Raw genomic sequence first — 55,338 nt, forward strand, 5'->3', positions numbered from 1 at the left:
CCGCAACGCTTGCCCCGCTGTCGATCTGCTCGATCGGTGGTGTGAACCGTGCCCGCCCGACGAAGAAGACGCCGCGCTGCGGCAGCCAGAAGTCACCCAGGCGGGTCTGCTCGTCGAGCGGCGCCGGTGCACCGAGGTCCTCGCCGCGGTACGACGCAGCACTGCCGACCACACGCCAGATCTTCAACGGCACCGCCTTGAAGTGGGGGCCGTTGGGCGTCGCTCCGCGGAGTCGGATCCGGCCGGTGTGCAGCATCGTGCGCGCCATCGGTCCCATGGCACCGAGCACGGCGTTGCTGTTCCAGCCCGCCTCGGGAAGCACCCCACCCATCCCGGTCATCATCCGGGTCGCCGGCGTCGCGCCCAGCTCGATCCGCCAGGTCAGGTCGTCACCGAGCGTCACCTCGAGCGTGTGGTCGTCGGACCAGGACACGTCGATGCCCGGCACGCGGGTCCCGGCCGCGACCGACCCGAAGTAGCGCGGACAGGTCAGCTCGGTCGGGCCGGTCGTGTGGATGGTCCAGCGTCCCCCCGGATCGCGGAACCAGNCGAGGGGTCGGCCTGCAGCGCCTCAACGGCCCGCCGTGGTGCCGTGGTTGTCATGCATTCACAGTGGGCCCGCACGCCCTCGCACCGCGTGAGGCATCTGCCTCAACTGTCAGGCGCAGACCCGTCACTGGCAGCCGACCCCGTCGCCGTCCCTATCGAGGTGCGAGGCGTAGTTTCGCCTGCGAGTTCGAGCTGCAAATCGTGATAGATGGATGGTGTGCACGCGCGGCCATGGGCATCACAGAATCGCAATCTATGCGTATTGCACTTCTTCCGATGTAAAACCGCTGGTCAGAGGGCACTACTGCGCGCTCCGTGCTTTAATAATTGTGAGAAGCGTGTTGCGCGGGTCCGCCTATCCGCCTCCCGAGCGCACCCCCAGCAAGGGAGAAGACATGGCCAAGGGACACCTCTGTCCGATCTGCAACACCCACACGGTTCAGCCGAAGAGCACCAACAAAATGAAGTGCTCAAACTGCAACACCATCTTCGAGAAGAAGCGCATCACCGGCTGATACCACCGGTTTGTCTCTCACAAAGCAACCAAACCTCAGCGAACCGGACCTTACGGGTGGCTTTGTCCTCGCCCATCGGTTCGACGCGGGACCCGTGCGCTGACTACTCTCCGGGCTCCTCCGCGTCCGGCTGCAAAAGGCTAAGGTCAACGGGGAGTTGCTCGGACGGTTCGGGCTCGGGCGGCAGACCTGAGGAGGCGTATCCTTCGATTTCCTCGGCGATACGGTGGATGAGGTCCGACAGGTCTACGACTCGGTCCCGCTGGTGCACGAAAACGACTTGATAGCCGGTCTCGTTCTTGTTCGGCTCGTAGGCAAAGATGCCCGCTCCGTCGAGGTAGGTCTCGGTCAGCGCCCGGACCTCCGCGACCATCCGGTCGAGGGTGTCACGAGGCCTGTTAATGCGGGCGCACCACATGAAGTAGACGGACGGCGGCGCGATCTTGCGCCAGTTGTCCCAGTGATCGATCTTCTGGCGCTGCTCGCGGCGATAGAGTTTCAGATCCGTTGCCTGGAACTTCAACTCCTTACGGCGGTTCGACCAGTCGGCGGTGGAAGCACGGGCAGGCTGCCGGTTGTACGCAGGTCCGCCCATCACCTTTGTCTCGACGCAGACGAGCGGGGCGTTGCGGCGTGCTGGCCAAGCGATGTCGATCTGGTGCGGCTGCGAGAAGCCTTGGATGTTGGATCGTGGAGCGAGGGGCGAACTGGTCTGGTTCTCCAGGAGCAAACTGACGAGTTCGGCGAACCAGCCACCCTTCATCCGATACGCGCCAGAGAGTCGCTGAGCATCAGTCTGGGTTGGCTGGCCCATGAGCCGTGGCGGGATGCCCTTGATTCGGTACTGGTCGAGGCACCACAACACGGCGAGGAACTCATCAGCGACGTCGGCGAAGACTTTGATGTTTTCCTGCTGCACGCGGTCTTTCAACTCGTTCCACTTCTCGAGCGGATGACCGACGCGATCCTCGAATGCGAAGTCGTCCAAAGCGACCCCTTCCGTAGCGAGCGTTACTTGAAAGGTTAGAGGCTGCCCTTGCCCATTCGTCGGGATCTGAGGGTTCTCGCAGCGTCGTGTAGTTCGATGACGTCGGAACGGCTGATGCCGAGGGTGCTGACGAGCAGTGCCTCATCGATCGTCTTGACTACGTTGGTCCACTGTCCCTTGCGTAGGCTGATATCGAGCCGGCGGGCATCCGACTTGAGGAGGTCCCAAGCGTTCGCCAAGCCCTCGAACGTCGGCATGGGCAGAGACGCGGCCTCGCTCGGCTCCATCTTAAGGATGCCGCCGCCGTATGACCGACCGAAGATCTCTGCCCCCAGCATTGTCACGCTATTGAACATCAGTACAGGGAGTGCTTCGCGGGCAAAGTGGGGCGCTTCGTCTCGAAGGCGCAGCCCGTGCATCGAGTTCACGAACGTCGTCTTTGCTGTGTTCGCGATGAGTCGCGGGTAGCGGTGGCTCATGTAGGTAAAGAAGAGATCCGGGGCAGTTACAGTCGGGGGCCGCCACCATGGGGTCCGGATCTTGCACTTGTAGGCCTCGTTTACGCCGTGCGCCTTGCCGACCGCGATGTACTTCCGAACAGCCTCGGACTCATCGAATGGGTCAGGCCGGAAGAGCCAGACCCTCTCACCCGCATCCCGAAGCTCGCGCCAGCTGACAGTCGAGAACGACAGGCCTTTGAGATGCTTTGTCCCAGGCGGGCAAACCTTGACGACCTGTCCAGCCTTCTCGCTGAGTCCGAACTCCTCCCGGGTGGTTTCCGTAAGAGTAAAAAACTTGTTCGCACCGGTCACTATGCCGAGTTCCGGGCTGCCGTAGGTCCCGAGCGACGTGAAGTGCTCTGCGCTCGTCGTCCTGAACAGGTGGCGCTGGCGGTTGGGCAGGAGCAGGTCTGTCCACTTGCCGCTATCGAGAACCGTGGCGGCGTGGTTCGACATGACTCGGATCTTCTTGAGGTCGTCGCCGTCGTCGAGGTAGTAAAGGGAAAACGCATCACAGCCGCCCGAGCCAGCGGCCAGGACGAGCACAACCTTCTCTGTGGCGTCCTGGAACTGGAGCCGGTCGAACATGACCAAGTGGACTTGCTCGAACCGCTGCTTCAGCCAAGCTCGAACCGGCTCGGCATACCCGACCGTAAGAAGCTCTGCGGGCAGCACCATCGCCAGCCGCCCCTCAGGCTTGAGGAAGCCTACCGAGTGGACGAGGAGGGCTGCCCAAGAGGACGCGAGGTTGGACAGTCGGACACCTTGTCGTAGCGCAGCCTGCTTGGACCGGTCTCGGGTCTCTCCGATGTGCTGCTGGTAGCGGACGAAAGGCGGGTTTCCGATGATCGCGTCCATCTCAGGGACGGTCGCGCCGAGCTGGTCGGGCGTTGCGATCGAGAAGAAGTCTCCTTGCTGGAGGTGGGCGTCCATACCGGCCTCGGTCAAGAGGTTGTAGGCCCACTCCAGCGACGTCTGATGGAGGTCGAACCCGTAGAGTTGTTCATCCAAGTCTCCGATGTCACGGCCGAGGTCTTTAAACCTCTGACCTGCGGAAATGAGAAAGACTGCCTCGCCGCAGGTGGGGTCCATAACCTTTGCGTCAGGCTGATCGAGGACGGCCCACTCAGCGAGGAAGTCCGCAATTGCAGGGGGGGTGAAGAACGCTCCTCGCTGCTTGCGGAGTGCTTCGCTGTCATCGGCTCGAATCATGATGCCACGAACTCTAGTCGAGGCCGGTGACAGCCATCTGTGGGCTCGCCGAGTCGAGTCGTCGGGTCGGCGCCTCCCCGGAGCCTAAGAACAGCTCGGCCTCGGCGTGGCAGGCTCGATGAGCCCCGAGCTGTGCCAACGACCGGCCGCGTCGATCATGCGAGGAGCCTGGTCCTGTGGCAGATAGGCCGGCCGTAACTCGCCGACTCCGTTCCTTGAACATCGTCATCCGACGCGTCCAACCCACCCGCTCGGCGATCACCGCGCCGGCATCGTCGGCACCCCTGGAGCTGTTCACGGATCCGCGGCTCGAACTCACCGACCGACGAGCCCGCCAAGTTCCAACTGTACCGGCGATAAAGTCCGATGCGAGTGCGGCGCGCACCGTGTTGAGCGAGACGCCCTACGCCGTCGCGATCATCTTGATCGGCTACACCTCCCCGCGGTGCAGCCTACGGATCTCGACCCAGTTCCCCACCGAAACTCTCCCGTCCTCCTGCTCAAGTGATGAGGTCAGGATCTCGGGGGGATCAGCCTTCGACCGTCTATACACAGGCAGTTTCAGGCCTTGTCAGCACACCGACGAGGTCTTCCGGCCTGTTCTCGATGAAGGAGATGTCCCCGCCAATGTTCGCCGCGTGTTAAGTCAGTCCGGTTCCAAGATTCACACCTTCGTCGCGACCGGTGAGGCCGACTCGTCAGAGTTTGCCGTTCACAGCTGGTAGCGGTCGGCGCTAGTTGTGCCACGCGTGGCCAATATTCCTCGTGTTGAATCGAACACCCCCCCTGCCCCTTCGTACGAACTGACCCTTGGAGGGCACAAACTCAAACCGGCAACAACTTCATTTCCGAGTCACACGGACGTTTCGCACCTAGACTGTCGCAGTGAGTAAGGACCAGCCATGGGTGGACGCCTCCCTCAACCCCTTCCGCAATCGATTGGCCGGCACAGCCATCGTCATGTCGATCGCGTCAACTGGGTTCCTCATCTTGGTGGCATGGAGGAGTCCAGGCGACGGAGGATGGCGCTTGGACGAGACGACCTATGCCGTCTTAACATCGCTCCTTTCAACCGTCATCAGCATCGGCATTCTCTCGCTCATCTGGGAGTATTTCCTGCGTAGATCCTACGCACGCTCGCTTCATCACTATCTGTCACTCAAGTCATCCCTCGTCGCGACCGGTCTAACAGAGGTATCCGACACCAACGAGGAGCAGATTGATCTTCACACTGAATTGGGCCGCGCGTCTCGCATTCGATGTATCGCGCGAAATCCCATCGACTGGAACTTGAGACATCTCAACGCAGTAATGAAAGCCGCCCAAAGTCGAGAGGTACATGTTGAGATTGTGGTGCCGAATCCGGATGGCCTACACCTTGCGGCGGTCGCTTCGAGCCTCGGATTGGGCGAACAGGATTTGGCAAACAACATTTCAACAGCAATTGACACCATAAAGACCAGATGGCAACAAGCCAATGTCGTCGCATCAAATTCCACGATTCAGATCGCCACACTCGACAATCCACTGTATGACGCAACGGTAGTAGACGATCTAGCGGTGATCGAGTTGACCGTGTCCACTAATCACAGGCCCGGTCGAAGTGGGCTAGCCTTCAGGTTCGACGGACAAGGACGAGTGGCAGCATGGGTCCGCTCGCAGTTCGACGAGGCCAAGGTTGGCCCGGCATTGTGGGCCGCGCCACCGGGATCACGAGATTACTTTAGGAGTCAGGTGTGAGCGACTCGGGACAGTCGTATAGCCGCGACCTGGATCTGATGCTATTGATGGACGAGATCGATCAGGGTCGCGTCGGTCTGCCGAATTTTCAGCGTGACTTCGATTGGAACGAACCAGACGTAGCGAGCCTGCTCGCGACCGTTCTTTCCGGTTGGCCCGCGGGGAGTTTATTGCTGATGATTGGCCGGCCGACATTCTTCGACCTACGGGGGTTCGAGGGCGCTCCCCCCCTAGGGCCAAACATCCATTATGTGGTGCTGGACGGGCAGCAGCGCCTTACGAGCCTCTATCAAGCCCTTAAGGGGCGGGGCAAGAAGATCTGGTGCCTTAATGTCGATCGGGCTCTCGAGCGGCCAGCAGATGCGGAGTTGATTGAGGACGCGCTGGTCGCAATCGATGTTGATAAGCTCCAGTCGACGGGAACTCAGCAAAGAATAAGCTCGGGCGAACTTCTTCCACTCCACTATGCAGGGAGCGCTGCAGATTTCTACGAGTGGCGGGACGAAATTGTCGCTGCATTGCCTGAAGAGCGCGGCAGTGCTGTTGGCTCTTCGCTATCGAAGCTGTATCGCTCCGTTCTGGCCAACGCTCATACTTACAAGTTTCCAGCCATGATGCTTGACAATGCCCTAGAGCCACCTGCGATCGCGCGTATTTTTGAGCGAATCAACAAAACTGGCATGCGACTTTCGGTCTTCGATCTCTTAGTCGCTCGTACGTACCAAGAGGACTGGAGCCTTCGAGATGTCTGGCTCGAAGCTAGAGACGAGCATGCTGTGCTGGAAGAGTTCCTTGGCGACGATGCGCTCGCCGTCATCCAGGCCATGGCCCTCGCAGTATCCGGAGACATCCGACGACCGGCCATGCTCAAACTGGATGCGCAGACCATCAAGAGCAACTGGCCAAGTTTCCTTGCCTCCACTCTCGGAGCGTGCGAGTTTCTACGCCGGCGCGGATGCCGCGGCATTTCTTGGTTGCCTTACGCCACGCAACTCGTTCCCCTCGCCGCTCTCGGACGAGACCACGACCTAGAGGTACACAGCGACATAATTGAGACTTGGCTCTGGTCGTCCTCGTTCACCCGCGCCTACGAAGTTGCTTCAAGCACCGTCGCAAAGGATGACTACGACCGCCTGACAGGCCACTTGTCGGGCAACGGTTCATTCGAGTCAAGGCTGCCCAAGTTGGATGACGTCAAGTACGCGTCGCGTCGAAGCAGTAGCGGGCTGTGGCGCGCCTTCCGACTCTATCTGGCGTTTGTGGATGCACGAGACGTGTTGACCGGGGAGAGTCTCCAATCAGCCGCCGATGACGACCTCGCAATGGAAACGATCCTGCCCAGGCTGAAACGGTCGGAGAGCGGACTTCCAGCCCATCAAATGACGTTAGCCCAAGTACTCGTGAGTCGTGTTTCGGTCGCAAAGATGCGACAGAGACCCTTGGGACTGCGGCAAGAAGGCGAGCTCGGCAGGGGCGCACTTGAGTCACAATTGCTCGGCGACATTGGTCTCGACCAGCTCGTCGTCGATCCTGAAGGAGTGCTGGTCACTCGTTACAACAATCTCGTTGACTCGCTCACGACCCGCTACCCCGCTCTGTCCCTGTAGGACCACACATCGCTGATCGCTGCGACGCCCGCGAATTGTTTACACTTCGAGGGTGGCGACGATCCGGTCTCGTGCCATGGTCACTGCCGGCCCCCACAGCTCATCATGATTGCTCTCCCAGGTTTGGGCGTTCGCTCAGGCCGGTGCCTGGGCTGTGTCGTCGGTCCACTCCCCCGGCGCGAAGTTGCCCAGGCCACCGCCGATCATCGCCGGCCACCCGTCGTACGGCGCACTTCCGAACTTGTAACCGGCGCCCAGGGCGTCACCGGTCGCAGTGCCCATCAGCACGCCGATGGCTCGGTCCAACTGGGCATCCGTGAGATTCATGGATTCAGCCTGCCATCACGGGTGTGGTCTCGACAGACGCCCACGTTCCCTTCGATACGCCCGCTCGTCCCTCGCGGGCACTCAGGACATCGCCTCGGGCTGCTCGACCACTGGGTTACTCATGCCTCGGGGTGCTCGACCACCAGGTGGCTCGCACGTCGACAGCGCCGTCACGTGAGGAAGCTGAACCGCACGTCTCGCTCGGGGTTGTCGACGTTGAGGTCGACGAGGCAGAGGCTCTGCCACGTCCCGAGCGCCAACTGCCCGCCCAGCATCGGCACCGTGGCGTAGGGCGGGATCAGCGCCGGCATCACGTGCGCGCGGCCGTGACCGCGGCTGCCGTGCCGGTGCCTCCACCGGTCGTCGGCAGGGAGCAGGTCGGCCAGTGCGGCCAGCAGGTCGTCGTCGCTGCCGGCACCGGTCTCGAGGATCGCCAGCCCTGCCGTGGCATGCGGCACGAACAGGTTCAGAAGTCCGTCACCGCGCCCAGCGGCGAAGTCGGCGCAGTCGCGGGTCAGGTCGAGGACGACCTCACGGTCGCCGGTGACGTAGGTCCGGGTCTCGGTGTCCATGTCTTGATGGTTGCAGGTGGTCTCGACGGGCGCCCTCGTCCCCTTCGATACACCCGCTCGTCCCTCGCGGGCAATCAGGACATCGCCTCGGGCTGCTCGACCATCGAGTTGAGGCCGCTGCTCGATCACTGGGGCGATGAATTCCGCGCCAACGGCTGGTCTATACCGGTGTCATCAGACCACTCAAGGAGGAGTGATGGGGAAGGTTGCATGGGGATTCACCTGCTCGATCGACGGGTTCATCGCGGGGCCGGGCCACGACATGTCCTGGCTGTCCGCCTCTGAGCCCCATGCGGAGGGAACCACCCAGGCGATGGCCTCGAAGGTGGCCGTCATCATCGCCGGCCGCGAGGGGTACGACGCGGCGAAGGCGCAGGCCGACGAACGTGACGAGATGACCTCCGAGGCGTACGGCGGCGCGTGGTCCGGCACCGAGTTCATCCTCACCCACCGACCGGAGGAACTCGCGGACGACTCGTCCGTCATCGCACTGAACTGCTCCATCACCCAAGCGGTCGCACGTGCGCAGGAGCTCGCCGGCGACAGGGACGTCCAGATCATCAGCGCCGACATCGCCCGGCAGGCGCTCGAGCACGATCTCATCGACGAGCTGCAGGTCTATGTCGCGCCCGTCTTCCTCGGCGACGGGGTCAGGATCTTCGATGTGCCCGGCGGACGTCGCGTCGACTGGGAGCTCGCGGAGATCGACGAAGCGAACCGGCGCAGCTTCGGTCGGACCTACCGACCCAAGCGGTGATCCGACCTCGAGGCGCCACGAAAAGTGCGTGACTTGCCTTGGGGCGGCCTGCAAGAGTTGGTGTCATGAGCGACGCCGCGAGCATCGACGTGACCTCACTGCCCGCCCGGTACGACGACGTCCGGGCCCACACCGAAAGACTCGCGGCTCCACTATCGCCCGAGGACCAGACCGTCCAGTCGATGCCCGACACCTCACCCACCAAATGGCACCGGGCGCACGTCACCTGGTTCTTCGAGACCTTCGTGCTGGCCGACAACGAGCCGCGCTTCGCGCCGTACCAAGACACCTACTGGTTCCTCTTCAACAGCTACTACGAGGCCGTCGGTCCGCGCTGGTCCAGGCCGATGCGCGGCGTGATCAGCCGCCCGGGTGCCCACGACGTCGGCCTCTACCGCGGCAACGTCGACGACCGGATGCGCGACCTGATGGCCACCCTTGACGAGGGCACGCTGACCAAGCTGGCGCCGACGATCGAGCTCGGCTTCCACCACGAGCAGCAGCACCAGGAGCTGCTGTTGATGGACATCAAGCACGTCCTCTCGCTCAACCCGCTCGATCCGTCGTACGCCGGCAACCCGAGCAGCGGCGACATGTCGGGCACCCTCGAGTGGCGCGACTTCGACGGCGGGTTGGTCGAGATCGGCCATGAGACGTCCCTCGACGGCGGCTTCTGCTTCGACAACGAGCTCCCCCGCCACCAGCAGTGGCTCGAGCCCTACCGCCTCGCCGACCGGCTCGTCACCAACGGCGAGTGGCTGGCCTTCATGGCAGACGGTGGCTACCGCCGGCCCGAGCTGTGGCTCAGCGACGGCTGGGCTCGCGTGCAGTCCGAGGAGTGGGCGGCTCCGGCGTACTGGTCCGACCGCGACGGCGTGTGGTTCGAGCACACGCTCACCGGCACCCGGCCGGTCGACCCCGAGCTGCCGGCCTGCCACGTGAGCCACTACGAGGCCGACGCCTACGCGACCTGGGCCGGCAAGCGGCTGCCCACCGAGGCGGAGTGGGAGCACGCCGCCCGGCTGCAGGAGCAAGCACCGGCCAACCTCGCCGACACCGAGTCGTGGCACCCACGTGCCGCAGGCGAACCGGTCGACGGGCTGCGCCAGCTCTTCGGCGACTGCTGGGAGTGGACCTCGTCGGCGTACCTGCCCTTCCCCGGCTTCCACCCCACGGCCGGCGCCCTCGGCGAATACAACGGCAAGTTCATGTCCGGCCAGATGGTGCTGCGCGGCGGCTGCGCACTGACGCCACCCGGTCACGCGCGGGCGTCGTACCGCAACTTCTTCCCACCAGGTGCGCGCTGGCCGCTGACCGGCGTACGCCTCGCCGACGGCGGCGCGCCGCGGGAGCCGCGACGGTGACCTGGACCAGCGCGGTGGCCTGTGGGCACCGCGGCGCCCTCGGTCATGCCCAGACCGTCGCGACCTGGGCTGCACACGCGGACTGTGAGGGAGTCGCCCAGCTCGACGGCTGGCAGGTGGGCATCGACGCCGCAACGGCCGACGAGCGGACGGCGATCATCGAGGCGTTGGCGCGCATCCGCAAGGCAGGACTTCCACTCTCAAGCGCACTGGTGCGCCTGGTCACCCGCAACGACGTGCCGCCCTGCTCGGTGCTGCTCGCCAACGGCGAGCAACTGGCCGCGGTCGCCTGGGGCCGGGGGCTGGCACTGCTCGAGTTGGGTAACTGGGAGTACGCCGTGGGCTCGCCGGCGGACGACGACCAGGTCTGGTCGCCCTTGTCGGTCGGCACCGTCGTCGACCTCGACCAGTGCGGCCCCACCCGCTTCACACTCCCCTGTCCACATGCGAACACCTGAAGAGGCACCGTGACCCTCGACGAGCTGCTCACCCCGGCCGACCTGCGCGCCGCGCTCGAGGCCGACGCCCGCACCGGCCTGACCGCGACGCCGAAGTGGCTGCCGCCGAAGTATTTCTACGACGACCGCGGCAGCCGGCTCTTCGAGGAGATCACCCGGCTACCGGAGTACTACCCGACCCGCACCGAGCACTCGATCCTGGTCGAGCACGCCGACGAGATCGCCTCGGTGGCTGATGCGGAGGCGCTCCTCGAGCTGGGCTCGGGGTCGAGCGAGAAGACCCGGATGCTGCTCGATGCGATGGCGCGTGGCGGACGGTTGTCGGCGTACGTGCCGGTGGATGTCAGTGCCGGCGCACTGCGCGACGCCATGGACGGGCTGCGCCGCGACTACCCCGACCTGGTGCTGCACGGCGCGGTTGCCGACTTCGACCACCACCTCGACCAGCTGCCCGCCCCCGGACGCCGACTGGTCGCCCTGCTCGGCGGGACCCTCGGCAACTACCCGCCCGGTCAGCGCCAGACCTTCCTCTCGTCACTCGCCGCGGCGATGCGCCCGGGCGAGGCGTTCCTGCTCGGGGTCGACCTGGTCAAGGACGCCGACCGGCTGGTGGCGGCGTACGACGACTCGGCGGGCGTGACCGCGGAGTTCAATCGCAACGTGATCGCCGTGCTCAACCGCGAGCTCGATGGCGACCTGGACCCGGACGACTTCGAGCACGTCGCGCTGTGGGACGCGCAGAACGAGTGGATCGAGATGCGCCTGCGGGCGCGCCGTCCGATCGTCGCGCAGCTCGCAGCCCTCGACCTGAAGGTGACCTTCGACGCCGGGGAGGAGATCCGCACCGAGATCTCGGCGAAGTTCCGCCGGTCGCTGCTCGAGCCCGAGCTCGCCGCCGCGGGACTGCACCCCGAGCGATGGTGGAGCGATCCTGCCGGCGACTTCGCCTTGGTGCTGGCTCGTCGCTGAGGTCGCTGCTGGGCTCGGGCAGGGCCTCATCGATCAGTTGTCCTCGAATCACGAGTCCGGACGCGAGGACGCCGACGCCTTCGTGCCCGCAGGACTTCGGCGACGACGATCCCTGACGACACCACGATCAAGGTGAGGGCGGACCAGCCCAAGCCTTCAATACTGGCGACGTCGCACTCCCCGTCGAAGCCGGGGTCGCTGCAGTGGGTCGCCTCGAAGTGCGCGGCCCCCATCATGAATGCCAGACAGATCGCGAGCAGGAGTCCCGTCGCGTAGGCCGACACGCGCACCCATGGCGACACCTGCGTCGTCACCTGCGGGGCGGGCGATCGGCCGTCGCGCATCGGATCAGGGCGCCCGACCTCGAAGGTCGGGGTGAGCATCCACAGGGCGACGAGACCGAGCGCCACCTCGAACAGGAACAGCTCGCCCTCGGTGCCGTGCCAGATGAATCGGAACCCTTCGAGGGTGAAGGTGAGTACGACGAGGGCCGCATCGATGACGGCCAGGGCCGCACCGAACGTACGCCGTGACGCGGTGTGCCTGCAGGCCACCCGGAGTGCGACGACGGCGAGGACCGCGGCCACTGCGCCCAGCGGCATGATCCACCGCTCGGAGCCGGACCCGGACATGTCGTCGAGCTGGACGAACCCGCCCAGGGCCAGCACAGCCAGGCTGGCGACCAACACCGCCAGGGACAGCACGGTCCACCTGCGCTGCTCACCCATCGCCACTCCCCCCGCCATTTCGCCGACCGGCACGCGCCCAGGTCTGCGGCAAGTGTGAGGCTTGCGCCGAGTCGCCGTACGGGCTTCGGCGAAATCCGACGCCGGCCCACGGACGACTGTCGGTGCCTCCGGCCAGAATGTTCCGCAGAAGACCTGTGAATTGGGGGTTGTGCCTCTTTTCGAGCAGGCGTACACTGATCTCAAGCTCGATCGAATACACCGACACTGACCGGTCGGGCCCGACTCCTCACAGAGGAGTCCCCGGACTCTCCGGGACCTGTGTGCCGGGCTCCGCTCGCTTCATCGAGCTGGCAGCGCTTCTCCCTTCTGGAGTACGCCGATCGCGGCGGGGACTCGAAGGCATCCGTTGAACTGTCGACCCTCCCCTGGGGTCTGCCGGTCGAGAGGAGCCGAGGCCATGACCAGCACGCCGTCCCACGCCGATGACGCTCGGCCCGACACCGATGGGCTGCGCGACCTCGTCGAACGGATCGCCCGCACCAAGCCCCCAGCCACCGACGTCGAGCTGATCGACCAGATCGACGCACTCGAGCGCACGAAGTCGGCGGCCGCAGCCCTGCAGGCCACTCTCACCGCCGAGCTCGCCAAGGCGCGCACGACCAAGACGGGCCGACCCTCGGCGTCGGTGCCCAACGAGGTCGCCGCGGCCCGCCGCGAGTCGCCCCATGTCGGCCAGCGCCTGACCAAGCTGGGGCTCGCACTGGCCCACGACCTGCCCTGCACCCACCTGGCCCTGGCCTGCGGCGACCTCAACGAGCGCCGCGCGATGATCATCGCCGAAGAGACCGCCCACCTGACCCGCGAAGACCGGTTGAAGGCCGACGCCGAGATCACGCTCGATCTCGAGGGCAAGGGCGACAAGGCGCTGACCATGGACATCCGCCGCATCGTCCTGAGGCTCGACGAGAGCGCAGCCCTGAAGCGCCGCGCCAAGGCCTGGGGCAATCGCCGCGTCGTCGGTCGCGACCTGGGCGACGGCACCGCCCGCGTCACCGCGATCGTCGCGGACACGATGCTCCCGGCCATCATGGGCTCCCTCGACAAGGCCGCCGGCTCCGTCCGCGCGGCAGGCGACGATCGCACGTGCTCGCAGATCACCGCCGATCTCGCTGCCGCCCGACTGGCCGGCTTGGAGTCCGACACCAAGAAGCCACCGGTCGCGGTCCAGCTCCTGGTCTCGGCCGAGACCCTGCTCGGTGGCGACAGCACCCCCGGGCACCTGCCCGGCCACGGACCCGTCCCGGCCTCCGTCGCGCGCCAGATGGTGGCCGCGTCCGATGAGCAGCGCTCAACCCTGCGGCGCGTGTTCGCGATGCCCGACGGGTCGTTGATGTCGCTCGAGTCCGCCCAACGGCTCTTCCCGCCCGACCTGCGCGACTTCATCAAGCTGCGCGACGACATCTGCCGCAATCCCTACTGCAATGCGCCCGTGCGCCACATCGACCATCCCGTCCCGGTCTCCCGAGGTGGCGAGACGAGCGTCGACAACGGTCAAGGGCTGTGCGAGTGGTGCAACTACACCAAGGAGCAGCCCGGTTGGGAGCACCAACCGGGGCCACCCGACCGACCACACGAGGTCACCGTCACCACACCCACCGGCCATCGACACGTCAGTCGAGAGCCCGGAGCCCCCATGCCACCACCGTGGGCCGCCTGAACGTGGAGTGGGCTACTCGCACCCGACTCCGTCTCCGTCGCGGTCGAGGTGCGCACCGTAGCCGGGGTCTCCCCTGCGCACCGGTGCCACACCAGCAGCCCGAGCCGCGTCACAGTTCTTGAAGTAGGTGCTCGTGAAGCTCTTCACCGCTGGCAACACGCCGGGGTCGGTGATGTCGTGGTCGACGCGGGTGGATGCCGCCCAACGGTCCTCCGGCAGCGCTTGGTCAGGGCAGGTCGCGAGGATCCTGACCACCGCGGCCTTCTCGGGCGCGGTCACCCACAACCGGTACTTCGTCTTCACCGCGACCTGCCGGGCGACGTACTCACACCGGAACGGCTTGTTCGGCGGCAGCCAGGTCGCGGCGTCGCCGTCACCCTTCTGCCGGTTGGCACCCGCGTCGGCCGGCAGCAGGTTGAGCGGGTCGTTGGCGAAGGCCGCGCGCTTCTTGATGTCCCAGCGGAAGGCGCCGGTGGCCCACGAGTTGCCGAGGGCGACCACGTGGTCGACGTCGATCAGGGTGCCGTCGCCGTGTCGGTAGTCGATGGTGCTGCCGGTGTACGGGTCGTCGTACTCGCCCGTGGCGACCACGCACCCGTTGGACTCCCGGACGACGGCCGCGAGCTGCTCGGCGAGCACGTCGTTGCGGGTGTCGCAGCCGTTTCGATCGGCGTCGAGCCACGCCTGTCCGTACCGCGCCCGGTCGTAGCCGGTCATCGGCGCCCGCCCCTTCACTGCGAGCAGGGCCAGAGCAGCGACGGCCGTGTCGTTGGCCGAGGTCCGTTCAGCGTCCGTGGCCGTGACTGCCGACGAGGATTCGCTCATCGCGGGCTCGGTCGGGGTGGCCAGCGTGCTGGTGTCAGGACCTTCGGCGCCGCTGGGTGCACACGCCGACAGCAAGAGGGCAGCGACGAGCACTCCCCCTACACACCGCACGTGACTCCCCCTCGGTTCAACCCCACGCCCAAGGATGCCCGCCGTACGTCCGCGCCGCTGGCGAATCGACCCAAAACCCGGCGGCAGGGGCCGGATTCTGCGAGCATTCGGCGCACTCGGCGAAGAACGTGGAAGGGGGAGCCGGTGAGTCTTCACAGCAGCCTGATCGCGCAGGGCAGGTGGTACTACACCGTCACCGTCGCGACCGCCGGGATCGGAGCCTGGATCCCCTTCGTGCATGCATCGTCACGACTGAACGAGCCCGGGCTGCGCCGCAATGCCGTGGCGTACGGCGCGGGCGCACTCGTGCTCCTGGGCCTGAGCGCGGTGACCCCGACCGACGCCAACGGCGACCCGCAGGGCACCTTCGGCGGAGTCCTCTCCACCGTGATGGCCATGCTGGCGATCGTGATGATCGTGATGGCCTGCCTGCAGCTGCGGGCACCGCGACAGGCCGTCTACCCGGCCCCGTACCACCCACACCAGGGCTTCGTGGATCCAGCGGTGGGCAACGCCCTGGCGGCGCGCAACCGCCGCGACGAGGCGCGCCGGCTGGTCGCCTCCGATCCGTCGCTGGCCCGGGAGCTGATGATCGGTCGCCCCGACTACAAGCGGACCTACCACGACGGCGGACTGATCGACCTGAACAACGCTCCCCGAGGAACCCTTGCCTCGTTCCTCGGCATCACCGACGAGGCCGCCGGACGCATCGTCGCCCAGCGCGAGCTGCTGTCGCGTGGATTCTCCAGCATCGAGGAGGCAATCGTCTTCAGCGACCAGACCGGAGCCGACGCCGACATCCTGCGCGACCGAGGCGTGCTGCTCCCTCGTTGATGCCGGCCCGCGTAACATGCGCGGAATGGGGCGCAGCAGACGGCTTGGGGCAACGCAGACAGCAGTTCCGAGCCAGCGGGAGGAGCAGAAGGCGCTCACCCGGGCACGGCTCATCGACGCGGCCGTCGCGGTCTTCCTCGCCAAGGGGTACGCCACCACGACCATCGATGACATCGTCACGAAGGCTGGCGTCTCCCGGGCGACGTTCTACCTGCACTTCGCCTCGAAGCTGGATCTGGTCGACGCGATCAGGGAGCCGATCCTGCAGGACACCAGCGAGCTGTGGGAGTTGCTTCCGGGCGCCGTGGCCCGCGGCCGGACCGGGATGTCGGACTGGTTGGACGTGGCGCTGGACCACTGGGAGACCTTCGCCCCGGCGTTCTCGGCCATCCAGCAGGCCGATCAGATCGAGGCGAACCTTCCCGCAGATCTCGCGACGCTTCGAGGCGATGCCGTGCGCAGCATCGTCCAAGGGCTCGGGTCCCGGTCACGCCTGAGCGAGGACGAACAGCAGGTGAGGGCCCGCGCGGCGTGGGGGTTGCTCCACGACCTCTTCGACCACTACGCGGCCGAGGGGTGGGCGCACGGGCGAGCGACCGTGCACGAGGCCCTTCTCGATGCCTGGGTCGCCCTGCTGACCTGAACGAGCCAGTTGGCTAGGTCGCGCGTCGGATCGACGCCACGTGGAGGGTGACCCGGGTCACGTTGCCCCGCGAGGCTGGGACCCATGACCTACAACTTCGACATCGAGCTGCAGCCCTGGGTCTCGATGCTCCCCACCCTGGACGTCTCGGACCCGGTCGCCGCGCGGGCAATGCTCGAGCAGATGTCCGCCAGCATCCCGCCGTTCGAGGCACCCGAGGGGATCACCATCACGAGCGGAGAGGCTGCCGGCCCCGACGGGGAGCCCGACGTGCCGGTGTTGATCTTCTCCCCCAACGACCAGGAGTCGGCGCGGCCAGCTGTGGTCTACGCACACGGCGGCGGCTTCGTCACCGGCAGCGCCGACGGCGACCTTGCCCTGCCTGCGCAGATGGCAGCCGCGACCGGCGCGGTCGTCATCTCCGTCAACTACCGGCTGGCTCCCGAGACCCCGTTCCCCGGACCGGTGGAGGACTGCTACGCCGTCCTGCTCTGGGTGGAGAAGAACAGCGAGTCCCTGGGCATCGACCCCGCGCGGATCGCCGTCGCCGGCGTCAGCGCCGGTGCCTGCTTCGCGGCCGCGATGACCCTGATGGCACGGGACCGCAACGGTCCGGAGATCTGCTTCCAGATGCTCGACATCCCCGTCCTCGACGACCGCTGCAGCACACCGTCGATGCTCGCCTACCCGGACGCCCCGATCTGGACCGTGAAGAGCGCACGCGCCAGCTGGCGGCACTACCTCGGCCCCGACGCCAGCGGCGACGTTCCGGCGTACGCCGCCCCCGCCCGGGCGCACGACCTGACTGGCCTGCCGCCGGCGTACGTCGTGGTCGCGGAGTACGACCCGTTGCGCGATGAGGGCATCGACTACGCACGACGGCTCCTGGGAGCCGGCGTGCCCACCGAGCTCCACCTCTTTCCCGGAACCTTCCACGGCTCGGGTGGCGCGATTCCGGCCGCCGCAGTCTCGCAGCGGATGCGCGCCGAGGCACTGACCGCTCTCAAGAAAGGCCTTCAGTCGTGAATGAACTCGTCACCGGGCACTACAAGGTGGTCGTGATCGGCGCCGGCTTCGGCGGGATGTACGCCCTGCACCGGCTGCGCAGCGAGGGCACCCAGACGATCTGCTTCGAGGCCGGCGGTGGCGTCGGCGGCACCTGGTACTGGAACCGCTACCCGGGTGCCCGCGTCGACATCGAGAGCATGCAGTACTCCTACAGCTTCGACGAGGAGCTCCAGCAGGAGTGGAGCTGGCCCGAGAACTTCTCCGCCCAGCCCGACATCGAGCGGTACGCCAACCACGTGGCCGACCGCTTCGGCCTGCGGGAGGACATCGTCTTCGACGCCCGGGTCAACTCGATGCGGTTCGACGAAGAAGCAAACATCTGGCACCTGACCACCGAGCGCGGTGACGAGGTGACGGCCCACTACGTGATCTCCGCGACGGGCAGCCTCGACGCCACCAACGTCCCTGGCTTCCCGGGACTGGACTCGTTCGAGGGCGACTGGCACCACACGTCGCAGTGGCCGAAGGAGGGCGTGTCGTTCGACGGCCTGCGGGTCGGCGTGATCGGCACCGGCTCCTCCGGGGTCCAGGCCATCCCCGAGATCGCCAAGACGGCCAGCCACCTCCACGTCTTCCAGCGGACCCCGGCGTTCACGATGCCCAACAACAACCAGCCGCTGGATCCGGACTACGAGCGCGAATGGAAGGACACCTACGCGGAACGGCGCGAGGCGATGCGCACCGACCAGGGCCTCAGCATGTTTCCTCCGAAGTACGGCGCCATCCTCGACATGGAGCCCGCTGTCCGCGAGGCGATCATGGAGGACCTGTACGCGTCCCGATCGGGGTTCAACCTGCTCGTGGCCTTCAACGACACCATGGTGAACGCGGAGGCGAACGAGCTCCTGGCGGAGTTCATGCGCAACAAGATCCGCTCGATCGTCACCGACCCCGTGGTCGCCGAGAAGCTCTGCCCTCGCTACGCGATCGGCACCAAGCGGGTGTGTCTCGACAGCGGCTACCACGCGACGTACAACCGCGAGAACGTGACGCTCGTCGACGTACGCGAGTCGCCGATCGAGGAGATCACGCCGCGTGGCGTCCGCACCGCCGACGGCGAGTACGAGCTAGACATCCTCGTCCTCGCGACGGGTTTCGACGCGGTGAGTGGCTCGCTGACCCGGCTCAACGTCACCGGCGTCGACGGCCTGGACCTGCGCGACAAGTGGAAGGACGGGGCGACCAACTACCTCGGCATGTTCGTCGCCGGATTCCCGAACCTCTTCATGATCCACGGCCCCGGCAGCCCCGGCGTCCTGGCGCAGATGATCGCCGGGGCCGAGTGGCAGGTGCAGTACGTGCTCGACGTCATCCACGACCTGGACACGCGTGGCGTCCAGCGGATCGACACCACCGCGGAGTGGGAGAACAAGTGGGACGCCGAGGTGCAGACCGCCGCGTCGTACACGCTGTTCGGCGGCACCGACTCCTGGTACAAGGGCGCCAACATCGAGGGGAAGCCGAAGTCCTTCATGGTGTACGTCGGCGGGTACGACAACTACTCACGCCGTTGCCGGGAGCAGGTCGACGCCGACTACGAGGGATTCGTCCTCAGTCCCTGATGGGACACCCCTTGCGAACTCAGTAGACACGGTGTCTACTGGGCACCCTGGACTCGTGAGAGAGCGCGGTGCCCGTATGCAAGGGTTGTTGCTGAGGTTTTCGTCCCTGGACGCCAGGGCCGAGAACGCCATGCGTGTGGTGGGCTTCTTCGACGCCCTGATCGAGCAACGTTCTGACATCCAGACCGTGCTCTCCCAGGCCGGCCGGTTCGCCGAGGGCTCGGTCGGGATCGCCGAGCCCGGCGAACGCTGCCCCGAGCACGCCTCGACCCGCCTGCTCGTCACCGGGCACACGGTGTGGATCTCGCGCAGCCCGCAGGAGGCCTTCCCCCTCGACGACGTGCTGCTCGAGAGGTTCGGCCTGGCCTGCATCGCGGCGCTGGGCAACCCGGGAGCATCCACCCTGCGCATGGACGACCCCGCGCTCCTCGAGCTGATCCTCGGGCGAGTGGCCTCGAGCGCCGACCGCTCCCGTGCGATCCAGCTCCTCGGGATCACCCCCTCGACCCCGGTCACCATGCTGGCGGTGCACGGCGACCGCGCGGCCGCGGCGCACGTCGTCGCGCACCTGCCGACCCATGCCTGGCGTCGGATCGCCCAGCTGGACGGCATCACGGCGATCGCGACCGCGGCTCCGCCGGAGCGCGACGCGGCGGTGCCTCCGGGGACCCACGTGGGCGTGAGCCGTCCGTTCCGGGCGACCGAGGTGCAGGAAGCCTGGCAGGGCGCGATCAACGCGCTGCGCTACGCGTCTGACGGACCCGCGAGTCGCAACCTCATGTTCCAGGCGGACCTCGGGCCCTACGAGCTCCTCGCCGCCAAGCTCCGCCCCGAGGACGTCGCAGGCGTGGCCGACGTCCAGGCGCTGGAGCGGCTGGGCAAGACCTCGTCCGGCCAGGACGTCTTGCGCACCGTGGAGGTGCTGCTGTGCGTCGGCTCGTTGCGCGAAGCGGCTCGACAGCTGCACATCCACCACAACTCCGTCGCGGCGCGGGTCGCCCGCGCCGAGGCCGAGCTGGGCTACTCGATCACGACTGCCCCGGGGTTGACCCGGGTGACTCTCGCCCTCGTGCTGCACCGGCTCGGGCAGAACGACTACCTCGCGCACTGAAGGCGACTTCCGATTCGGCGATTCGCGGACGAAGTCGGCATCCGACCTCTAGATTGCTCGCAGTCTTCAGTGAAGGGAAGCCCATGCTTCGATCCGTGCGCAACGTTGCCGTCACCGTCACCCTGACGGTGCTCGCCGCGCTCCTCCTCTCCCCCGCCACCCAGGCGCAGGCCGCGGCAGCCGCCGACCCACTGGCCGGTGCGCCGCGGGTGAACCAGTGCTTCAACGTGCAGCTCTCGGCCGCGAACAGCTCGGCGTCACTCCCGAGGGGCCCGGTCTCGTGCGCCACCAAGCACACCCTGAAGGTCATCGCCCGCGCCGCGGTGCCGTCGGACATCCCGCTGGACGGCTCCAACGCCCGGTTCCGCAACTTCGTCTCCTCGAAGTGCCGGCCGGCGATCAAGCTGGTCCTCGGCAACAACACGATCAGGTACGCCGAGTCGGCGTACGACAACTGGATCTTCATCCCGACCGCCGCCCAGCGCGCCGCGGGCTCGCACTGGGTGATCTGCACCCTCGGCGTCCAGGGCGGCGTGACCACCCTCGCAACGTCGACCACCGGGCGCCTCACGAAGGTGACCACCACCCTTCCGCAGCGCCTCCGCATGTGTGGCACGCGCTACGCGCAGCGCGTGAACTGCGCGCAGCCGCACATGTTCCACGTGGCCAAGAGCAAGCTCGTCTACTCGGCGTACAGCTACACGCGTGCCAGCCGTATCTCCTCCAGCTTCTGCCCGAGGTACGTCGGCACGGGCTCCTACATGTGGCTCGGACGCGGGCTCGGTCCGAACTCGTTCGTGCTGACCTGCCTGAGGCGGTAACAGCGTCGGCTATCTGGGCGGCAGCTCGCGGACGACGATGTGTGCGCCGGGCTCACCGGTGGCGGGCTGCTTGGAGGCCATGATCCGGTCCACCCGTACGTCGTCCGCGGCGATGCGCGAGCCGGTGCCCGGCAGGCGCCCGAGCACCTCGTCGAGTGCGTCGATCGTGGGCGTGACGAGGTTGTCGAGATCGGGTTCGTTGAGCCCGGTCTGGTGTGGCGCGAGCATGAACGCGAGCTCGATCGCCACCCGACAGTCCTTCGGCAGCGCGCAACCCCTGAACGCGGTGCGGACGGCCTGCTTCCACACGCGCTCGCGTTCCTCGCCGCCGTACCCCGCGGGGCGGCCGATGACGGTGCGCCCGAAGGTGGCGACGAGACGGTGGTCGCGAGTGGCCGGCGAGCCGTCTCTCTCGGGTGGTGGCGGCGCCACGATGTAGCCCTCGGCGAGACTCCCGTAGACCCTGAGCTCATCCGGCCGGTGGTGCCACAGCCATGCGAGGTGAGCGCACAGGATCGCGTCGATCTCGTCCTCGATCACTTCCAGGTGCACGTGCCGGGTCGCCTGGTCCACGGCCGTGCGGATCTCCTGCCACCGGCGCACGCTCGACAGCTGCAGCTCATGGACCGCCTCGAGGTGATCCATCAGCTCGCCGAAGGTCCCGCGCCGCGCGTCCGGCGTGCGTCCCCGACCCGACTTGTAGGGCAGCACCTTGCTCAGGCCGAACAGGCTCACCATCGCCGGGTGCGGATAGACCTCGATGCACACCGGGCTCTCCGCGCTGCCCCGCTCGCCGGGATCCACCGACCAGCCGAACCGGTGCGCCAAGGACTCGGCGCGCGGCGGATCGAACATCGGGTTCGCCCGGTTCGAGGGGTACGGCGACGCGTGGTAGCTCGCGAACGCCCTGGCCACGAGGTTCTCCCCGACGCGCTGACCGGTCGCGTTGGGCACGACCAGCGGCGCGTCCACCGCCACGACGACAGGCTTCGCCGCATGCATGGCCAGCCAGTCGGCGATCTCGTCATCGCTCCGCACGACTCCCGACGTACGCAGCCGACCGGACTCGTCGACCACCGCGATGCCCGTGCGGTTGGCCGGCTTCCACGCCAGGTCGATGCCCACGAAATGTTGCCCGACCTCCATACGTTCGACTCTAGTCCGGGATGCCCCGTCGAGCGTCCGGCGTCAGCGCCGCTCGGTCTTGATCGACTCGACGATCATCGTGGTCGACGAGTCGATCCGACCGATGTTCTTGCCGTGCCCGCCATTGACCAGGCGTACTGGGCGCTCTCCATGTGCATCGTGCTGTACGTCGTGAGTGCCGCCGTGCGGATGCGTGACATGGCTTTCCCGTCCAGGGCGAAACCAGTGGACTAGTCCGCTTTGTCCCCAATTTTCAGGGGATTACGTCGTTTCATGTGGTTCTCGAACCGACGGCATGAGACTTGGTGAAACCGGGGGCGGTCACGGAGGTACGGCGATGGCTCGTTCCAGGCGCGTGCTCGGATTTGTCGTCGTGGCCGCGCTGGCGGCGTTGCTGCAGGTGCCTGCGTCCGCCGACCCACCGCCGGAGCCCTATCGGATCGCCACCGGCCTCGAGGGCGCGGTCAGCGCCGACAGCGTCGCGATCGGCGACCGAGTCTTCTGGCTGCTCCACGGCAACAGTGGCACCGTCTCGCAGGACACCGAGCTGTGGACCTCTGACGGCACCGAGGCGGGCACGCACGAGTTCTTCGATCCGAACCCCGACGGGCTGGGCCGGGTCGTCTCACTCCGCGCCTTCGACGACGGCCTCGTCTTCACGGCGGACAACGGCACTGATGGCCAGGAACTCTGGCACTCCGACGGCACCGCGGCCGGGACAGCGATGGTGGCCGACCTGACGCCCGACGGCGCCACGCAGCTCCTCGGCGCGGGACCCGGCGCCGTGTACGTCCAGGCCGACGACGGCACGCACGGCGCTGAGGTGTACCGCTGGACCGGGCCCGGCTCGACGCCGCAGCTCCTCGACATCAACACCACTGTGCTCATGACGTCGGACCCTGAGCTCGAGGGCGAATGGAGCACGTCCTGGACCGATGCCAACCCGATCTCGCTCGGCATGGTCGGGGACACCCTGCTCTTCACTGCCGACCAGAGCATCCGCACGGCCGCCGTCAATGAGTGGGGAGACCACTACGTAGCGCTCTCCGGCACAGGGCGGGAACTGTGGAGGGTCGGCCCCAGTGGTCTGCCCTCCTTGGTCAAGGACATCAGCACTGAGGAGCCGCAGCAGAGTACCCGGTTCCCGTTCATGACAGGAACGGCCTCGATGGGCGGTTCGCTCTATTTCCTCACCGAGGGCACGGACTCCGACTTCGCGGGCCCGGAGCTGTGGCGGACCGACGGGACCCCCGGTGGGACGAGCCTGGTCGCCTCGCTCCGCATTGCCTTCCTCGGAGACCACTGGGACTTCGAACCGGTCACCGCCGGGGGCAAGCTCTTCTACTCTTCGTGGAACGGCGACTGGGACGGCCTGTGGGCCACCGACGGTACGAGCGCGGGGCAACGGGTGAGTCTTCCCGGCGACGCCGGCTCCGCGGTGGCCCTGGGCACTGGCGTGGTCTTCTCGCTGACACAGCCGGCCACCGGCCGCGAGCTCTGGCATTCCGACGGCAGTACGTCGACCTTGCTGGGAGACCTGCGCGCCGGAACGCCCGGCTCCAATCCGTTCCCGTTCGAGGCGTGGGGCTCCCACGTCTATTTCGGAGCCAGCAACAGCACCGGGCGGAACCTCTTCCGCACCGACGGAACCGTCGCAGGAACCGAGCTCGTCCACGACCTGCCCAACCTCGCCGGCGCGGTGACGGACGGGCCCATGGTCTTCTATGGCGCCGCGAGCCGGCTCTACTTCATCAACAGCCCCGACAACGATCGCAACGTCGGAAACGAGCTGTGGGCCTTCGACCCGAATCGGGTCGTCGAGCAGAAGGCGAGCTCGACGACCCTGCGGGCGCCTGCCGCGATCGCGTACGGCGCGGGCGGCACCGTCACGGTCACGGTCAGCGGCACGAGTGGACCGCCGACTGGCACCGTGACGATCAGCGACGGCGGCCAGGTGCTGGCAACTGTCGCGTTGGTCGCGGGAAACGCGACCTTCACGCTGCCCAAGGACCTCGCACTCGGAGCGCACACGCTGACGGCGACCTACTCGGGCAGCAGCGCGTTCCTGGCCTCGGCCTCCACGCCGGTGAACGTGGCGGTGAAGGCCGCGACGAAGCTGACCGGACGCGTGACCGATCTGGTGTTCGGCGCGCGGGAGAAGATCCGGGTGACGGCGCGGCTCACCACGACGCCGGCGATCAACGCAACCGGGCGGCTCACTCTTCTGATCGACGGCAAGAAGCACCTCACCGTGAACCTCACGGCGGCGAACGGCAACAGGCTGACCCTGGTCGGCAATCCGGTCAGGATCGGCCAGCACCGGTTGCAGGTGACGTTCTCGAACTCGCCGAACGCCATGAACGCCAAGACAGGCATCGCCACGATCCAGGTCATCCGGTGATGGCTCGTCACCGAGCGACTCGTCAGACCGACTCAGACAAGGCAGTTGAAGGAGGGGCACCGATGAAGATGCGACGAATGACGATGGTCGCGCTGCTCGTGAGCGCGCTCATGCTGGCGTTCACCACGTCGGCCGCGGCCGGCACGTTCAAGACCACCGCGAAGTGGCGCAACTGCGACACGTACAAGTCCGCCATCTCGGTGCGGGTCACGTTCTCCGACCCTGCAGACCTGTACGGCAAGGGAAAGTACATGGTCAAGCGCTGGGTCAAGTGGCAGTACTACAAGGGTGGCACGTGGCGCACAGCGGATCCACGCCACACGGAGTCAGGCTGGTTGCAGATCAACAACCTGAAGTACGACTACATCACCACTGCCGCCGACCGGACGAACTGGCTTGGCCTCTACTACAGCCACTGGCGCGCCGAAGTCACCGTCCAGCTGCTCAAGAATCGCCCCGGGCCCAGGGACAGAAAGGTCGACGAGGTCAAGATCTTCCCCACCAAGGGCTCGTTCCGCGAGATCGGCTCGAACTGCGGCTACGAGTTCTGAGTCCGCTCCTGAGCGGTCACGTTGCGGGAATGTCGAGCGGGAAGACCAGCAAGGTGCCGGAGGCGGTGGCGACGGTGCGGCCGTCCTTGTCGACGACCTCGCCCTCCGCGAACGTGACCCGGCGACCGGGCTTGGTGACCCGACCCGTGCAGGTGAGCGGTCCACTGTCGGAGGTCACCGGGCGCAGGTAGCTCACCTTGAGCTCGATGGACGTGTAGCCCGTGCCCGCCGGCAGGGTCGTCTGGGCCGCGCAACCGAGCGCCGAGTCGAGCAGCGTGCAGACCAGCCCGCCGTGCACCATGCCGATCGGGTTGTAGTGCGACTCGTCGGGGTGGCAGCGGAACGTCACCGTCCCGGGCTCGGCCTCGACCAACTCCATGCGCATGTGCCCGGCGATCGGTGCCGGCGGCAGCTCGCCGGCCATCATCTGCTTGAGGAAGTCGAGGCCGTCGAGCTTCGGCAGGGCGGCAAGGGCCTCTGAGTTGTCGCTCCAGGTGACGACTGTCGAACGCTCCGACATGTCAGTTGCCGCCCTTGTCGTCGTACGACGGCAGCGGCAGGTTCTGCAGTCTCAGCTGTCCGCGCGCCAGCACCTTGCCGGTCGAGTCGTCGGTGATGACGACGTCCCACAGCTGCTGGCTGCGGCCCTGGTGGAGGGCGTCGGCGACGACGGTGGCGCGGCCGCCGGTGGTCGAGCGGAGGAAGTCGGTGCCGTTGTGCACGCCGACAGCGAACTGTCCGCGCTCACCCACGGCATGGCTGGCGCCGATGCTGCCGGCGCTCTCGACGATCGTCGCGTAGACGCCCCCGTGGACGACTCCCCAGGGCGTGTGGTGTGACTCGTCGAGGTCGACGTGACCCTGCACGTGCGTGGGCGTGACCTCGTCGACGACGAAACCGGACGCCGCGACGAACGCGCTGGCGGCCGGCAGCGAGACGTCGGGGCCCTGCGTGTGGGTGGTCATGGGCGACTCCGTTCGTAGGCTGACTGTGTTTCTCGAAGTTAGACTACACTGGCCGCGCCGACACAACGAGAGACAGGTGACGCCGTGCAGTGGCTCGACTACGACACCGACAACTGCTCGATCCAGCGCACCCTCGACGTGATCGGCGAGAAGTGGACGATCCTCGTGCTGCGCGAGGCCTTCAACGGCGTACGGCGCTTCGACCAGATGCGCGACCACATGGGCGTCTCGGACCCGGTGCTCGCCGACCGACTGCGCAAGCTGGTCGCCGCGGGCGTGCTCGAGGCGCTCCCCTACCGGGAGCCCGGACGCCGCACGCGCCACGAGTACAAGCTGACCGAGAAGGGCCTGGACCTCTATCCGGTGCTGATCTCGCTGCTGAACTGGGGCGACCGCCACCGCGCGGACGACGCGGGGCCTGCTGTGGTGGTCACGCACCGCGACTGCGGCGAACCCGTCTCGGTTGCGGTGGAGTGCGCCGCCGGGCATCGGCTCGAGTCGGCGCGGGAGTCGCGGAGTGCTCCCGGTCCCGGCGCGCGGCAGGTCAGTCCCGGCGCCTGACCACCTCGGCCAGCACCTCCAGCTCGTCGCTGATGATGCCGTTGACCCCGATGTCGACCATCAGGTCCAACATCGTCAGGTCGTTGATCGGCCAGGTCATCACGACTTCGACATGACGCCGGAGCTTGGCCACGACCGCCCCGTCGAGCAGCGAGTTGTGGACCGAGACGCCATGGATGCGGCCGCCGCCCACCTTCTCCCACAAGCCGCCTAGCTCCCGTGCATTGCGGGCGGAGAGCACCGGCTGCACGTGCTCGAGCACGGCCACCTCCTCGACCGCGCGCCAGTTGCGACCGCAGACGAGGACCGGCCGGCGGTGTCCGCGGGTGCCCAGCAACCGGGCCACGGCGGCACCGACACCGGTGCCGATGCCCTTGAGGTCGAGCATGAACGTGGTGCCGTGCCGATCGGCCTCGAGCAGCTCGCGGAGCCCGAGCCGTGGCGCCGTCACGGGGACCAGCTCCCAGCGGTCCCAGAGGAACGGGAACGGGCCGGCGCTCTTGAGGTGGGTTGCCTCGAGACGGTTGCGGTGCCGGTGGATGTCGCACTCGATCACGTCGACGCCGAGCCGGTTTGCCTCGTGGAGCCCGGTGAGCGAGTTGCCGGCCCGGTGCGCGATCGCGAGCAGGCTCACGACGCCACCCGGAGGACGCGGCCGGGCGACCGACGTACCCGTCGATGCTCTAGCGCGACGCTCGCCGCGTGGCCGATGAGCGCCAGGAGCAGCCCGGCCGCCACGTCGAGGATGAAGTGGTTGCCGGTCACCACCACGGCCACCGCCATCAGCACCGGCATGGCGAGGCCGAAGGCTCGGAGCGCCACCGAGGAGGAGGCGCTGATGATCGCGATGCCGATCAGCAGGTCCCATCCGGCGTGCAGGCTCGGCATGGCGGCGTACTGGTCGACGAAGGCAGGCGGCTGGAGCACGCGGTAGGACAGCGACCGCTCGCTCACACTGTCCATGAACCCGAGGCCGGCCAGCCGGGGCGGCGCCACCGGGTAGAACACGAAGATGGTCATGCCCAGCAGCCCGGAGACCAGCATGGCGTCACGGAGCCGGAGGAACACGGCGCGGTGCCAGATGCCGGTCCAGAGCATCGTCGCACCGATGACCGGCCAGTGCCCCCAGATGTAGACCCAGTTGGCCAGGGTGGCCAGGAGGGCGGACTCGGTGAACGGCGCCTGGAGGGTCTTCTCGACGTAGATGCCGAGGGCCTGCTCCCACTCGACGATCAGGTGGGCGTGTTGGATCGCGGCGTCGACCGAGCCCTCGGTGGCTCCCCGGACACCGAAGTAGGCCCCGACGCCACTGACGACGAGGATGGCCTGTTTGAAGATCCACAACCAGCGAACCACTGACCCTCCCTGCCCCCAGTGTGCGCGAAGGCGCGCCAGGTTTCCTCCCGAATAAGAGGGAGGACTGCAGGTCAGGCAGCTGCCGTGTGGCGGATCATCCGTCGGGTCGCGATCAGGCTGGCGCCGCCGAGGGCCAGGGCGGGCAGCCAGGCGACGGCCGCCTTGAGGGTGACCGCAGCCGCGGCCGCGGTCCACGGGACGCCGAGGGCGACCAGGCCGACCACGAGCGCGCCGTCGCGGGGGCTCGCACCGTTGGGACCCGGTACGGCGCCCGCGACCTGGCTGGCGCCGAACGCACCGAGCAGCTCCAGCGGCGAGAGCGTGTAGCCAGTCGCGCCCAGGGTGCCGAGCAGCAGCATGGCGATCGACGCCTGATAGGCGGCCGAAAGGGCCAGCGCGTGCGCGAACCTCTTCGGCGGCGGCAGCGGCCCGAGCGGGAGCAGCTTCGGGCGGACGCGCCTGACCACGAGGAAGCCCACGACGAACGCCAGCCCGATGCCCAACGCGGTGAGCATCATGCGCCACGGGAGTGCCGACCCGGCGAACACCACGAACATCGCCAGCCCCACCGCCCCCACGGTCCGGTCGACCGCGACACTGGCCACCGCGTCACCGCGTGGGACGTCGGCGTGGGTGAGCCTGCGGATCCGCCAGAGGTCCGCCCCGACGTGGCCGGGTGTGAGAAGTCCGAGCAGCTCGGACTCGGCGTACGCACGGAGGAACCAGCGGCGACCGAAGTCGGCGTTCGTCAGGGCGCGCCACCTCAGCGGACACAGGACGTACTTGCCGATCATCCAAGGCAGCAGGCCGAGCAGGATCGGCCAGGGCGAGACCGACGGCAGGCGCGGCAGCGTGACGGCCGGCACGGCGAGCGCGACAGCGACGCCGAGGAGCAGGACCGTCTTGGAGTGGACAATGGTGCGCAGATGCTTCAAATCTCTTCGAGCTCGCCTTCCAGCACAAAGCCGGGCGAAACTGCGTTGGTCCAACCCGTGGTGTGATCCCCGTCCCTTCGAAGGTAACTCCGCCACCGGGCCCGAAACCACAGAGTGTGACGTACTCCCGTCAGCGCAGGCGGTGCAGTGCGCCGGCCGCGGCTCGTCGTACGGCGTCGGTGAGCGCGTCGAGGGCGGGGCTGTCGAGTCGCCAGCGCTGCCAGTGGAGTGGCACGCCGACCGCCTTCGCACCGGGCAGGCGGACCAGGTCGCCCGCCGCCAGCGCCGGCTCGAGCTGTGGCTCGGGGACCGCTCCCCATCCCAGACCGCAGAGCACGGCCTCGTGGAAGTCCGCCGAGCTCGGCACCCGGTGCACCACGGCCGGACGAGTCGCCCCGTGGGCGGCGAGCACACCGTCCTGGAGCCGGTCCTTGGCGTTGAAGACCACGACCGGAGCCCTCGACCAGTCGAAGCTCCTCCCCCGCCGGTGCCGCTCCACGAACGCGGGCGCCGCGGCGGGGACGTATCGAAGCGTGCCGAGCGGCTCGACCGAGCAGCCCTGGACCGGTTGGGGTTCGCCGGTGACGGCCGCCAGCACCTCGCCCCGACGGAGCAGGTCGTGCGACAACGACTCGTCCTCCACGAAGAGTCGCAGGGCCGTCGTCGGCAGCTCGGCCACGGTCGCGAGCACCGGCCGGAACCAGGTCGCCAGGGAGTCGGCGTTCACCGCGACCGCGAGGTCCACGACGGCGTCGTTGCCCATCGACGCGGCGGCCTCGGCGGCGAGGAGGCGCATCTGCCGACCGAGTCGCATCAGGGGTGCCCCCGCGTCGGTGATCTCCGCCGGCGACGTACGCCGCACCAACACCTGCCCGGCAGCCCGCTCCGCCGCGCGCACCCGCTGACTGACCGCACTGGGCGTCACGTGCAGCCGCCGGGCCGCGGCGTCGAACGATCCCTCCTCGGCGATGGCGAGGAGCGTCTCGAGCTGGGCGGGGTCGAAGTGCATCTGACCAGTGAAGCACTTCTTCATCAGGTGAAGAAACATTCGCTGTTCTACATTGCGTTCGGCGCCTACGGTCGAGGGCATGTCTGCTTCCGCCCTCGCCGGCTTCATCACCGGTGGATCCCTCATCGTCGCCATCGGCGCCCAGAACGCCTACGTGCTGCGACAGGGGCTGATCCGCCACCACATCACTGCCGTGGTGGCGATCTGCGCGGTCTCGGACGCCGTCCTCATCATCGCCGGAGTCAGCGGCATCGGAACCATCGTCGACCGCGCCGAGTGGCTCATCGACGTCGTCCGCTGGCTCGGCGTGGCCTTCCTCCTCTGGTACGCCGCAGGCTCGTTGCGCCGCGCCTTCCACACCGAGTCCCTGCACACCGACGGACTCGCCCAGGCCCGCGGCGAGGCCCGCCGTACCGTCGTCGGCCGTGCCGTCGCACTGACCTGGCTCAACCCGCACGTCTACCTCGACACGGTGCTCCTGATCGGCTCGATCGCGGCCACCCACAGCACCCACGGCTCAGGTGTCGTCGATGGCCGCTGGTGGTTCGCACTGGGGGCGGTGGTCGCGAGCGTCGTGTGGTTCAGCGGCCTCGGGTTCGGCGCTCGCCTGGTCGCACCGGTCCTCGAGCGCCCGCGGGCGTGGCAGGTCCTCGAGGTGCTGATCGCCGCGACGATGCTGCTCGTGGCCGCGCGACTGGCCCTCGGCTAGCAGCCCGTTAGTCTGGCCAACATGGCGGCCACTGCTCATCCCGGAGTCGACAGCTACATCGATGGTCTGCCTGCATGGCAGCAGGAGATCTGCAGGAGCCTGCGCGCGATCATCCACGAGGCCGAGCCCGCGATCGAGGAAACGATCAAGCGCACGGTGCAGCCCTACTTCGTGCTCGACGGCAACGTCTGCGCCCTGCTGGCCACCAAGGACCACATCAACCTCTTCGTCTACGACCCGACGATTCCCGACCCCGACGGCATCATCAACCAGGGGCACGACAACGCGACCGCGCGGGCGATCCAGATCTATGAGGGCGACCCGATCAACCGGCCGGCGCTGATCACGTACCTGCGGGCCATCGTGTCCAACAACCGGGCCGGCGGGTGGCGCAAGCTCAGCCGTTGAACCAGGTCGTCCCGGATTCCGTTTGCGCGTCGCTGCCCGGGGAATAGAGCGTCCGTGCAGGATGCCATCAAGCAGCGGCTGGGCCGCACGCTCCCATTTGTTCCTCTGGTCCTCGGGCTCGTCGTCCTCGCACTCGCCGTCGCGGTGGTGGTCGTGAAGAAGTCCGACGACCGACCGCGCGCGGAGGTCGGCGACGTGTTCGCCAACCCCGGCGGCGGTGCGGTGAAGCACCGGGGTGAGGTCTTCCTGCCCTGGATCCGGCTGGACGTCGGGGCCGGCGAGCCACGGGACGAGCTGCCCGACCTGCTCGGTGCCGACGCCAACGTGCGAGCCCCGAAGGGTGGCAGCTTCGTGCAGGTCCAGGCGAGGAACACAGGAGGCGTCCTGCTCTCCACCGTCACCTGGCCCTACACGGCCGACGTCGAGCTGCTGCTCCGGGCCGACGGCACGGACTACTCATTGTCGGGGCCGGGCGGGCTCAACTACACGGCCGCCGATCCCAACAGCACCAGCGAGGAACGATGGGTCGCCGTCAAGGGGCACCCGAAGGACCTCGCGGTCGTCGTACGCATCGGCGACGAGGAGCAGGTCGTCGACGCATCCGACGGGTCCGTCGAGCTGGGCCGCGCCGCCGAGCTGGCGGCCCTGCCCACCGTCCAGGAGCACTTCCAGAACCGCAAGGACATCGGGTGCGGCAGGTTCCGTCGTACGGACGACTCCCCCGTCCAGATCGACTACCCGAAGTCCGTGGAGTGCAAGGTGCAGCAGACCCTGCGCACGCCGTACGTCGACGGCATCGGCTGGGCCGAACCGGGGCACGAGTTCCTGGTCGTCCAGATCGAGCCGCCGGACTACGTGGACGTGTCGGTTCCCGACGGTGCGCCGACGGCCACGAGCTTCCAGGACACGCTCAGTCATTCCGCCGAGCTCGGTGGCAGCGCAAGCCTCTCGGAGCCTGCTGACACGAAGGCACTCGGGCAGTACGTCCTCGGGCCGACCGCCGTCCAGTTCGTCTTCGACGTCGCCAAGGACAAGCCGGCCGGCGCCCTGACCATCACCACGCACATCCGCGCCCGGGGCCAGCGCGGCTTCGCGTTCCGGACCGAGCACGCCGGCATCGAGTGGACCGTCCCGGGAAGGAAGCTCGCATGAGCGCCCAGACGCGTCCCACCTGGGTGCCTGTGGTCCTGGTCGTGCTCAGCGTCGCACTGGTCATCGCGGCGGTCAGGCTCGGCACGCACCTGGCCGACGAGTTGCGCGACGACCCCGTCGACGTCCTGGCCGCGGGCGAGACGCTGCTCCTGGAGTCACCGCCGTACGCCGAGATGCACACGGTGATCGTGCCCCTCAACAAGGTCGACGTCGCGGTCGGTCGGCCACTCGACTCGCTCGACCACGAGTTCATCGCCTACGACAAGGACGACTCGAGGCGCAAGACGCAGCGTGCACTGCACGCCCCCGAGGGCGGCAGTCTCGTTCCGGTGTCATGGAGCATTCGTCCCACGGGCGGGCTGGCCTCCGGACTCGCCATTGCGACAGAGATCCGCCTGGTCGCCGGGGGCGAGAAGGTGACCATCGGCTCCGTCAGGCTCGGCGACCCGTCGACCGGCCAGACGTCCTACGAGCAGCACGATGTGGTGGTCGCACTGCCCGGAGACCTGGACACCGACGACCTCAAGATCGAGGTGGAGTTCGGCGGCCAGACCCAGGTGCTCGACGTGGCGACCGGCGAGATCGACGCCGGGGTGGCGCAGGCACTCTATGAACCGGAGCCCAACTTCGATGCCAGCTGCCACGCGGTGGAGGACAACTGCCAATACGTCCCGGCCAGCGCCGACCAGCAGTTCCACCCGATTCAGGGGCGCTTCACCGCCAGCCAGGTGACGCTCTACCCCTGGGACGCCGAGCTGGGCTGGGCGGACGAGGGCACCCTGTGGGCAGGCGTGCGGATCTCCTCGTTCAGCGCGCTCGGCACGGACGCCGCAGGCAACGTGGTGATCGACCGACGTCAGGCACCCCCGCGAGTCACCCTCGACGGCCGGCCGCCGGTTGGCCGTGAGGGGCTCAAGGGCGGCGAGGGCAGCACCTCCGGTCGCGCGATCCTGCGCGTGGAGGCGGACGACGAGCCGAAGCTCCTGCGCATCCAGACGGTCATCACCTTGGGCAACGGCGTCAAGATGCCGGTCGAGGCGCGACTCCCCCTGCAGCCGGTCACCGCAGGCTGAACGCTCACTGGCCGTCGATCACCTCGACGACGCAGCGGGCACCCGCACCCTTGGCGAGCCGTCGGTCACCGGTGACCAGGGTTGCGCCCAGGGAGACGGCCAACGCGACATACGTGGCGTCGTACGCCGTCAGGGTTTCGCGCAGGCTCCAGATGCCGGGGAGCAGTCGGGCATGCGGAACCCGCTCGAGGGGGAATGCAGCGAGTGCGGCGACGGCCCGATCGGCCTGCTGGTCCGTCAGCCTGCGGGAGCGGACGAAGCCGCGGAGCAGACTCGCTGCCTCCACGTCGATCAGGTCGGGAGCGACCACCTGCTCGACAGCGAGGCGCTGCCGGATGGCGGAACTGAGTGGGTCGGGCCCGACCAGCGCGGCCACCAGCACGGAGTTGTCGATGACGATCATCGGCGGCGGTCAGCGCGCTGCGCCTCGACGATGTCGGCCATCGGTGGGACGTCGGTCCACGCGAGGTCGGCGCGGGCCGCGGCCAGTGCCTCCTCGACGGTCGGCTCCGCGGCCTGTCGCTCGAGGGTGAGCCGCAGGAACTCTTGGAGGGAGCGTCCGGAGGCGGCTGCCCGCCGCTTGAGCACGGCATAGGCGTCGTCGTCGAGGTTGCGGATCTGCACGGTGGCCATGCATGCAGATTAGCGCAGATTCTCCGCTGAATCCGTTGCATGTCGCTTCGAACAGGCGTACGATGATTCTTGAGCTCGAGTCAATAGTCCGGCACTGAGGACGACGAGCTCGGCCCGCCCAGGCGGGTCGCCCTTCACGGGTCTGCGTGTGCCGGGCTCGTCAGTTGCCAGGGCGGAGCGCAGTTCCCTCCGGGGGTACGCCGTCAGCGGCGAGGACTCGGCGGCATCCATTCACCGTGCACAGCCCTTGTCGGGTGGTGCGTCCTGATCGGAGCCCCGAGGCCATGACGACCAGCTCCTCCTTCGCGGACGAGTTGGTGGCGCGCCTCCACGACGACCTCACCGATCTCGCCACCATGGCGCTCTCCCCCTTGGACGACGCGCAGATCGCCCAGCTGCTGGAGACCCTGACCGCCTTCGGCGACCGGCTCACCCACGCCACCTCCCGGGTCATCGTCGAAGCCCACCAGCGAGGCCTGGCCGACAAGACTGGCGCTCGCCACACCGCCCACTGGTGGGCCAAGCGCGACCTGCTCACCAAGTCTGACGCGATGAAAAGGGTCAACCTGGCCCTCGGCCTCGACAAGCCCGAGCACGAACCCATCGCCACCGCACTGGCCGACGGCGACCTGCACACCGACCAGGCCCGCGTCATCCTCGAAAGCCTCCATGACCTTCCCAAGGACCTCGAGTCGGCCCTCTACGACAAGGCCCGCGACATGCTCCTCGGCTTCGCCCGCCAGTTCGACGCCTCGGACCTCGCCAACCTCGGCAAAGGGATCCTGGAGAAGCTCGACCCCCAACGTTTCGAGGACGACGAGGCCAAGCGTCTCCAGAAGGAAGAAGACGAGGCCAACGCCAAGGCCCGGATCACCTTCAGCAACGACGGACACGGCCGCATCCACGGCCGCTTCAGCCTCCCCGTCGTCCAGGGCCAGCTCCTGCGCAACCAGCTCCTCGCCCTGGCCGACCCGCGCCGTCAGCTTCCCGGCGACCCCGACACTGGTGGCGCGTCAATCACCCCCGAACGCATGGGGCAGGCGTTCATGGAGCTCATCGAGATGTTCCCTGCCGACAAGCTGCCCACCCACGCCGCAAGCAGCGTCGCGCTGGTCATCACGATCGACATCAACGAGCTGCTCAAGAAGCACGGCTACGCCACCCTGGTCAACGGCGGCAAGATCACCGCCGGCGAGTTCCGACGCCTCTCGTGCCGCACCGGCTTCCTGCCGGCCATGCTCGACGGCCCCAGCGAAGTCCTCGACCTCGGCCGACTCCGCCGCTTCTACTCCGCGGGGCAGTACCGGGCACTGGTCATCCGCGACAAGGGCTGCACCGCCCTGGGCTGCGGCATGCCCGCCTCGGTCTGCCATGCCCACCACGACGACCCCTGGTCGCAGGGCGGACCCACCGACTTGGCCAAGGGCCGGCTCCTGTGCCCGCACCACCACCGGCTGATCCACCACCCCGGCTACAACCACTCCATCGGCGGCGACAACTCGGTCAGGTTCCGACGAATCCAGGCGCACTAGCCGCCCGCCTCCGCCACCAAGAAGCCGCTGACCGCCACGCATCCAAGCGTCGCGGTGCACCGGCATGCCTTCCTCAGCGGGCGAGCGTTCCGTCCAGGGCTTCGTTGAGCTCGGCGAAGTGTCGTTCGGCTCCGGCCTCTTGGTACATCGAGGTGTCGGCCATCGTGTAGCCGTGCGCGGCACCGGGATAGACCGCCGTCTGGTGTCGTACGCCGTGGGCACGCAGGGCCTGGTCGAAGGCGGCGATCTGCTCGGGTGTGTTGGAAGCATCGCCGTCGGCGTGCCCGGCGACGACCCTGGCCGCGATGTCGGGCACGAGGAGATGCGGGCTGTCCGGAGCGTCCGTCACGATGCCGCCGGTGTGGAACATGCCGACCACCGCGACGTCGTCGGGTCGGTGCGCGGCGGTGACAAGGGCCAGCCGCCCACCGAAGCAGTAGCCGGTGGCAGCGATCGGACCTTCGGCGACACCGGGACGGGAGCGCAGGGTCTCGATCCAGACGTCGGCATCGGCGCGGATCAACTCGGGCGTCAACGAACGCACCCGGTCCATCACGCCGGTCGCGAAGAACGCCTCGCGACTGCCCGGCGCCGTCAGGTCACCGGCCGGGGCGAGGTCGACGGCCAGTCCGTCGCGCCAGAAGACGTGCGGCGCGAGGACGACGTACCCCCAGGAAGCGATGCGGTCCGCCATCCGTTCGATCTGCGGGCGCAGGCCGATGGCGTCCATGTAGAGAAGCACTCCCGGGCCGTGGTCGCCCGTCGCGTAGGCCTCGGCCGTCTCTCCCTGCATCGCACAGGAAATGCGCTCACCCATTCGCTCCACCTCTCGTCGTCACCATTGCCTGCTGCAGGATCGCGCGGGCGTTCGACCGGAGCACGTCGGTCGCCTCGGCCGGCGCGAGCCCGGCGACGTCGATCAACCAGACCCTCGCCTCGATGCCGACGGCACTGCGAATCGCCACCGCGAGCCGTCGTACGCCGTCCTCACCGAGATCGTCGACGAGCACCGACAGCGCCTCGGCGAACCACCCGACCGCACGCCCCTGGCGCAGCGGCAGCTCGGAGGTGTCGGTGGCCGACTCCAGTGAGAGCCGGAGCATGGTGCGCTGCTGCGTCTCGGCCTCGGCGATCATCTCCGTGAACTCGGCGACGGCCGCGTCGAGACGCTCGACCGGGTCGTTCCCAATGCCGTCGGGCAGCAGGGAGCTCGCGGCGACCTCGGGGTGCGCCGCCACGAGGAGGTCCCGCTGGGTCGGGAAGTAGCGGTAGGCCGTCGTGCGGGAGATCGAGGCTTCGTTGGCAGCCTCCTCGATGGTGGGCGCATCGCCCCCGCGGGCGATCAGGTCCCTGGCGGCCCGCACCAGCGCGTCGCGCGTGCGCTGCTTCTGGTTGGTCCTCCCGGAACCGACGTAGCCCGTTGACATGACGGACACGGTACCTTAGTTTCGTTATGGGACTCTTGTCCCATGTAGCCCGAGGGGGCACCCATGAAGACCTCCACCTCCACCGTTCGCGCACCGGGCACCGGCGAACGCCGCTGGTTCTGCGGCGGCGGCATGCACACCTGGTTGGCGACCTCCGCCGAGACCGACGGCAGCTTCCTGCTCTTCGAGGACAGCCTCGACCTGGGCAAGGTCACTCCCCTGCACCGGCACCCTGATGCCGACGAGACGTTCTACGTGCTCGACGGCGAGATCTCCGTCCACATCGACGGAGAGCTGCACCCGCTGGGAGCCGGCGGGATCGCCGTCGTTCCGCGCGGTGTTCCGCACGCGTTCATGGTCACCTCACCGCGGGCCAGGATGCTGTGCCTGCAGACCCCGGGAAGTGGGGAGGCGTTCTACCGGCTCGCCAGCGACCCGGTCGTGGAGGGAGCCGACCCGACCGGTCTCGACATGGCGCGGGTGGGTGCTGCGGCCGCGCAGACCCACGCGATCGAGATCCTCGGGCCGCCGCCCTTCGCCTGAACCAGCCTGGTCAGGACCTGCGGCCGCCGAGGCGCTCGACCCATGCGGGGTCGCGGTGGTCGAAGAACGCGGACTCGCCCCGGTCGAGCGTGCTGATCTGCTCCTGCTGCCCGGGGGTGAGCTCGAAGCCGAAGACGTCGAGGTTCTCGGCCATCCGCTCGCGGCGTACGGACTTGGGGATCACCACGATCTCGCGCTGGATCAGCCAGCGCAGCACGACCTGCGCGACGGACTTGCCGTGCGCGGCGCCGATCTCGCTCAAGAGCGGGTCGGTGAACAGGTTGTGGCGGCCCTCGGCGAACGGGCCCCACGACTCGATCTGCACGCCGTTGGCCCGCATCAGGTCCTGGTCGGCCCTGCGCTGGAAGAACGGGTGCGTCTCGATCTGGTTGACCGCCGGGGTGATCTCGTTGTGGTTCAGCAGGTCGAGCAGCCGGTCGGAGTGGAAGTTCGAGACGCCGATCGCCCGCGCGGCGCCGTCCTTGTTCAGCTGCTCCATGGCCCGCCACGAACTGTAGTAGTCGCCGAACGGCTGGTGGATGAGGTAGAGGTCGACGTACTCCAGGCCGAGCTTGGCCCGGGACTCCTCGAAGAGCGCCGTCGCGTTCTCCTCGCCCTGGTCGTTGACCCACATCTTGGTGGTGACGAAGAGCTCGTCCCGCGCGATGCCACTGGAGGCGATGGCCCGGCCGACGGCTTCCTCGTTGCCGTACGCCGCTGCGGTGTCAAGGTGGCGGTAGCCGACCTCGAGGGCGGTGGCGACTGCCTGCTCGGTCTCCTCCGGCGGGATCTGGTAGACGCCGAAGCCGAGGATCGGCATCTCGACGCCGTTGTTCAGGGTCACGCTCTGCATGGAATGTCCTCTCGACGAGTCACTGCCGAGCGTAGCCACCGGTGGTCGTCCAGGGCTTCAGCAGCGACCGGTGAACACGTAACAGCGCAGCCGCGGCTCGGCCTTCACCATCGGCGCACCTGCCGTGTTGACGTAGGGCAACAGCGTGCTGGCCAGGTTCGGCAGTGCCACCAGCATGGGCACGTAGTCGAGCTCGGCGGGGTCGACGTACGGCATGTGGAGCTGGCCGCAGACCACGCGGTCGATGCGCGCCGGATCGGCCGGGCCCCTGTGGTTGAGCGCGTCCATCACCAGGGCGTACGCCGTCGGGTCGATCGTGCCGACCAGGTTGTGCTCGTAGACGTCGAGCGGGCAGATGTCCTGGACCGGAACGTTCGCGATCCGGCCTGCGCCGGTGTGCAGGAAGGACGATGACATCGGCGTGACGACCTCGTCCGTGCGGCTGGTGATGTTGGTGTAGCTGATCCCGCGGAAGGTCTCGGCGCGACTGTTCAGCGCCCGGATGAAGCGGGCTCCGGCCTGCTGCTGCCAGACCGCCGGCGTGCACGTGGTCACCCCGGGGATGCAGGACGGGATCGACTCGGTGCCGTGGTTCGAGGGCGCCATCCCGATCACGTCGTCGACCATCGCACGGGTGTCGGGCCAGAACCGGAGTGCCCAGCGAGGGTTCATGCCCCCTTGGCTGTGGCCGACGATCGAGATCCGCTTACCGGTGCGTCGGAACATCGTGCGGATCGCGTGGACGTGGTACTCCCCCGCCCCCTGGATGTCACCGAACGTGTGGTGCGGCATGGTCACCGCGCACCAGTAGCGGCCCTGGGCGGTGAACGCCTTCATGTAGTTCCAGGCGTAGTTCTCCCTCGGCGTCACGCTGGTGGCCGGGCTGAGCAGCACCGGCCGCTTCGTCGACGCAGGCGATCCGTGGCACTCCAGGGACGCACGCAGCCTCGCCGCCGGGACCGAGAGCTTCGGTCCCGGTCGGTCGAGAGGGGCGTACGACGGCACCGAGGTTGCAGCCTGGACCGGACCGACCGGCGCCAGGCCGACCAGACCCAGGGCGACGAGAGCCAGACTGACCAGCGCGGGCATCAGGACCTGCGCGATTCTCTTCACGCGCGTCACAACGACCAGCCTTCGCACGGGTTACTTCGCGACCCGTCAGCGGAAGGCGGCCTCACCGGTGAGCGCGCGGCCGATGACCAGCTGGTGCACCTCGGAGGTGCCCTCGTAGGTCAGCACCGACTCGAGGTTGTTGGCGTGCCGCATGATCGGGTACTCCAGCGTGATGCCGGCGGCACCCAGGATGGTGCGCGACTCACGGGCGATCGCGATCGCCTCGCGGACGTTGTTGAGCTTGCCGAGCGAGACCTGCTCGGGGGCGAGCCTGCCCTCGTCCTTGAGCCTGCCCAGGTGCAGGGCGAGCAGCATGCCCTTGCCCAGCTCGAGCGACATGTCGGCGAGCTTGGCCTGGGTGAGCTGGTAGGCGGCCAGCGGCTTGTCGAAGATGTCGCGCTCCTGCGCGTAGGCGATCGCCGTCTCGAGGCAGTCGCGCGCTGCACCCAGGGCACCGAACACGATGCCGTAGCGGGCCTCGTTGAGGCACGACAGCGGACCCTTGAGGCCGACGACCTCGGGCAGCACCGCGTCGGCGGGGAGACGCACGTTGTCGAGCACGAGCTCGGAGGTGACCGAGGCGCGCAGCGACATCTTCTTCTTGATCTCCGGCGCGGAGAAGCCGGGGGTGTCGGTCGGTACGACGAACCCGCGGACGCCCTCGTCGGTCTGTGCCCACACCACGGCGACGTCGGCGACCGAGCCGTTCGTGATCCACATCTTGTTGCCGTTCAGGATCCAGTCGGTGCCGTCCTGCTTCGCGCGGGTGACCATCCCGGCCGGGTTGGAGCCGAAGCCCGACTCGGTCAGGCCGAAGCACCCGATCGCCTCGCCGGCGGCCATCCGGGGCAGCCATTCCTGCTTCTGCGCCTCGGAGCCGTGCTTCCAGATCGCGAACATCGCGAGGGAGCCCTGCACGGACACCAGCGAGCGCAGGCCGGAGTCGCCGGCCTCCAGCTCCATGCAGGCCAGGCCGTACGCCGTCGCCGACGTACCGGCGCAGCCGTAGCCCTCGAGGTGCATGCCGAGCACGCCCAACGAGCCGAGCTCACGCGCCAGCTCACGGGCGGGGATGGTCGCGGACTCGTACCAGTCGGCGAGCTGCGGCTTGACCTTGTCCTCGACGTACTTGCGGACCGTGTCGCGGATCGCGCGGTCCTCCTCGCCGATCAGGGCATCGGTGTCGAAGAGGGCGAGTGGCGTCTTGGGCGTCGGGCTGGACATGGTGTGGTTCCTAACGTGAGAGGGACGACGATGAGGAGGGTCGACTGTGAGTGGCAAGGGGTACGTCGTGGGCTCGTCGCCGTACCTTCGAACGGGTACATACTCCGTCATCGAGGAGTGCCTCGGTCATGAAGCACCCCCGATGAGCTTGTCGATCTCGGCGTCGTCGTAGCCGATCTCGGACAGGATGTCGCGGCTGTGCTGGCCCAGCGTGGGAGGAGCGCTGCGCAGGACCGGGCGCTCGCCGCGGAAGTTGACCGGGAAGCGGATCTGCTCGAGCGGTCCGACGACCGGGTGGTCGACGGTGTCGATCATGCCGAGCACCTTGGTCTGCTCGGACTCGTAGATCTCGTCGAGGGAACGGATCGGGGTGACCGGCACCCCGACCTTGCCGAGCAGGTCGCACCACTCGTCCACCGTGCGACCGGCGAGGGCGGCCTCGATCTCGACGTTGAGCGCCTTGCGGTTGGTCACCCGGTCGGCGTTGCTCGCGAAGCGGGGGTCCTCGAGCAGGTCGGGGCGGTCGATGTTGTGGCACAGCTTCTGCCACATGCTCTCGTTGCCGACCGCGATCACGAAGTAGCCGTCGGAGGCCGGGTAGGCCTGGTAGGGCACAAGATTGGGGTGGCCCGAGCCCAGTCGCTTCGGCCGTTCGCGGGTGGCGAAGTAGCCGGTCGACCAGTTGATGTGCAGCGCCAACTGGGTCTCGAACAGCGACGTGGTCACGTACTGCCCGCGACCCGTGCGACCCCGCTCGACCAGGGCCGCGAGGAGGCCGATCGTGCCGAACAGCGCGGCGCTGAGGTCGGCCATCGCGAACCCGGCCTTGAGCGGCGGGCCGTCGGGCTCACCGGTCAGCGACATCAGTCCGGCCGAGGCCTGGGCGACCATGTCATAGCCGGGCTCGAGCTTCATCGGGCCGGTCTCGCCGAAGGCGGAGATGTTCAGCACGACGAGCTTCGGGTACTGCTCGGAGAGGCGCTCGAAGCTGAAGTCGTCGGCCAGCGAGCTGCCTGGACGGAAGTTCTCGACCACCACGTCGGCGTCCTCGATGAGCCGGTGCACGGCCGCCTGGCCCTCCGGCGACTTCAGGTCGAGCGTCACCGACCGCTTGTTGCGGTTGGCGGCCAGGTAGTAGGTGGCGTCGGGGCCGTTGAACGGCGGGCCCCACTTGCGGGTCGGGTCACCGCCGTCGGGGTGCTCGACCTTGATCACGTCGGCGCCCATGTCGGCCAGCGACATCGTCACGTAGGGACCGGCCAGGATCTTGGAGAGGTCGACGACGCGTACGCCGGCGAGCGGTCCGGTGGACTCAGGCACGGGTGCTCACCTCGGTGGTCGACGGGATGGCGTCGTACGCCGCGCGGGCCAGGTCGGCGGCGACCTCGCCACCGTCCGCGATCTGCTCGAGCGCGGTGAGGGCGGGGGTCTCGACAAGGCGTCCGGCGACGATGCGGTGCAGGGCGGTGTGGGCCAGCAGCAGCTTGCGGTGGCCCAGCCCGACCACGATTTCGCGCTGCGCCTGCTCGAGCAGAAGGGTGGCCATCACGGTGTGGCACAGGTCGTCGACGTACGCCGCGATGCCGACCTGCTGGCGGTCGGCGTCGGCCGCGAGCAGCGCGTCACCACAGGCCCGCAAGGCCCGGAACCGCAGCGTCAGGTCGTCAGCCATCGGCTTGACGGCCGGCTCGTCGAGCGCGGCGAGGCGGTCGAGGTAGGTGCCGGTGACGACCTGGTGGCCCTGCTCCTTGCGCATGCACCGGAGCACGTCGAGGGCGATGACGTTGGAGGAGCCCTCCCAGATCGAGCCGAGGTGGGCGTCGCGCACCAGGCGGGGGTTGACCCAGTCCTCGATGTAGCCGTTGCCGCCGCGGATCTCCATCGCCTCACCGGTCACGGTGCGGGCCCGCTTGCACACGGTGTGCTTGGCCAGCGGGGTGAGGATGCGGATGAGTGCGGCGGCCCGCTCGTCGCCGGCGTCCGCGGCGTCGAGTCGCTCGGAGGCCTCGAGCACCAGGCCCAGCGAGGCCTCGGCGTCGAGCATCAGCGGCAGCAGGGTGGCCCGCATCAGCGGCTGGTCGAAAAGGGTCTTGCCGAAGACGACCCGCTGGCGGGTGTGGTCGATCGACTCGCGGACGGCGCGGCGCATCAGGGCGCTGGCGCGCATCGCGTTCGAGAGCCGGGAGACGTTGAGCATCTCGGCCATCTGGAGGAAGCCACGGGTCAGGTCACCGACCGGACGGGCGTAGGCACCCTCGAGAGAGACCTCGCCGCTGGCCATCGACCTGGTGCCGAGCTTGTCCTTGAGCCGCTCGATGCGGAAGGTGTTGCGGGTGCCGTCGGGACGGAACTTCGGCACCATGAACATGCCGACCCCGCGCGTGCCGGTCCCCTGCCCCGGGACCTGGGCGAGGGTCAGGATGACGTCGGCGGAGACGTTCGAGCAGAACCACTTGTGGCCGGTCAGGGTCCAGTGATCGCCGTGGTCGGTGGCCACGGTCTCGGTCTGGCCGATGTCGGTGCCCGCCTGCTTCTCCGTCATGAACATGGCGCCGGTGGCGAGCGTGTCCATGTCGGTCGAGCTCAGCGCGTCGATCTCGGCGGCGAAGCTCTCCGGGTCGAAGAGCCGCAGCACCCGGGCCGCGGAGTCGGTCATCGAGACCGGGCAGGCCAGGCCGAACTCCGACTGCACGAACAGGTAGGACACGGCGTACTTCACCAGGTGCGGGGTCCTCGTGGGCCACCCGAAGACCCCGGAGCGGTGTGACATCGCAGCCAGGCCGAAGGTCTCGAAGGCGATCTCGCTCATCCGCTGGTACGCCGGGTGGTACTCCACCTCGTCGACGCGGGTGCCGTCGGCGGCGAACTGGCGCAGGGTCGGCGGGTTGCGGTCGGCGGTGGCGGCGAGCGTGTCGAGCTCGGTGCCGGCCAGCTCGCCGAGGTCGTCGAGGACGGTCTCGAGGCGGGCGCGGTCGTCGGCGGGCATGAGCGCGTCGAGCAGCGGGCGGAGGGCGGGGTCGCGGTCAGCGAAGTTCATCACGGTGCTTTCTTTCGAGAAGGGTGGTCGGCAGTCACGCGGCGACTGCGACCGGCGTACGACGCCAGGAGGTGCGGGCGATCAGGGCGAGGACGCAGACCACGGAGATGAGCACGTAGCCCAGGCCGAGGACGATCACGCTGATGATCGAGCCGGTCTCGTTGAGGAGGAACTGCGAGACCAGGGGCGCCGTACCGGCGAAGATCGTCGTGCAGAGCTGGTAGCTCACCGAGATGCCGGTGTAGCGGATCTCGGCCGGGAAGACCTCGGACAGGATGCCGGCCAGCGCCGAGTAGTACATCGCGTGCGGGGCCGTGGCGAGGGCCATGCCGACGATGGCCCACACCATCGACCCGGTGTTGATCAGCACGAACATCAGCGGCAGCAGGACCAGCTCGGGCACCAGCATCAGCAGGATGGCTCGCTTGAGGTCGATCCTCGTGGCGAGCACGGCGCCGAAGGGCTGCACGAGCACCTGCACGACCAGCGAGATGGCCACGACGACCAGGAAGTCGGAGCGGTTGAAGTCGAGCTCGGTGGTGGCCCACGACAGCGCGAAGGTGGTCTTGACGTAGGTGACGGCCACACCCGCGGTGACGGCGCCGACGCCGAGGAGGACGATCCCCATGTGGTTGCGGAGCAGCTCCATGATGGGCATACGGGCCGTGCGCTTGCTGTCGAGGAGCTTGGTCATCTCGGGCGTCTCGCTGAGCCTGAGCCGGATGAACAGGCCCACGAAGACGAGCAGTGCCGAGAACAGGAACGGCAGGCGCCAGCCCCACGAGCCGAAGGCCTCGTCGGAGAGCTGGGTGACGGCCAGGAAGGCCAGGGTGGCCAACAGGTTGCCGACCGGCGAGCCCTGCTGCGCGAAGGCGCCGTACAGGATCTTCTTGCCGGGCGGTGCGTACTCCGTGGCGATCAGGACCGCTCCGCCCCACTCGCCACCGACCGCGACGCCCTGGAGCATGCGCAGAAGGACCAGCAGGATCGGTGCGGCGACGCCGATGGCGCCGTAGCTGGGCAGGAAGCCGATCGCCAGGGTGGCGAAGCCCATGATCATCAGGGTCGCGATCAGCGACTTCTTGCGGCCGTACCTGTCCCCGAAGTGGCCGAAGACGACGCCACCGAGCGGGCGGGCCAGGAAGCCCACCCAGAAGGTGCCGAAGGCCGCGAGCGTGCCGACCGCGGACGACGTGTTCGGGAAGAAGACGTCACCAAGGACCAGCGCAGCGGCCGAGCCGTAGATGTAGAAGTCGAACCATTCGACGGTGGTGCCGACGAAGGCGGCGATGCCGGCCTTGCGAGCGCCGGCTCGCTGGGCGCGGTCGTCGTGGTCGACGCTCGCTGTCGTGCTCGATGCCATGAGGAGCTCCTCGTTGCGGGGGCGGTCACGTGGGGCTACCTACGATGGCGATGAAATTGATACGCGTCCAACACTAAATTGGACACTCGGTATGACGGATTCCGTCTTACCCCACGGTAGGCAGAACCTCCTCCGCCACCCGCAGCACCTCCCGCAGGGCACCGGAGTTGTTGCTGGCCCGCCAGGCCAACGCGATCGGCAGGGCGGCCGACTTCTTGCGCAACGGCCGGAAGGCCACGTGCTCGAGCTGGATGTGCTGCGAGGAGCCCACCACCAACGCCACGCCGACACCGGCGCCGACCAAGGTCAGCAGGTTGTAGGCGTCGGGCGCCTCCTGGGCCACCATCGGCGTGAAGCCGGCGTCGAGGCACAGCCGCGTCGTGGCGTCATGGATCGCCGAGCCGTGCGAAGCCGGGAAGGTCACGAACGGCTCGGTGGCGAGGGCGTTGAGGTCGACCGTCTTGCGGCGGGCGAGCGGATGCGCCTTCGGGAGGGCGACGACGATCTCCTCGTTGCTGATCACCCGCATCTCCAGGTCGGGCCTGGTCGTCAGGGCGACGAAGCCGAGGTCGAGGTCGCCCGACGCGATCTGGCCGAGCGCCTCCCCGGAGTAGATCTGGCTCCTCAGCACCAGCTGGATGCCGGGCAGCTGGGCGTTCACCTCCTGCGCGAGGCGCGGCAACGCGTCATAGCTGCTGGCGCCGGCGAAGCCGATGCTCACGCGTCCGACCTCGCCCAGTGACGACGCCCGCACGGCGCGACGTGCGACCGCCGCGGCGGCCAGGACGTCGCGAGCGGGGCCCAGCAGTGACTCCCCCGCCGGGGTGAGCCGGACGGTGCGCGTGCTGCGTTCGAACAGGGTCGCGCCGAGGTCGCGCTCGAGCAGGCGGATCTGCTGGCTCAGCGGTGGCTGCGCCATGTGCAGTCGTGCCGCGGCCCGACCGAAGTGGAGTTCCTCGGCGACCGCGACGAACCCCTCGAGATGACGTAGCTCCATGGGTCAACTCTCGCAGAGGGTCCGCAGCGCTACGGCAGTCGCAACCAGGAGTCGAGGGTGTCGAGCCACTCGGCCAGCGTCGGCACGACTCCGTCACCGAACGCGGTGTCGTAGCCGGCGTACCCCATGCCGACCATGACCAGCGAGGCCAGGGCGAGGAACAGGCCGGCCGGCACGAGTGCCCGGCCGGCGACGTTCGCCCGACTGGTCGCGGCCATGCCGAACAGGACGAAGACCAGCGCCACCACACCGGCGATGACCGAGACCGCGCGAACCGCCGTGAACGGTGCCGTGAAGATCGCGACCAGGCCGGCGAGGAACGCCAGCTCTGCGGCCGCGGACGTGCGGACCCCTCGGTCCGGTGATGCATCGAACAGGCCGTTCAGCCCGTCCTCCCCAGGTGCTGCCCCCATTGTCGTCATGCTCCAATTCTAGGAGCGGGTACGACGCAACACCGACCGCCACTCAGGCGCATTCACGACGAGTTTCACGCCGCGTTTCCGACCGGCCGAGTGGGGCGATCAGTCGAGCGACTTCCGGAAGTGCACGTCGGCCGATCCGGCCGTCGGAATGCCCTCGGTGCGGGCGAACTCGACGTACCCGCGGCTCTCGTAGAAGCCCGGCGCCTGGAAGGTGAACGACGAGACCAGCATCTGCACGCAGCCGCGGTCACGGGCGACCTGCTCGGCCTCGTCGAGGAGACGACCACCCCACCCGCCGCGACGTACGTCGTCACGGACCCACGTCATGCCGATGCCGGCGGCGGTGCCCCAGGTCCAGCCACTGACACCCGCAGCCAGCTCGCCGTCCGCGTCCTTGACGGCCACCGTGAACTCCTCCGCGTCGGGGACTCCCGGGGTGGCCGCGCGGTTGAACTCGGTCAGGCCCGCGTCGAGCCGCTCGTCGAGCGAACCGTCGGCGCCGCCTCTGTGCAGGGTGAACGTGGCTGGATCAGTCATGGACCCGAGTCTGCCGCACCCCCGTTTGCGGTGGTGCGCACTCGGGAAGGAACAGCCCGTGAACGACGACGAGTCCGGCGCGGACCGCCCTCCTGTGCGGCGGCGCCTCCTGCCCCTGCTGGCCGCAGTGATGGCAGTCGTCGTCGCGGCGCTGGCCCTCACCCTGGTCGTGGTCAAGAAGGACGACCTCCGCCCGCGTGCCGAGGTCGGCGACGTGTTCCGGGCGGCGTCGCCCGCGGAGGACCTGCCCGACCAGGCGACCGTGTGGATCCCGTGGGCCCGGCTGCACGTGGCCGCAGGAGAGCCGAAGGAGACGTTGCCCGACCTGTCCGGTGCACCGGCCAACCTGCAGGCACCGGACGGCGGCAGTTTCGTCCGCGTCCAGGCCACCGTCGAGGACAAGATCCCGGTGGCCACCATCGCCACGCCCTTCGTGATGGAGATCGAGGTCGTGCTGCGTGCGGACGGGAAGGACTATCCGTTGAGTGGCCCCGGCGGCCTCGGCCTCGATCCCAACGGCCCCCTCGATCAGGGCGGCGAGAGGTGGGTCGCAGTCGAGGGCCACCCGAAGGACATCGAGGTCCGCATCACTGTCGACGACGAGACCCAGCTGGTCGACGCCTCCGACGGATCGGTCGACAACGGGAGGGCCGCCGCGCTGGCCGACAACCCGAGCGCAGAGGAGCTCGCGAACCTCGACGACTTCGGCTGCGGCCGCTTCCGTCAACGCCCCGCGCTTCGCGGTGACGACTCCCCCTTGCGGATCAGCTATCCGGAATACGTGACGTGCACGGTGTCGGTGAGCCTGCGCACGCCGTACGTCGACGGGATCGGGTGGGCCGAACCCGGCCGCGAGTTCCTGGTCGTCCAGGTCGAGCCGCCGTACGAGGTGAGCGTGCACACCGAGGCCATTGCCTGGTGGCGTTCCAGCTTCACCCTGTCAGCGAGTCTCGAGGGACGACCCAGCATCAGGCGCAGTGACCTGAGCGCATTCGACAACGGCTACCTGAGCAGTCCCGACGGAGACCAGTTCGTCTTCGACGTGGCCGACGGCGAACCTGCCGGAGACCTCGCCCTCTCCGCCCGCGTCCGGGCACACGTGGGCGACGCGATCGTGACCGAGCGCAAGCGGACCGTGATCACCTGGACCGTCCCGGGAAGGAAACTGGCATGAGCGAGACGGAGATCCGGACCCGGCCCAACCACCGGCGCACGGCACTCGCGATCGTGACGGCGGCCCTGATGGTCGCGGCCGTCGTACTGTCCGTGCGACTGGCGGGCGAGCTCCGCGACGACCCGGTGGACGTGCTCGAAGTCGGGAAGACCCTCCCGTTGGATGCGTCGCCGTACGGCACCGAGCAGACCGTGCTGTTACCGGGAAGCGAGGTCACGGTCAGCGTCGCGGACCCCACCGATGCGCTGGACCACGACCTGGTCAGCTACGACTTCGACGATCCACGCAGCAGCAGGTACCGGGACCTGCACGCCCCGAAGGGCGGCAGCCTCGTGCCGGTGACGTGGAGGATCCGCGCGATCGGCGGCTTCGGTCGCGAGAACGACCCGAACCCGATCGAGATCCGTCTCGCCGCCGGTGACCAGCGCGTGACCGTGGACTCGGTGAAGCTCGAGGATCCCAGTGACACCCTCGACGCCCTCGACCCCCAGTTCGTGGTGATCGCGCTCCGCGGCAAGCTGGCGCCCGACGACCTGCGCATCGAGGTCGAGTACGACGGCCTCACGCAGGTCGTCGACGTGGCCTCCGGCACCATCGATGCCGGAGTGGCACAGGCACTCTACGAACCGCAACGGCACTATGACGCCGGTTGCACCGAGGTCGAGGACGACTGCAACGTCGTTGCGGCGAAGCCCGGTCAGGCCCTGCTTCCCGCCGGCGCCGGATTCACCGCGAGCTACCTCACCCTCTACCCCTACGACAGCGATCTCGGTTGGGCCGACGAGGGAAGCCTGTGGGCCGGCGTGCTCCTGCAGATGTTCGGCGGCTATGCCGAGGACCGGGCCGGCAACTCCTTCTACGTCACTCGCCAGAGCGGCCCACTCTTCACTCTGGACGGGCGTCGGGCCGTGCACCGGCAGAGGCTCAGCGGCGGGCGGAGCACCACGTCCGGGCGGGTGGTGTTCCGGGTGGACGTCGACGCCGCGCCACGCGAGCTCGCCTTCCGACAGGTCTTCACGCTGGCGGAGCGGGCAGGCACCTTGTCGGTCCGGGCCCGCCTGCCGCTGCGGCCGGTCGACGGCAACTAGCGCAACGCGCCGACGACCACCAGGCCGACCGCCTCGAGGTCTCCGATCATCAACAGCAGGCCGAGTGCGACGAAGAGCCCGGCAATCACGGTTCGCACCGCAAGAATCCACGGTTCGGGGCGCAAGAATCCACGGTTCGCGATGTATTGCAAGAAGTGTTTCGAAAGAGTAGTTTCGACGCATGCGACAGGAGACGAGGCGACTGACCGACGCCGGGGCGCTGCGGGCGCTGGCCCACCCGGTGCGCCAGGAGATCTACGAGCACATCGTGCTGCGTGGTGCGCTCACCGCCACCGAGCTGGGCGACCTCCTCGACGAGACGCCGGCGAACTGCTCCTGGCACCTGCGCAAGCTCGCCGAGCACGGGTTCGTCGAGCCGGCCGAGGGCGGCAAGGGACGGCAGCGCCCGTGGCAGGCCACCTCGCGCGGACTCAGCTGGGGCGGAGCGGAGGACGACGACGAGACCCGACGTACCGGCACCGCAATGACCCGCATGATGGTCGACCGCGAACGCACCCGCCTCGACCACGCTCTCGAACGCCTCCGCACGGACGACCCCGTCTGGGACGAGGCGGCGAACGTCAACCAGTCGCTGCTGTGGCTGACCGCCGACGAGCTCGCCGAGATCAACGAGACGCTCAAGGAGATCGCCACCCGCTCCCTCGACCGGCACGACGACCCCTCGCTGCGGCCGCCCGGTTCACGGCTGTGCGCGTTCCTGGCCTGGGCCGTGCCGACGTACGACGTGATCGAGCCGACGCCCGACGACGATGCACCTCACGCGGACTAGCCATGCGCGCCGCGTTCCGCTCCCCCGGCTTCGGTTGGCTGTTCGCCGGCACGACCACCTCGATGCTCGGCGACTCGATCATGCTGCTCGTCTTCAGCCTCTGGGTGAAGACGCTGACCGACTCCAACGGCCTGGCCGGACTGACCTTCCTCTTCATGCTCCTGCCGACGCTGATCGCTCCCCTGCTCGGGGCGACGATCGACCGGATGCGGCGAAAGCCCTTGCTGGTCTGGGGAAACGTCGCCTCCGCGGTCATGCTGACTCCCCTGCTCTTCGTGCACGACGCGAGCCACGTCTGGATCATCTGGAGCGTCGCGTTCCTCTACGGAGTCTCGATGGTGGTGCTGCCGGCCGGTCTCAACGGGCTCCTCAAGGAGCTGCTCCCCGATGAACTGCTGGTCGACGCCAATGCCTCGTTGCAGACCGTCAAGGAGGGCTACCGGCTCTTCGGCCCCCTGGTCGGCGCCGCCCTCTTCGCACTCACCCACGGGTGGGGCGTCGTGGTGGTCGACATGGTCTCGTTCCTGGTCGCGGCGGCCTGCATCGCGCGGATCAGGCTCACCGAGGACCTGCCCGAGCGCGAGGATGCCGACTTCTGGTCGGAGATGACGGCCGGCGCCCGCCACCTCACCCAGGAGCCGGTGCTGCGCCAGGTGGTGATCTCGTTCGCCATCCTGCTGCTCGTGCTCGGCTACGCCGAAGCGTCGATCTACGCGATCACCGACGCCTTCCACAAGCCGGCCGAGTACGTCGGGGTGCTGGTCAGCGTGCAGGGCGTCGGCGCGATCGTCGGCGGGCTCTGCGCCAGCCGGCTGGTGCGCTCCCTCGGCGAACCGGCCTCGATCGCGCTCGGCCTCTTCCTGATGGGCACGTCGTTCCTCGGCGTCTCCCTCGCCCCCACGCTGACCCTGTTGTTCGTGCCGATCATGCTGATGGGCTTCACGCTGCCGCTCACCTTCGTCGCGTTCACCACGCTGGTCCAACGACGTACGCCGCAACGCCTGATGGGCCGGGTGTCTACCGCCATCGAGGTGCTGCTCGGCACGCCGCAGGCCCTCTCGCTCATCGTCGGTGCCGCGCTGGTGACGCTGCTGAGCTATCAGGTGATCTGGGCGTTGATGGGCGCCCTGACGCTGGTCGCGGCGGCCTATCTGGCGGCGCAGCTGCGGCGTCCGTCGATGCGCGAGGCGCTCGCCCTGTAGGACACCTAGGCTGGACCGACCGCCGTCGTACTGGAGGACTCCTTGCCGTCACCACCCACCACCACCGCCGTCGTGACCCTGCCGTTCCCGGTCAGCCGGCTGCAGGATCCGCCGGCCGGACTGACCTACAACGAGTTCCGTGAGGGCATGGATCCCGAGGTGCTGAGGACCACCACGTTCTGGGTCACGCCGTACACGGCGAAGCTCGACTACCAGCACCTGATCCCGCGCATGGAGCACCTCCAGGTCATCCAGTCGCAGAGCGCCGGTGTCGACGACATCGCCCCGTGGGTGCCGGCGGGTACGACGCTCTGCAACGCCCGCGGGGTGCACGACCCCGCGACGGCGGAGATGGGCGTGGCGCTGATCCTCGCGTCGATCCGCCAGCTCCCGCGCTTCGTGAAGGCCCAGGCGGAGCGCGTGTGGGACAGCGACAACGCCGGCCCGTCGCTGGCCGACAGGCATGTGGTAATCGTCGGTTTCGGCAGCATCGGCCAGGCACTGGCGCGTCGACTCGAGGGCTTCGAGTGCACGGTGACCGGGGTGACGCGCAGCGGACGCGACGGCTCCGTGCCGATGACCGAGCTGCCGCGACTGCTCCCCACCGCCGACGTGGTCGTCCTGCTGACTCCGCTGAACGACGACACCCACCACCTCGTCGATGCCGCGTTCCTCGCCCGGATGCACGACGGCGCGCTGCTGGTGAACCTGTCGCGCGGCCCGGTCGTCGACACGGACGCGCTGCTCGCCGAGGCCGGCCGTATCTCGGCGGCGCTCGACGTCACCGACCCCGAACCGCTCCCGGGAGACCACCCGTTGTGGACCGCGCCGTCGGTGCTGATCACTCCGCACTCGGCCGGCGGCACCACCGCGATGCTGTCGCGGGTCGACCGGCTGGTCGAGGCCCAGCTGGCGCGGTACGTCGCCGGAGAGCCGCAGCTCAACGTGATCCAGCTCTGACTCGGGCCACTCAGCCGAGGTCAGCCAGCCAGCCGACCAGCGAGACCAGGAACGGGATCACCCCGAGCACGAAGGCGACTGCGGAGACCCGCAACGCGACGCGCGAGACCGGGTCCGGGTGCGTGACCGCGATCCGCGGGTAGTGCCACCACCGGGCCCGCCGGAACTCGAGCGCGATGCCGGCTCCGGTGTCCTCGGCGTAGTCGGTCAGCACCAGCCAGCCCGACCAGTCGATGACGAGGTCGCCCCGAGCGCCGCCGTACGACAGCGTCGGGTCGAAGGTGAGCACCCGGAAGATCGAGCCGCCGGACTCCTCCGCCGAGATGCGGTACCACCGGCCGGTCGACCTGCGCCGCCCCTTCTTCTCCGCCACCCACCGGTGCGAGATCGCGATCGAACCGGCGGTCGCACCGGCCGCGTGCTCGCGCGTGGGCAGCCGCTCGAACCGGCCCCGGATGCTCTCCACCTGCTGCGTCGGCATGGAGCGACTCTAGGGCGTGGTGGCCGAGCAGGCCGGGCACACACGCGCCACCGGCCCTGACCGAACCCCGACTCCGGCCTCGGGGTGCAGTCCGGGGCTCGCCCCGATGTGGCGGGCCCACCACGCGTGGTCCGGTGGACAGGTGACACTTCTCGACCGACCCACTGCCGTTCCGGAGCAGGCCACCACGCCGCCACCGCACACCCGCGTCGGTTTCGTGCTCCGGCAGCTCGTGCTGCTGGCGGTCGCGGCGGCCACCTACTTCGGCGTACGCAGTCTCACGGTGGGCGACGCCGCCACGGCGACGTCGAACGCGCACGACCTCGTCGCGCTCGAACGCAGCCTCGGCATCTTCGTGGAGCAGCAGGCCCAGTCCTTCGCGATGGACCTGCCCGGCCTGATGACCGTGGTCAACGCCATCTACATCTACGGCCACTGGCCGGTGATCGGGGCGGTCTTCGTCTGGCTGGCGTGGCGCCGCCCCGACGCCTACCCGGTCTACCGCAACGCACTGCTGATCTCGGGCCTGGTGGGGATGGCGATCGTCGCCTTCTACCCGGTCGCCCCGCCGCGCCTGATGGACCTCGGCTTCCTCGACACGGTGACCACCCAGACCAACGCCTACCGCGTGTTGCAACCACCGGCGTTCACCAACCCGTACGCCGCGATGCCGAGCTTCCACGTCGGCTGGGACCTGCTGGTCGGCATCGCCCTGGTCCGCGAGTCCGGACATGCCTGGGTGCGGATGGCCGGCAGAGTGCTTCCGCTGCTGATGGTCGCCGCCGTCGTGCTGACCGGCAACCACTACTTCCTCGACGCGGTGGCCGGCGACACGATCGTGCTCGCCTCGCTTGCCGTGGCGACCTGGTGGTCGATGAGGCGCCGTCAGGACGGGATCACGATCTGCTGGAACGCCCAGCGGTTGCAGTCCGGGTCGGTCAGGTAGACGAAGCGGCCCCACGGCTGGTCGTCGACGCCCTCGCACTCGATGCCACGCTCGCGCAGGTAGGCCAACGTCTCGTCGGCGTCGTCGACGACGACCTGGATGAACTGTGAGGAGCCCTCCGGCATCATCTGGAGTCCGACCCCGAAGCAGAACGAGCAGGCCGAACCGGGCGGGGTCACCTGCACGAAGCGCAGCTCGGGCGAGACGGTCTGGTCGTGGTCGATGCTCCAGCCCAGGCCCTTGCCGTAGAACTCGATCGAGCGGTCGACGTCGGCCACCGCGAGCGGAATGAGTTCGATCTTGAAGTCCATGACTCTCCTCGGGATCCAGCCCCGAACTCTCCCGAGGCGACGGACTTCAGGCTATGACCGCATCAGGCCAGGTGTTGACCGCAATTCCGATCTCAGTCATCGAGGTCGACGAGCGCCCGGTGGTCCGCCGCGACGCCGTGCAACGGGCACGGCTGGCCGGGCGGGCGCGGGCACAGCACCCACACCTCGTCGGCGACCACGCGATAGAGCCGGTACGGCGAGGGCTCGGTCATCTCGTCGCGCGAGGAGGCAGCGTGCAGGCGCTCGGCCGCCCGCGGGTAGGCCTCCAACGCCTCGTCGAGGTCGGGCCCGGAGAGCGGAGCGGCCTGGCCGACGGCGTACACCGCCCGGCCGTGGTACGGCGCGACCGTCGAGTCGAAGACGGTCAGGCTGACCCTCGGTTGTCGCTCGAGATTGCGCGAGTGGACGGAGTCGGTGGCCGACTGCCAGAAGAACTCACGCACCCCGCGCGACGAGAAGTAGACCGGCGACGTCCACGGATGGCCCGCGTCGTCGACCGTGCCGAGCACCAGATAGCGAGTCGCGTCGACGATGTTGAGCGCATGCACCCGAAGGTGGTGGTTCATCAATGCCTCCTCGTCCGGTCATCACCGATCATGCTGCGCCGATCCACCCGCGTCCACCTTCGGGTCGGCATCAGTGGAGTCAGGTGAGCCGGGCCAGCCGCACCACTGCGCGGTCGAGGCGTCCCTCCTCCGCGACGATCGCGCGCTGCCGGGCGGCGCCGGTGCCCCGGGAGAACACCCGGTCGACGCCTTCCTGGACCCGTGCGGTGTCACCCGTCGCCTCCAGCGCCGACGCCACATGGGCGACCAGTGACTCCACCACCTCACGGGCCGGCTTCGGCCGGTGGGTGACCGGGTCGAGGAGGTCACCGGAGGTGCCGCGCTTGCCTGCCTGCCACATGGCCAGCCGCAACAGGGCGACGGAGGCGGAGTCCGGCTCGACACCCCGGCGCCAGTCGGCGGCCGCCGTCGAGACCAGCCCCCGGGCCAGCGCTGCGACGAGCACGGCGTCGCGCGGGTCCAGGCACACGTCGGCCACCCGCACCTCGAGCGTGGGGTACCTGCGTGACGGCCGGGCGTCGAAGTAGGCCATTCCCTCGTCGAGGGGCACTCCGGTGTCGGTGAGCCTGCGCAGGTGCTCGTCGTACGCCCGTCCGCTGCCGAAGACCTCGGTCGGCCCGTTGGTCGGCCACCGGGTCAGTGCCTGCGACCGGTAGCTGTCGTAGCCGGAGTCGGTTCCCTGCCAGTACGGCGAGTTGGCGCTCACCGCGAGCAGCACCGGCAGCCACACCCTGATCCGGTCCAGTGCGCCGACTGCCTCGTCGTCGGAGGAGACCGAGACGTGCACGTGGCAGCCGCAGGTGAGCTGCTCGCTCGCGGTCAGGCCGAAGCGGTCCGCCATCTCGGAGTAACGCTCGTCGTCGAAGGTCTGGGGTCGCACCGGCAGCGGGGTGGTGCCACTGGCCAGCACCAG

General features: G+C 68.2%; 59 protein-coding genes and 1 pseudogene (1 of these 60 only partly in view). 28 read left to right on the forward strand and 32 right to left on the reverse strand.

All coding sequences use genetic code 11. The features are described from left to right. Nucleotides 1-673: 673 nt before the first annotated feature. From ASD66_RS25715 to ASD66_RS25310, 4 genes and pseudogenes are all read right to left on the reverse strand, one after another. Nucleotides 674-772, reverse strand: coding sequence for an excalibur calcium-binding domain-containing protein (locus ASD66_RS25715; protein ID WP_156388680.1), 99 nt, complete (start codon nucleotides 770-772; stop codon nucleotides 674-676). 395 nt (nucleotides 773-1,167) lie between these two features. Further along, a complete protein-coding gene (locus tag ASD66_RS14180; RefSeq protein WP_056891270.1) occupies nucleotides 1,168-2,052 on the reverse strand; it encodes a hypothetical protein in 885 nt (294 codons plus the stop codon). Nucleotides 2,053-2,087: 35 nt separating this feature from the next. Then, complete coding sequence (locus ASD66_RS14185) at nucleotides 2,088-3,764, reverse strand: class I SAM-dependent DNA methyltransferase (RefSeq protein ID WP_056891271.1); 1,677 nt, start codon at nucleotides 3,762-3,764, stop codon at nucleotides 2,088-2,090. A gap of 141 nt (nucleotides 3,765-3,905) precedes the next feature. Beyond that, nucleotides 3,906-4,191 (reverse strand): annotated as a pseudogene (locus ASD66_RS25310) (IS21 family transposase); the annotation flags it as partial. A gap of 458 nt (nucleotides 4,192-4,649) precedes the next feature. Between ASD66_RS25310 and ASD66_RS24480 the strand changes: the two are divergent. Together ASD66_RS24480 and ASD66_RS24220 are read left to right on the forward strand one after the other, a co-directional pair. Further along, complete coding sequence (locus ASD66_RS24480; RefSeq protein WP_156388682.1) at nucleotides 4,650-5,504, forward strand: hypothetical protein; 855 nt, start codon at nucleotides 4,650-4,652, stop codon at nucleotides 5,502-5,504. Next, nucleotides 5,501-7,111, forward strand: coding sequence for a GmrSD restriction endonuclease domain-containing protein (locus ASD66_RS24220; RefSeq protein ID WP_082599496.1), 1,611 nt, complete (start codon nucleotides 5,501-5,503; stop codon nucleotides 7,109-7,111). Before ASD66_RS24480 ends, ASD66_RS24220 begins: the two co-directional genes overlap by 4 nt. Nucleotides 7,112-7,246: 135 nt before the next feature. Here ASD66_RS24220 and ASD66_RS14195 read toward each other — a convergent pair whose 3' ends face one another. Next, nucleotides 7,247-7,438, reverse strand: a complete 192-nt coding sequence (locus ASD66_RS14195; RefSeq protein ID WP_056891273.1) for an ADP-ribosylglycohydrolase family protein — start codon at nucleotides 7,436-7,438, stop codon at nucleotides 7,247-7,249. Nucleotides 7,439-7,608: 170 nt separating this feature from the next. After that, on the reverse strand, nucleotides 7,609-8,010 hold the full coding sequence (locus ASD66_RS14200) for a YjbQ family protein (RefSeq protein WP_056891274.1): 402 nt from the start codon (nucleotides 8,008-8,010) through the stop codon (nucleotides 7,609-7,611). Between the two features lie 196 nt (nucleotides 8,011-8,206). On the opposite strand from ASD66_RS14200, the gene ASD66_RS14205 reads away from it, so the two are divergent. The 4 genes from ASD66_RS14205 (at nucleotide 8,207) to egtD (ending at nucleotide 11,558) form a co-directional block, all read left to right on the forward strand. Next, the gene (locus ASD66_RS14205; protein ID WP_056891275.1) at nucleotides 8,207-8,767 is read left to right on the forward strand and encodes a dihydrofolate reductase family protein; all 561 of its coding nucleotides are present in this window, start codon (nucleotides 8,207-8,209) and stop codon (nucleotides 8,765-8,767) included. Between the two features lie 65 nt (nucleotides 8,768-8,832). Next, a complete protein-coding gene (egtB, locus tag ASD66_RS14210; protein WP_056891276.1) occupies nucleotides 8,833-10,131 on the forward strand; it encodes an ergothioneine biosynthesis protein EgtB in 1,299 nt (432 codons plus the stop codon). After that, nucleotides 10,128-10,589, forward strand: a complete 462-nt coding sequence (locus tag ASD66_RS14215) for a hypothetical protein (protein ID WP_056891277.1) — start codon at nucleotides 10,128-10,130, stop codon at nucleotides 10,587-10,589. The genes egtB and ASD66_RS14215 overlap by 4 nt, the downstream gene beginning before the upstream one ends. 9 nt (nucleotides 10,590-10,598) lie before the next feature. After that, nucleotides 10,599-11,558: an L-histidine N(alpha)-methyltransferase gene (gene egtD, locus ASD66_RS14220; protein ID WP_056891278.1), complete on the forward strand. Its 960-nt coding sequence runs from the start codon at nucleotides 10,599-10,601 to the stop codon at nucleotides 11,556-11,558. A gap of 26 nt (nucleotides 11,559-11,584) precedes the next feature. Here the strand turns inward: egtD and ASD66_RS14225 are convergent, their stop codons facing one another. Further along, nucleotides 11,585-12,286, reverse strand: a complete 702-nt coding sequence (locus tag ASD66_RS14225; RefSeq protein WP_056891279.1) for a hypothetical protein — start codon at nucleotides 12,284-12,286, stop codon at nucleotides 11,585-11,587. A gap of 418 nt (nucleotides 12,287-12,704) precedes the next feature. On the opposite strand from ASD66_RS14225, the gene ASD66_RS14230 reads away from it, so the two are divergent. Further along, the gene (locus ASD66_RS14230) at nucleotides 12,705-13,964 is read left to right on the forward strand and encodes an HNH endonuclease (RefSeq protein ID WP_056891280.1); all 1,260 of its coding nucleotides are present in this window, start codon (nucleotides 12,705-12,707) and stop codon (nucleotides 13,962-13,964) included. Between the two features lie 12 nt (nucleotides 13,965-13,976). On the opposite strand, the gene ASD66_RS14235 is transcribed toward ASD66_RS14230, so the two are convergent. Continuing rightward, a complete protein-coding gene (locus tag ASD66_RS14235) occupies nucleotides 13,977-14,789 on the reverse strand; it encodes an excalibur calcium-binding domain-containing protein (RefSeq protein ID WP_235530098.1) in 813 nt (270 codons plus the stop codon). A 255-nt stretch (nucleotides 14,790-15,044) separates the two neighbouring features. On the opposite strand from ASD66_RS14235, the gene ASD66_RS14240 reads away from it, so the two are divergent. The 6 genes from ASD66_RS14240 to ASD66_RS14265 all read left to right on the forward strand — a co-directional run bounded on the left by ASD66_RS14240 (nucleotide 15,045) and on the right by ASD66_RS14265 (nucleotide 20,939). Beyond that, a complete protein-coding gene (locus ASD66_RS14240) occupies nucleotides 15,045-15,734 on the forward strand; it encodes a hypothetical protein (protein ID WP_056687476.1) in 690 nt (229 codons plus the stop codon). Nucleotides 15,735-15,759: 25 nt separating this feature from the next. Next, nucleotides 15,760-16,377 carry a TetR/AcrR family transcriptional regulator gene (locus tag ASD66_RS14245; RefSeq protein ID WP_056891282.1) on the forward strand — a complete coding sequence of 206 codons (618 nt, stop codon included), beginning with the start codon at nucleotides 15,760-15,762 and terminating at the stop codon, nucleotides 16,375-16,377. A gap of 84 nt (nucleotides 16,378-16,461) precedes the next feature. Continuing rightward, entirely contained in the window at nucleotides 16,462-17,403 is a 942-nt protein-coding gene (locus ASD66_RS14250; protein WP_056891283.1) for an alpha/beta hydrolase, read from the forward strand. Next, complete coding sequence (locus ASD66_RS14255; RefSeq protein ID WP_082599499.1) at nucleotides 17,400-19,007, forward strand: flavin-containing monooxygenase; 1,608 nt, start codon at nucleotides 17,400-17,402, stop codon at nucleotides 19,005-19,007. Before ASD66_RS14250 ends, ASD66_RS14255 begins: the two co-directional genes overlap by 4 nt. Before the next feature lie 88 nt (nucleotides 19,008-19,095). After that, nucleotides 19,096-20,118, forward strand: coding sequence for a helix-turn-helix domain-containing protein (locus tag ASD66_RS14260; protein WP_162254277.1), 1,023 nt, complete (start codon nucleotides 19,096-19,098; stop codon nucleotides 20,116-20,118). Nucleotides 20,119-20,213: 95 nt separating this feature from the next. Continuing rightward, nucleotides 20,214-20,939 (forward strand): septum formation family protein, encoded by a 726-nt coding sequence (locus ASD66_RS14265; RefSeq protein WP_162254278.1) that lies wholly within the window; start codon nucleotides 20,214-20,216, stop codon nucleotides 20,937-20,939. A 9-nt stretch (nucleotides 20,940-20,948) separates the two neighbouring features. On the opposite strand, the gene ASD66_RS14270 is transcribed toward ASD66_RS14265, so the two are convergent. Next, the gene (locus ASD66_RS14270) at nucleotides 20,949-22,085 is read right to left on the reverse strand and encodes a DUF429 domain-containing protein (protein WP_082599501.1); all 1,137 of its coding nucleotides are present in this window, start codon (nucleotides 22,083-22,085) and stop codon (nucleotides 20,949-20,951) included. Between the two features lie 337 nt (nucleotides 22,086-22,422). On the opposite strand from ASD66_RS14270, the gene ASD66_RS14275 reads away from it, so the two are divergent. Both ASD66_RS14275 and ASD66_RS14280 read left to right on the forward strand, forming a co-directional pair. Next, nucleotides 22,423-24,486 (forward strand): Ig-like domain repeat protein, encoded by a 2,064-nt coding sequence (locus ASD66_RS14275; RefSeq protein ID WP_162254279.1) that lies wholly within the window; start codon nucleotides 22,423-22,425, stop codon nucleotides 24,484-24,486. A gap of 62 nt (nucleotides 24,487-24,548) precedes the next feature. After that, nucleotides 24,549-25,037: a hypothetical protein gene (locus ASD66_RS14280; protein ID WP_056891288.1), complete on the forward strand. Its 489-nt coding sequence runs from the start codon at nucleotides 24,549-24,551 to the stop codon at nucleotides 25,035-25,037. Nucleotides 25,038-25,053: 16 nt separating this feature from the next. Here ASD66_RS14280 and ASD66_RS14285 read toward each other — a convergent pair whose 3' ends face one another. Beyond that, nucleotides 25,054-25,557 (reverse strand): PaaI family thioesterase, encoded by a 504-nt coding sequence (locus tag ASD66_RS14285; protein WP_056891289.1) that lies wholly within the window; start codon nucleotides 25,555-25,557, stop codon nucleotides 25,054-25,056. A 1-nt stretch (nucleotide 25,558) separates the two neighbouring features. Continuing rightward, nucleotides 25,559-26,002: a PaaI family thioesterase gene (locus tag ASD66_RS14290; protein ID WP_056891290.1), complete on the reverse strand. Its 444-nt coding sequence runs from the start codon at nucleotides 26,000-26,002 to the stop codon at nucleotides 25,559-25,561. An 84-nt stretch (nucleotides 26,003-26,086) separates the two neighbouring features. Here ASD66_RS14290 and ASD66_RS14295 point away from each other — a divergent pair, with 84 nt between their 5' ends. Beyond that, on the forward strand, nucleotides 26,087-26,563 hold the full coding sequence (locus ASD66_RS14295) for a winged helix-turn-helix transcriptional regulator (protein ID WP_056891291.1): 477 nt from the start codon (nucleotides 26,087-26,089) through the stop codon (nucleotides 26,561-26,563). Here ASD66_RS14295 and ASD66_RS14300 read toward each other — a convergent pair. From ASD66_RS14300 to ASD66_RS14315, 4 genes are all read right to left on the reverse strand, one after another. Then, complete coding sequence (locus ASD66_RS14300) at nucleotides 26,547-27,197, reverse strand: glycerophosphodiester phosphodiesterase (RefSeq protein ID WP_056891292.1); 651 nt, start codon at nucleotides 27,195-27,197, stop codon at nucleotides 26,547-26,549. The two genes, ASD66_RS14295 and ASD66_RS14300, sit on opposite strands and share 17 nt — an antisense overlap. Continuing rightward, a complete protein-coding gene (locus ASD66_RS14305; protein ID WP_162251040.1) occupies nucleotides 27,194-27,919 on the reverse strand; it encodes a phosphatase PAP2 family protein in 726 nt (241 codons plus the stop codon). Before ASD66_RS14305 ends, ASD66_RS14300 begins: the two co-directional genes overlap by 4 nt. Nucleotides 27,920-27,990: 71 nt before the next feature. Continuing rightward, nucleotides 27,991-28,854 (reverse strand): lysylphosphatidylglycerol synthase domain-containing protein, encoded by an 864-nt coding sequence (locus ASD66_RS14310; RefSeq protein WP_056891293.1) that lies wholly within the window; start codon nucleotides 28,852-28,854, stop codon nucleotides 27,991-27,993. A gap of 130 nt (nucleotides 28,855-28,984) precedes the next feature. Beyond that, nucleotides 28,985-29,863, reverse strand: a complete 879-nt coding sequence (locus tag ASD66_RS14315; protein WP_056687745.1) for a LysR family transcriptional regulator ArgP — start codon at nucleotides 29,861-29,863, stop codon at nucleotides 28,985-28,987. 79 nt (nucleotides 29,864-29,942) lie between these two features. Here ASD66_RS14315 and ASD66_RS14320 point away from each other — a divergent pair, with 79 nt between their 5' ends. The 4 genes from ASD66_RS14320 to ASD66_RS14335 are packed head-to-tail and all read left to right on the forward strand — an operon-like array spanning nucleotide 29,943 to nucleotide 33,205. Further along, a complete protein-coding gene (locus tag ASD66_RS14320; protein ID WP_056891294.1) occupies nucleotides 29,943-30,572 on the forward strand; it encodes a LysE/ArgO family amino acid transporter in 630 nt (209 codons plus the stop codon). 21 nt (nucleotides 30,573-30,593) lie between these two features. Further along, a complete protein-coding gene (locus tag ASD66_RS14325) occupies nucleotides 30,594-30,980 on the forward strand; it encodes a DUF1801 domain-containing protein (RefSeq protein WP_056687498.1) in 387 nt (128 codons plus the stop codon). A 54-nt stretch (nucleotides 30,981-31,034) separates the two neighbouring features. After that, nucleotides 31,035-32,132: a hypothetical protein gene (locus tag ASD66_RS14330; RefSeq protein ID WP_056891295.1), complete on the forward strand. Its 1,098-nt coding sequence runs from the start codon at nucleotides 31,035-31,037 to the stop codon at nucleotides 32,130-32,132. Further along, the gene (locus ASD66_RS14335; protein ID WP_056891296.1) at nucleotides 32,129-33,205 is read left to right on the forward strand and encodes a hypothetical protein; all 1,077 of its coding nucleotides are present in this window, start codon (nucleotides 32,129-32,131) and stop codon (nucleotides 33,203-33,205) included. The genes ASD66_RS14330 and ASD66_RS14335 overlap by 4 nt, the downstream gene beginning before the upstream one ends. A gap of 4 nt (nucleotides 33,206-33,209) precedes the next feature. Here the strand turns inward: ASD66_RS14335 and ASD66_RS14340 are convergent, their stop codons facing one another. Next, nucleotides 33,210-33,608, reverse strand: coding sequence for a type II toxin-antitoxin system VapC family toxin (locus tag ASD66_RS14340; RefSeq protein ID WP_056891297.1), 399 nt, complete (start codon nucleotides 33,606-33,608; stop codon nucleotides 33,210-33,212). Then, a complete protein-coding gene (locus ASD66_RS14345) occupies nucleotides 33,605-33,838 on the reverse strand; it encodes a FitA-like ribbon-helix-helix domain-containing protein (protein ID WP_056687505.1) in 234 nt (77 codons plus the stop codon). The genes ASD66_RS14340 and ASD66_RS14345 overlap by 4 nt, the downstream gene beginning before the upstream one ends. A gap of 284 nt (nucleotides 33,839-34,122) precedes the next feature. Here ASD66_RS14345 and ASD66_RS14350 point away from each other — a divergent pair, with 284 nt between their 5' ends. Beyond that, nucleotides 34,123-35,370, forward strand: coding sequence for a DUF222 domain-containing protein (locus ASD66_RS14350; RefSeq protein WP_056891298.1), 1,248 nt, complete (start codon nucleotides 34,123-34,125; stop codon nucleotides 35,368-35,370). Between the two features lie 73 nt (nucleotides 35,371-35,443). Here ASD66_RS14350 and ASD66_RS14355 read toward each other — a convergent pair whose 3' ends face one another. Together ASD66_RS14355 and ASD66_RS14360 are read right to left on the reverse strand one after the other, a co-directional pair. Beyond that, nucleotides 35,444-36,187, reverse strand: a complete 744-nt coding sequence (locus ASD66_RS14355) for a dienelactone hydrolase family protein (protein ID WP_056891299.1) — start codon at nucleotides 36,185-36,187, stop codon at nucleotides 35,444-35,446. Next, entirely contained in the window at nucleotides 36,180-36,797 is a 618-nt protein-coding gene (locus ASD66_RS14360) for a TetR/AcrR family transcriptional regulator (protein WP_056891481.1), read from the reverse strand. Before ASD66_RS14360 ends, ASD66_RS14355 begins: the two co-directional genes overlap by 8 nt. 63 nt (nucleotides 36,798-36,860) lie before the next feature. Between ASD66_RS14360 and ASD66_RS14365 the strand changes: the two genes are divergently transcribed. Further along, nucleotides 36,861-37,340, forward strand: coding sequence for a quercetin 2,3-dioxygenase (locus tag ASD66_RS14365; RefSeq protein WP_056891300.1), 480 nt, complete (start codon nucleotides 36,861-36,863; stop codon nucleotides 37,338-37,340). A gap of 10 nt (nucleotides 37,341-37,350) precedes the next feature. On the opposite strand, the gene ASD66_RS14370 is transcribed toward ASD66_RS14365, so the two are convergent. From ASD66_RS14370 to ASD66_RS14410, 9 genes are all read right to left on the reverse strand, one after another. Further along, entirely contained in the window at nucleotides 37,351-38,193 is an 843-nt protein-coding gene (locus ASD66_RS14370) for an aldo/keto reductase (protein ID WP_056891301.1), read from the reverse strand. Nucleotides 38,194-38,250: 57 nt separating this feature from the next. Next, on the reverse strand, nucleotides 38,251-39,315 hold the full coding sequence (locus tag ASD66_RS14375) for an esterase/lipase family protein (protein ID WP_156388685.1): 1,065 nt from the start codon (nucleotides 39,313-39,315) through the stop codon (nucleotides 38,251-38,253). A gap of 36 nt (nucleotides 39,316-39,351) precedes the next feature. After that, complete coding sequence (locus ASD66_RS14380; protein ID WP_056891303.1) at nucleotides 39,352-40,530, reverse strand: acyl-CoA dehydrogenase family protein; 1,179 nt, start codon at nucleotides 40,528-40,530, stop codon at nucleotides 39,352-39,354. 126 nt (nucleotides 40,531-40,656) lie between these two features. Next, entirely contained in the window at nucleotides 40,657-41,850 is a 1,194-nt protein-coding gene (locus tag ASD66_RS14385) for a CaiB/BaiF CoA transferase family protein (protein ID WP_056891304.1), read from the reverse strand. Continuing rightward, nucleotides 41,843-43,567: an acyl-CoA dehydrogenase family protein gene (locus ASD66_RS14390; protein WP_056891305.1), complete on the reverse strand. Its 1,725-nt coding sequence runs from the start codon at nucleotides 43,565-43,567 to the stop codon at nucleotides 41,843-41,845. The genes ASD66_RS14385 and ASD66_RS14390 overlap by 8 nt, the downstream gene beginning before the upstream one ends. A 34-nt stretch (nucleotides 43,568-43,601) precedes the next feature. Next, the gene (locus ASD66_RS14395; RefSeq protein WP_056891306.1) at nucleotides 43,602-44,930 is read right to left on the reverse strand and encodes an MFS transporter; all 1,329 of its coding nucleotides are present in this window, start codon (nucleotides 44,928-44,930) and stop codon (nucleotides 43,602-43,604) included. 106 nt (nucleotides 44,931-45,036) lie between these two features. Beyond that, the gene (locus tag ASD66_RS14400; RefSeq protein WP_056687528.1) at nucleotides 45,037-45,927 is read right to left on the reverse strand and encodes a LysR family transcriptional regulator; all 891 of its coding nucleotides are present in this window, start codon (nucleotides 45,925-45,927) and stop codon (nucleotides 45,037-45,039) included. Nucleotides 45,928-45,956: 29 nt separating this feature from the next. Beyond that, on the reverse strand, nucleotides 45,957-46,349 hold the full coding sequence (locus ASD66_RS14405) for a hypothetical protein (RefSeq protein WP_156388686.1): 393 nt from the start codon (nucleotides 46,347-46,349) through the stop codon (nucleotides 45,957-45,959). 99 nt (nucleotides 46,350-46,448) lie between these two features. Continuing rightward, nucleotides 46,449-46,886, reverse strand: a complete 438-nt coding sequence (locus ASD66_RS14410; RefSeq protein WP_056891307.1) for a GNAT family N-acetyltransferase — start codon at nucleotides 46,884-46,886, stop codon at nucleotides 46,449-46,451. A 58-nt stretch (nucleotides 46,887-46,944) separates the two neighbouring features. On the opposite strand from ASD66_RS14410, the gene ASD66_RS14415 reads away from it, so the two are divergent. From ASD66_RS14415 to ASD66_RS14435, 5 genes are all read left to right on the forward strand, one after another. Beyond that, nucleotides 46,945-48,060 carry a hypothetical protein gene (locus ASD66_RS14415; protein ID WP_056891308.1) on the forward strand — a complete coding sequence of 372 codons (1,116 nt, stop codon included), beginning with the start codon at nucleotides 46,945-46,947 and terminating at the stop codon, nucleotides 48,058-48,060. Continuing rightward, nucleotides 48,057-49,148, forward strand: a complete 1,092-nt coding sequence (locus ASD66_RS14420; protein WP_056891309.1) for a hypothetical protein — start codon at nucleotides 48,057-48,059, stop codon at nucleotides 49,146-49,148. The genes ASD66_RS14415 and ASD66_RS14420 overlap by 4 nt, the downstream gene beginning before the upstream one ends. Before the next feature lie 181 nt (nucleotides 49,149-49,329). Continuing rightward, entirely contained in the window at nucleotides 49,330-49,938 is a 609-nt protein-coding gene (locus tag ASD66_RS14425) for a winged helix-turn-helix domain-containing protein (protein WP_056891310.1), read from the forward strand. Between the two features lie 2 nt (nucleotides 49,939-49,940). Beyond that, the gene (locus ASD66_RS14430; protein WP_056891311.1) at nucleotides 49,941-51,140 is read left to right on the forward strand and encodes an MFS transporter; all 1,200 of its coding nucleotides are present in this window, start codon (nucleotides 49,941-49,943) and stop codon (nucleotides 51,138-51,140) included. A gap of 42 nt (nucleotides 51,141-51,182) precedes the next feature. Then, complete coding sequence (locus ASD66_RS14435; protein ID WP_056891312.1) at nucleotides 51,183-52,100, forward strand: 2-hydroxyacid dehydrogenase; 918 nt, start codon at nucleotides 51,183-51,185, stop codon at nucleotides 52,098-52,100. A gap of 10 nt (nucleotides 52,101-52,110) precedes the next feature. On the opposite strand, the gene ASD66_RS14440 is transcribed toward ASD66_RS14435, so the two are convergent. Then, nucleotides 52,111-52,581 (reverse strand): hypothetical protein, encoded by a 471-nt coding sequence (locus ASD66_RS14440; RefSeq protein WP_056891313.1) that lies wholly within the window; start codon nucleotides 52,579-52,581, stop codon nucleotides 52,111-52,113. A gap of 142 nt (nucleotides 52,582-52,723) precedes the next feature. Here ASD66_RS14440 and ASD66_RS14445 point away from each other — a divergent pair, with 142 nt between their 5' ends. Continuing rightward, entirely contained in the window at nucleotides 52,724-53,527 is an 804-nt protein-coding gene (locus tag ASD66_RS14445) for a phosphatase PAP2 family protein (protein ID WP_056891314.1), read from the forward strand. Here ASD66_RS14445 and ASD66_RS14450 read toward each other — a convergent pair. From ASD66_RS14450 to ASD66_RS14460, 3 genes are all read right to left on the reverse strand, one after another. Next, nucleotides 53,467-53,838 carry a VOC family protein gene (locus ASD66_RS14450; protein WP_056891315.1) on the reverse strand — a complete coding sequence of 124 codons (372 nt, stop codon included), beginning with the start codon at nucleotides 53,836-53,838 and terminating at the stop codon, nucleotides 53,467-53,469. The two genes, ASD66_RS14445 and ASD66_RS14450, sit on opposite strands and share 61 nt — an antisense overlap. Nucleotides 53,839-53,930: 92 nt before the next feature. Then, on the reverse strand, nucleotides 53,931-54,425 hold the full coding sequence (locus tag ASD66_RS14455) for a pyridoxamine 5'-phosphate oxidase family protein (RefSeq protein ID WP_056891316.1): 495 nt from the start codon (nucleotides 54,423-54,425) through the stop codon (nucleotides 53,931-53,933). Nucleotides 54,426-54,504: 79 nt separating this feature from the next. Beyond that, nucleotides 54,505-55,338, reverse strand: the 3' portion of a protein-coding gene (locus tag ASD66_RS14460; RefSeq protein ID WP_056687748.1) for a glutamate--cysteine ligase. The gene runs 306 nt beyond the window's last position; the window shows 834 of its 1,140 coding nt (coding positions 307-1,140); the start codon falls outside the window, past its right edge; its stop codon occupies nucleotides 54,505-54,507.

Source organism: Nocardioides sp. Root151 (assembly GCF_001427925.1).
GTDB lineage: Bacteria > Actinomycetota > Actinomycetes > Propionibacteriales > Nocardioidaceae > Nocardioides.

Bases quoted from the DNA above. Each gene is read 5' to 3' on its own strand.
- ASD66_RS14405 (WP_156388686.1), bottom strand. From the start codon at position 46,349: ATGACGACAATGGGGGCAGCACCTGGGGAGGACGGGCTGAACGGCCTG.
- ASD66_RS14395 (WP_056891306.1), bottom strand. From the start codon at position 44,930: ATGGCATCGAGCACGACAGCGAGCGTCGACCACGACGACCGCGCCCAG.
- ASD66_RS14380 (WP_056891303.1), bottom strand. From the start codon at position 40,530: ATGTCCAGCCCGACGCCCAAGACGCCACTCGCCCTCTTCGACACCGAT.
- ASD66_RS14400 (WP_056687528.1), bottom strand. From the start codon at position 45,927: ATGGAGCTACGTCATCTCGAGGGGTTCGTCGCGGTCGCCGAGGAACTC.
- ASD66_RS14320 (WP_056891294.1), top strand. From the start codon at position 29,943: ATGTCTGCTTCCGCCCTCGCCGGCTTCATCACCGGTGGATCCCTCATC.
- ASD66_RS14345 (WP_056687505.1), bottom strand. From the start codon at position 33,838: ATGGCCACCGTGCAGATCCGCAACCTCGACGACGACGCCTATGCCGTG.
- ASD66_RS14250 (WP_056891283.1), top strand. From the start codon at position 16,462: ATGACCTACAACTTCGACATCGAGCTGCAGCCCTGGGTCTCGATGCTC.
- ASD66_RS14325 (WP_056687498.1), top strand. From the start codon at position 30,594: ATGGCGGCCACTGCTCATCCCGGAGTCGACAGCTACATCGATGGTCTG.
- ASD66_RS14355 (WP_056891299.1), bottom strand. From the start codon at position 36,187: ATGGGTGAGCGCATTTCCTGTGCGATGCAGGGAGAGACGGCCGAGGCC.
- ASD66_RS14365 (WP_056891300.1), top strand. From the start codon at position 36,861: ATGAAGACCTCCACCTCCACCGTTCGCGCACCGGGCACCGGCGAACGC.
- ASD66_RS14390 (WP_056891305.1), bottom strand. From the start codon at position 43,567: ATGAACTTCGCTGACCGCGACCCCGCCCTCCGCCCGCTGCTCGACGCG.
- ASD66_RS14270 (WP_082599501.1), bottom strand. From the start codon at position 22,085: ATGGAGGTCGGGCAACATTTCGTGGGCATCGACCTGGCGTGGAAGCCG.
- ASD66_RS14420 (WP_056891309.1), top strand. From the start codon at position 48,057: ATGAGCGAGACGGAGATCCGGACCCGGCCCAACCACCGGCGCACGGCA.
- ASD66_RS14360 (WP_056891481.1), bottom strand. From the start codon at position 36,797: ATGTCAACGGGCTACGTCGGTTCCGGGAGGACCAACCAGAAGCAGCGC.
- ASD66_RS14455 (WP_056891316.1), bottom strand. From the start codon at position 54,425: ATGAACCACCACCTTCGGGTGCATGCGCTCAACATCGTCGACGCGACT.
- ASD66_RS14350 (WP_056891298.1), top strand. From the start codon at position 34,123: ATGACGACCAGCTCCTCCTTCGCGGACGAGTTGGTGGCGCGCCTCCAC.
- egtB (WP_056891276.1), top strand. From the start codon at position 8,833: ATGAGCGACGCCGCGAGCATCGACGTGACCTCACTGCCCGCCCGGTAC.
- ASD66_RS14450 (WP_056891315.1), bottom strand. From the start codon at position 53,838: ATGGACTTCAAGATCGAACTCATTCCGCTCGCGGTGGCCGACGTCGAC.
- ASD66_RS14425 (WP_056891310.1), top strand. From the start codon at position 49,330: ATGCGACAGGAGACGAGGCGACTGACCGACGCCGGGGCGCTGCGGGCG.
- ASD66_RS14185 (WP_056891271.1), bottom strand. From the start codon at position 3,764: ATGATTCGAGCCGATGACAGCGAAGCACTCCGCAAGCAGCGAGGAGCG.
- ASD66_RS14245 (WP_056891282.1), top strand. From the start codon at position 15,760: ATGGGGCGCAGCAGACGGCTTGGGGCAACGCAGACAGCAGTTCCGAGC.
- ASD66_RS14195 (WP_056891273.1), bottom strand. From the start codon at position 7,438: ATGAATCTCACGGATGCCCAGTTGGACCGAGCCATCGGCGTGCTGATG.
- ASD66_RS14290 (WP_056891290.1), bottom strand. From the start codon at position 26,002: ATGACCACCCACACGCAGGGCCCCGACGTCTCGCTGCCGGCCGCCAGC.
- ASD66_RS14340 (WP_056891297.1), bottom strand. From the start codon at position 33,608: ATGATCGTCATCGACAACTCCGTGCTGGTGGCCGCGCTGGTCGGGCCC.
- ASD66_RS14370 (WP_056891301.1), bottom strand. From the start codon at position 38,193: ATGCAGAGCGTGACCCTGAACAACGGCGTCGAGATGCCGATCCTCGGC.
- ASD66_RS14280 (WP_056891288.1), top strand. From the start codon at position 24,549: ATGAAGATGCGACGAATGACGATGGTCGCGCTGCTCGTGAGCGCGCTC.
- ASD66_RS14410 (WP_056891307.1), bottom strand. From the start codon at position 46,886: ATGACTGATCCAGCCACGTTCACCCTGCACAGAGGCGGCGCCGACGGT.
- ASD66_RS14230 (WP_056891280.1), top strand. From the start codon at position 12,705: ATGACCAGCACGCCGTCCCACGCCGATGACGCTCGGCCCGACACCGAT.
- ASD66_RS14235 (WP_235530098.1), bottom strand. From the start codon at position 14,789: ATGAGCGAATCCTCGTCGGCAGTCACGGCCACGGACGCTGAACGGACC.
- ASD66_RS14275 (WP_162254279.1), top strand. From the start codon at position 22,423: ATGGCTCGTTCCAGGCGCGTGCTCGGATTTGTCGTCGTGGCCGCGCTG.
- ASD66_RS14315 (WP_056687745.1), bottom strand. From the start codon at position 29,863: ATGCACTTCGACCCCGCCCAGCTCGAGACGCTCCTCGCCATCGCCGAG.
- ASD66_RS14285 (WP_056891289.1), bottom strand. From the start codon at position 25,557: ATGTCGGAGCGTTCGACAGTCGTCACCTGGAGCGACAACTCAGAGGCC.
- ASD66_RS14430 (WP_056891311.1), top strand. From the start codon at position 49,941: ATGCGCGCCGCGTTCCGCTCCCCCGGCTTCGGTTGGCTGTTCGCCGGC.
- ASD66_RS14200 (WP_056891274.1), bottom strand. From the start codon at position 8,010: ATGGACACCGAGACCCGGACCTACGTCACCGGCGACCGTGAGGTCGTC.
- ASD66_RS14225 (WP_056891279.1), bottom strand. From the start codon at position 12,286: ATGGGTGAGCAGCGCAGGTGGACCGTGCTGTCCCTGGCGGTGTTGGTC.
- ASD66_RS14205 (WP_056891275.1), top strand. From the start codon at position 8,207: ATGGGGAAGGTTGCATGGGGATTCACCTGCTCGATCGACGGGTTCATC.
- ASD66_RS14440 (WP_056891313.1), bottom strand. From the start codon at position 52,581: ATGCCGACGCAGCAGGTGGAGAGCATCCGGGGCCGGTTCGAGCGGCTG.
- ASD66_RS14335 (WP_056891296.1), top strand. From the start codon at position 32,129: ATGAGCGCCCAGACGCGTCCCACCTGGGTGCCTGTGGTCCTGGTCGTG.